Here is a 57,389-nt window from a genome sequence, read left to right as displayed (position 1 = left end):
TTCTGACTTGAAATCTTATTTTTTACAAGGAGAATATCGTAATGAAAACACACTGCTTAAAGCAATTGTTTTTGGAGGTCACGAGATTACGTATCAATCTTGGAATGGTATCGATAAACAGACTTTAGAAACCAACCGCACCTATAACCCTATAGGTTTTCAATATGATGATGCTGGAAATTTAGAAGGTTTTTATGAGAATCAGGTAGACAATTATAAGCAAGACCACGTGCAGTTATTATGGAATCAAAAATATGGTGGGGGCTGGTCTACTAACCTTGCATTAAACTATACAATGGGTCGCGGCTTTTTTGAAGAGTATGTAGACTCTTGGTATTATGCCAATGTGAATTTTTCTAATGATGCTACTTTTGATTTCATAGGCTGGGAGCCTTATGAAATTGATGGAGAGTTGCAAGCAGATACAGATTTGATACGCCGTCGCTGGCTAGATAATCGCTACTATGTTGCGAATTTGACCACCAATTACTCTGATAAAAACATTGATTTTGATGCAGGAGTTTTTGGTAGTATTTATACCGGTGATCATTATGGTGAGATCACCTGGGCACGTTATTTCTCACAAACAGAAGAGGCTGGTTATCGGTACTATAATGGTACAGCAGATAAAAATGAGTTTACAACATTTGCTAAAGCAACCTGGAGAATCGATGACACTTGGAGTATTTTTGGAGACTTGCAGGGACGTTTTATCACCTATAAAACAGACGGCTTGGCGGATGATACTACCCCTTTTAGAATCGATAAAGATTACTCGTTTTTCAACCCTAAAGCGGGTGTGACATTTACCGTTGATGAATCGAGTAAAGTATATGCTTCTTATGCCAGAGCAAACCGCGAACCTAACCGTACTGATTTTGAAAATGGAAATCCCGTACCAGAGACTTTAAACGATTTTGAACTGGGATATCGTTTTACTAAAGATCGTTCGCGTATTTATGCTAATGTGTATTATATGGATTACCGGGATCAGTTGGTGCTTACCGGAGCGATAGATGATGTGGGTGCGGCGATACGCCAAAATAGCGGTTCTAGTTACCGTCTGGGTGTAGAAGTAGAAGCCGGTTTCCAGTTAGGAAGTCAGGTTGCGATTTCACCAAACGTGGCTTTAAGTACTAATAAAAACCGAGATTTTTTCTTTCAAAGAGACGGTGTCTTGCAGAATCTGGGAAATACCAATATTTCGTTTTCTCCTAACATTGTTGCCGGTAATCGAATTGATTTTTTCCCGATTCAGAAGTTGCGTTTTTCGCTATTATCTAAGTATGTTGGTGAGCAATATCTGGGTAATATAGATGCCGCAAGTTCTAAGCTTGAAGCTTATTTTATAAATGATTTAAACTTTCAGTATGATTTAGAAGGAATCGGCTTTGCTAAGTCGATTACATTAACGGCTTTGGTTAATAATATCTTCAGCGAAGAATATGTGTCTAATGGATATTTTTTCACTTATGATGATGATTTTACAAATCCGGGAACCGTTACTACCCTTGAAGGTGCCGGGTATTATCCGCAGGCTAAAATCAACTTTTTAGTAGGAGCGACTGTACGATTTTAGGGAACCTTGGGAGGCAATCTTTAAAGCCGGCATTTGCCGGCTTTTTTTATTCAATAATCGAGAACTATTTTTTAAATACTCTTAACGGAGACGGCTAGTGAATATTTAATTTGAAATAATTATATTATTTTCATTTTGTGAAACCCGGTATTCAATAAGTGTGTAAGATAATTCCTGGCTGGTGTCCTGACCAGTGTACAAGGTGTACGTGTTGTCTTCACAAGAGCAGGTTGCTTCTACTCCATTTAAATTCATTGTAGAACAAGCATTGGGCACGTGATTGGGGTCGGTTGCTTCCCAGGCGCGTATAGAAGAACCCGTATTTATCACAAAAACACCGCGTATGCCTGCATTAGCAACATAAATAGCATTTCCAGGAAATTGTAACTGGCTATATTCTGGGAAGTTTGTGTTTAAATTAATAGAGAATGAGATAGGATTAACATTAGGGTTGTTGATGCGGTTATCGTCAGAACTACACGAAAATGTCAGCGTGCAGAATAAAGCGGTTAATAGTCCTCTTTTTAGGATTTTAGTAACAGATGAGATTGTCAATTTATAAGATTTTAGGAGTAACAATTAATAAATTCGTATATTAGCAACACTTAATCCCGTTAATTAATGGGATTTTTTGTGTTTATATATCAGGGTAAGACTTTACCATAGTATAAACACAATTGTTAAACGATAATTACATACATCGCATTGTGCATAAATAAACGAAGTTATGAGTAAAGTATCATACTATACCGCAGAAGGACTAAAAAAATTAAAAGACGAACTCAATCAGTTAAAAGATGTTGAGCGTCCTAAGGCTTCGCAAGCTATTGCAGAGGCTCGTGATAAAGGGGATTTGAGTGAGAATGCAGAATACGATGCTGCAAAAGAAGCTCAGGGAATGCTAGAGATGCGTATCTCTAAAATGGAAGAGATCGTGTCAAATGCACGTATTATTGATGAGTCGCAATTAGACACTTCAAAAGCGCTGGTCCACTCTACAGTAAAAATTAAAAACCAGACTAACGGTCAGGAAATGACCTATAAGTTGGTTGCGCAAAGTGAAGCTGATTTGAAAAGCGGAAAAATCTCTGTAGATTCTCCCATAGGAAAAGGCTTATTAGGAAAAAAAGTAGGCGAAGTCGCAGAGGTAAGTGTGCCTAATGGTACGATGAAGTTTGATATTCTTGAAATAAGCAGAACGTAATACTGTTGATTTTGATATTAAAAGCTGAGTTCAATTATGATATTTTTTATTGAACTCAGCTTTTAAACTTAACTATCTCCAGATAAAGTCACCTTCTTCAACAGACCAGTCATTACCAAAGAAACCACTGGATTTCACGCCTGAAATACCAGACTTCATCATTGTGTCGTCAAAAATCAATACATCTGGAAAAGTCGTTCCATTTTCTAAATAATCATTTGCATAAGCGCCTTTCATCCCTTTTATTCCCGTTGCAGTAACGACCCCTACACTTGCTGTATCACTATCATCTCGAGGATAAATAAAAAGAGCACCCCATTGATCTCCTTCAAGTTTTTTAGATCCCACTTTTATTAAATTATTACTTACTTGTATGGGGCAGAATTTCAAAATCTTGTTCCAAGAACTATTATTATTTTTATTTCCATACATAACTATATTTTGATTTGGATAATTACTAAGTTCAAAATCGCGATCCCTTATAATCTCTACCGAACCATTTGCACGATACCAGAACTTTTCAGCATCAAATTTAGCACGATTATAATACCAGTCGTTTTCTTCTTGAGATCCATTTGAAGCGTATACAAATACCATTTTTTTTCTAAAGGCGTCTTTGAATCCGCCATTTCTGTGGGGATTTTTTTCAGAAGTTTTTGGGGCTTTTGTAATAGTCCATTGTTTAGATTTTTTCTCTAAATAAACTGTTTCTTTAGATGCGATTACCAGTTGCTGGTTGTCTATCAATAAAGTATCATTTGTAATTGCAGCATCCTGTAAATCTAATTTTAATAAAGCAGTATTTACTGTATTAATATCTAGTTTACCTTTTTCTTTTTTCAATTGAAACGAACTTATTTCAAAGGGTTTTTTCTGCTGAAAAATACTCACATAATTAGAACTAGCAGAAACTCCGGGGGATCCAGTTGAAAACTCAATCTCATCGATGTCTTCTGGAGCTTTAATTTTTCGGGCTTTAAAAAAATCAAAAAGCAATGGATAATCTACACTCTCATCGCCATACCAATGCTGGCCATCTGGATATTCGTAATACGCAAAATCATTATGAAATTTCCCTAGAGTTTCTCGCATATCTCTTGCAATTGAAGTTGGAACAACATTGTCTTTTTCTCCGTGTAAAATATAAACCCCATAGTGCAGGTAGTTGCGTTTTAATTTTAGTGTGCGGCTTGGATTGCCGGCTCTACGAATAATAGAATCTAAAAGTGCATCTGTATCATTGTCAAAAGATAGAGTCACTTTCTTTAAAAACTCATCTTTTGTTATACCAAACCTATCGAAATTTTCAGTAGGCATTTCTTTCATACGTTCAATAGAATTGTTGCGGTATAGCAGCAGATCAGGGTAACCAGCACAAGGAGCAATTGCTGCAAAACGGTCTGGATACGTCGCGCCAAGATACCAAGTACCATGACCACCCATAGAATGGCCTGTTAAATAGGTGTGTTGTTTATCTGTATTAAACAATTTTTCGGCTTCATCAAGAACTTCTAAAGCGTCAAGTCTTCCCCAGTCTTCCCACGCAAAACCATAGGGTCTGCGGTTTGTAGGTGCTACTAAATGTCCCCAGTCTTTTTGTTTGTAAGCATTTGCTTGGTTTACAGCTTCTACAGAAGCTCCGTGAACAGAGAAAAATAAAGCTTGATTAGGTGAGTCTTTGTTAAGAGAAGGAGCTACGCTGTAATATTGTACACTCCCATCTATGTGACTTATAAAGGTGTTTTTGTGATGTTTGTACTTTGATTTTACTACGAGTTCTAAGGTGTCTGTACTTAGTATTTTTCCAGATTTATCAAGTAGTGTTATATAAGCATTTACGGTTTCTTGATCAACTAAACCATCTGGCGTTGCTATTTTGAATGGAACCTTTCTAACGATAAGAGGGGATATATTAGGAACCGGAGTCGTAATTTCAGTATCTTCTATTTTTACATGAATCTTTCCGTTTTTAAACCATTTATCTGTTGTGTTCATTACTCGAATTGCACCATATACTGGCTTAGACTCTTCTAATAAAAGGTCTGGAAGTGTAAGATCTCTTTTTGTGAATTGAAAAGGATGGTCAGCTTTTAAGAGTCTGGCACGCATGGTTGCAAACCGTCCTCCAGAAAGTATAAATTCGTTTTTACCTTTGTTAAGTTTTACAGGAATCAAATTCCACCCAAAGTCATAATGATCGCCTTCGTGAGGAAGCCCGTTAATTAAAACATTTGTGTGACCTGAAGCCTCAAAAAGTATGGTTTGTTCAATTTTTGAATTATACTCAAGATATAAATATCCTGAGCGTAAACCACGATCGTTAAACTCGTTTTTATCCTGTGTTTTTAAGGGCTCCCACTCAAGAGTTTCTCCAGAAAAAGAATCTGTTATTTTAATTTCTTGTATTGATGTAGTTAATTTTTTATTGAGTATTTCTGCGAAAACAGGATTACTTGAAACTGCGTCATTACTAAAAGAGAATCCTTTTTTCTTTAAAATGAGACCTTCAGTAAATAAATGGAGTATGGTTCCTTCGCTAACATCTTCTACTTTTTCTTTTCCAAAATATTGAACAATATTTCCTTGCTTAGTTTGAGCAAATGAAAAAGAGGTTAAAGCAAGCAAACTGTATAAAAGCCAGTTAAATTTCATTAGGTAAGTGTTTAAATTAAAAAAACGGGTCATCGTTAAATGACCCGTTAGATTTAGTATTTATGACCTATTGTTTAGGTCCTGCTCCATAGTTCGGGTTTGCTTTGTCAAACCATAAGCGTTCTGCATTTAAAACTTGAGGCACATTTGAGCCTGTTGTAAAGCCTTGTTGCTTGTAAGCCTCACTCATATTCTCAAAGTTTTTATTGTCTTCAGTAGGTGTTCTTACTGTAAAACGACGAGGAACGGTTAATGGAGAACCTCCTGCTAAGAATGGATCTCTAGGCAAGTATTCACTAGAAGCTTTAGGGATTCCTGATCGACGTACTGTTGTCCATAAATCTCCCGGAGTAACTGCAAAGTTAATGTATTGCTGAATATATACTTTTTCTAAACCATCACTATTTAGATCGTAAGCTGGCTGACTCAATAGATTATCAATTTCTCCATCTTTCAATTTGGTAGCTCCTGCCTGCGAAAGTGTTGCATCATTATAAACAGGATCTTCATCATAATAGGGGAAACCGTTATTCTCTGCTAACATGTCTAAGCGTAAAGCAGAATAGCGAACACCTTTATTGAAGTAACCTTGAGCATCATCAGGCAAAGAAGCTCCTAGTAATTTGAATTCTGCTAAATATAAATTTGTTTCAGCTGAAGACCCCAAAATAACTTGTAGTGGAGGAAAATTATCTGTACGCTGAATCACACGACCACCTGGCTTAGTAGGATATGTAAAATTAATTCCAGTACGTGTAATGCGTTCAGCAAAATTAGAAGTTGAAGCATATGCTTTTTCAACTCCGTCTATATTAATTCTATTGTTAATATTTTGATTAAAATAGATATTATTTTCAGCTTTAAAAACAGCATCAGGAGATAGCGGTACTCCAAAATACCTCACCCAAGGTTCTCCAGGACCAGACCAGCCTTCAAAATTGCCATCGCTATCAAGCATCACATATTGCTCAACATAAGGTGGTAATTCTTGTTCTGCATCTATAAATGCTTGAACTACCTCGCCATTAAATGAGTTTTTATCAAAAAGAACTTTCAGCCTTGGATCTTTATTTTCAGCCATAAAATCTATAAGTTCTATAGATCCTGCTCCAACTCCCATAGGGTTACCTGTACCTCTATAATTGATACCGCGTTTATAAATGAAGTCTTCGCTTACATCATCCATATAGCCAACCGGTGAGTTTGCGACTTCTTCTGCTATAGAAATAGCTCGTGAAAAATCTGTGTTGATCATTCGGACAGCTATTTTTAGTTTGAGAAGATTACAAAACTTAGCCCATTTCAAGTAGTCACCGTTGTAAATAAGATCTTGATCCCCTATCTCAAATTGATTTGCTGCTGATAAATCTTCAATAGCTGCATCAAGCTCGTCTAACCAGATATTAAATAACTCTTCTTGAGTATCATATTTAGGTGTAAGCAGAGCGGGCGTTGTATATGGTGCAAGACCAGCTTCTGAATAAACCATCGAGCCGTAAAGGTCTGTTATGGTTATAGCAGGTTGTATCTGAATTGGGAATGTCATGGCTCTGAGAGCTTTTCTAGCTTCCTGCTCTGATTCACTCATAGCATCAATACGAGCTCTTATATCTCTTGTATTTGGAATAAGAGCATTGTATATGTTTTGAGTTCCCACTTCGCCCATCTCGACTACAGCTTCACTATTTCCTCCTCCAGCTGCAGCAGTAGCTACTTGAGTCCAAGGATATATATAGTCAAAATTATTATAGAACCAAATCGTATAGTCGTTGCCATACATTTGCTCTATAGATTTAGTCATAGAAAATCTTAAATCTGGCTCTGAAAGTGAAGAAGGGTCACTGTTTAATTCTGCAAAATCATCTTTATCGCAGCTTGCAGCAAAGATCATTAGCAAAATTAGTAATGGAGTTATATTTTTTTTCATTTTAGTCTTTTTTTTAAAAATCTAAAGAGATAGTCATGGTGTAATTTGCAGTGTACGGTGCAAAGGATCGTTCTCTAAATGAGTCTGAGCTTGCTGTACCTCTAAAACTCTCTGGATTTATATTGTTTGGTAAAGAGTTATATAGATAACCAAGATTTCTGGCATTTATACCTATATATAAGTTACGTGCGTTGAGTTTATCACTAATGCTCTTAGGTAGGTTGTATCCTAATGAAATGTTACGCAAAGCAATATATTTAACTTCACTAAACCAGTCGTCATTTACAACCCCGGAACTCCAAGCATTTGTGAAGTAATGGTAGAAACTAGCGTGAGTAGGCTCAACGTAACCTTGTTCGTAAGCTTCTTGATAAGTCATACCTCCTACATCAACAGAGCTTCCATTGGGAGCGGTAACAGTTTGGCCTTCTTGAAAAATACCCTCAGGTATTATACCGTCAGAATAGGTTCTGTTTGCAATATCGGCATATTGTGAAGTCCAGGTTACGCCGCCATATTCTGGAGCACGACCTCTTAAAGATGCATCTAAATAACCATAAGCTGTACCATATTTGCTAGAGTAAGATGCAATGTTGCCACCAAATCGTGCATCAAGCAATACAGAAAGAGTAATACCTTTATAATTAAATTCATTGAGTAAAGATCCTTCAAAATCAGGTTGTACTTTACCTACTTTTTCTACAGTACCGCTGCGCTGGTAATAAGCACCGCGACGAGAATCACTATAAGTTAATAATTTCATCCCGTTTCTTGGATCTTCGATGGGGTTACCATTTGCATCTGTAGATTGCCATCTTTTTATAGCACTGTCAGACATTAATACCCCATATTCGCCACCTTCAAATGCAACAGAGCCTACCCTAAAGTTACCGTAGTCAACATCACCACCTAACTTTTTGAACTCACCGTAGTCTTCGTGTAAGTCCTTTACTTTTGTGGTGTTATTCCAATAATTAAAGGTTGTATTCCACTCAAAGTTTTGAGTTTTAACAGGACTTCCATAAACAGTCAATTCGACACCGTAGTTGCTTAATGTTCCAATGTTTGTAAATAAATTACCATATCCCGATTCTTCAGGAATTGGCACAGAACCAATCTGATTTTTAATAGTTTCATTATAGTATGCAAAATCAAAACCTAAGCGATTGCTGAATAATCGAGTATCCATTCCAACTTCAAAAGAGTTTTTACGCTCAGGCTGAATTTTATTATCTACTAGAGTTGTTGAAACTCCGTTATTATAGATAAAATCTCCACCTGCCATCTCGTAGTTGTTGATGCTATATCCGTTATTAATAGCATATGGATCTGTATCGCTACCTACTTGAGCCCAAGATGCACGCAATTTGCTAAAAGTTATCCAGCTTGGAAGATTAAAAGTTTCGCTTGTTAACCAAGATGTTGAAACTGATGGATAAAAATAAGAATTAGTACCTGAACCATCCGTATAAACTAATGCCGAAGACCAGTCATTTCTACCCGTTATGTCTAAGAATAGTTGATCTTTGTAGCCAAAACTAGATAGAAAATATAATGAATTTATCTGTTTTGTACCAAAGATTCCCGCATCAGAAATTAGATTTCTTTTTGAATTATCCATAAAAAATCTTCCAGGAACGATCAAACCTCCATCGGTTCTCACATCGCTAAATGATTTTTCCTGATCCCATATTTCGGCACCAACTAATAAATTAGATGTTATGTCTTGGTTTATATTTTTATGAAAGTTTAATGTCAATTTTCCATTTCTGGTCAAATCTTTAGAATGATTTAAAACATATTGACCGCCTTCATTAGCATACCCACTTCCTAATGATTTAGATTCGTATTTTGTAGTATAATCATTAGCGCTTACTTGTGCTGTTATGGTTAACCAATCTATTGGATCTGCTGTTAATGTGATAATAGGTCTGGTTACAGTTTCTTTATTTTGATCATTTAGTGTATTGTAGCTAAACCATAAGCTTCTGTTTGGAGCGAACGCAAATTCATCACCATAGTCAGAACTGGGTACACCTCCGTGAGATGCTTGCCAAAATCTTTGCTGTGTATATTTCTCAGTATTATAGGTTCTTTCAAAACCTCCTTCAAAAAAGTTTTGAGAGATCGCATCTTGCGCATTCTGTGAATTAGATTGTGTGTAAGAAATAGCTGCGCTTGCTTTTAACCAAGATGTTAAATTATAAGATGCTTTAAAAGAGAATGCATTTCTCTCAAAGCTATTGTTTGGTAAAGTACCTGTTCTTTTGTTGTAAGAATCAGAAAGATAAAAGTTTCCTTTTTCATTACCCCCACTTACAGAAAATGCAGTGTTGCTGTTAATCCCCATGTCATAGGCATTTTTCATGTTATTCTTTCTAGCAACATAAGGAATTAAACTTCCGTCATAATCTTCAATCAAGTCTCCGTCAAAACGAGGTCCATAACTTAAGCCCCCGCCTGCATGGTTAATTAGTGTACGTTGACCATCTTCATTGTAATAAAATTGATTGGTGTCAAAACGATAATAGTTATTATTTGCATCTTGATTACCATAATCTACATAACCAGCAAGGGTTCCTGGTCCAAATTCATTTTGTAAATCTGGCGTATTGTAAACGTAGTCTATACCTATAGATTGTTTAACCGAAACTCCTATTCCACGAGCACTAGAGCCATCTTTTGTTTCAATAAGAATTACACCGTTAATACCACGAGAACCGTATAGTGCAGTAGCAGCTGCACCTTTAAGAACCGAAACTGTTTTGTAATCATCGGGATTTAAGTTCTTCAGAATATTTCCGTAATCATTAGCCGAATTTGACCAGTCTGCACTGTTGTTAGAAACGTTATTGTCAAGAATAACACCATCAATAACAAAAATTGGCTGGTTGTTGCTAGAATTCAATGATGAAACTCCTCTTATTTGGATTTTAGAATTACCAAATAATCCTCCATCAGAAGCCCCAATACTTACACCAGCTACCTTTCCTTGTAAAGCCTGTACTGGATTTACGGTATTGGTTTTAGCTAGTTCTTCACCTTCTACTTCGGTCATGGCATAACCAAGAGCTTTGGTTTCTCTTTTTATACCTAAAGCAGTAATTACTACTTCGCTAAGGGCTTCTGTGCTTACTGCAAGTGATACGTCTAATTTGTTCTTACCGTTAATGGCAATTTCCTGAGTTGTAAATCCAATCATGGAGAAGATCAACTCAGAATCAGTAGAAGCCTCAATGCTGTAATTCCCATCAAAATCTGATACGGTTCCGTTACTGGTTCCCTTCACTACAACGGTAACCCCGGGAATAGGTGTGCCAGTTTCCGTATCTAAAATTGTTCCCGTCACCACTTGTTCCTGAGCGTGTATACCTTGCATGCACAGAAAAAATATTGGCAGTACTAAATGCAATAATTTTTGTTTCATAAATGTTATGTTAGTATGATTGAAATGTTAAGGATACTAAATACCAGATAATCTAAAAAAAAACATAAATAAATAGGCAGACGACAATGCGGCATCGACAAACGACAAAAATCAGATTGATTATGAATTATTAATTCATTTACAAATAAATTGTTGTAGAAAGTTTTATGTATTTTATTTGGGTTTTTTTAAACGAAAATTAATTTTTTAACTAAATTTTGGATTTTATAATTTATAATTTAGCGGTAGTTAAATTGGTGTTAATATTTTTTGTGTGTTGCATCATAATTATTTGGTCTTTAATATTAGAAGAGTTATTTTGACTGACTGTTACCAGAAAAAACAGAAATTATGGCATCTATTTTCACTAAAATAATCAATCGCGAAATCCCCGGTTATATTGTTGCCGAAGATGAGAAACACATCGCGATTTTAGATATAAATCCTAATGCAAAGGGTCACACGCTTTGTATTCCTAAGAAGGAAGTAAATAAAATATTTGATCTTCCGGAAGCAGATTATATGGCACTTATGGCTTTTAGCCGAAAGGTTGCAAAAGCATTAGAACAGGTTGTGGAGTGTAAGCGTATAGGTGTTTCTGTAATAGGCCTTGAAGTGCCCCATGTACATGTGCATTTGATTCCGTTGACTTCAATGGAAGACGCTCGTTTTATTTCAAAAACTAAAATGGAAGCAGAAGCGTTTAAAGCCTTAGCCGAAAAAATACAGGCAGCTCTCTAAGGAGTTTGAAACTTGTAAATGGCAAATGCCACAGCTGCACCGGCAACTACAATAGCGATTAAGATAATTATAGCTAAAGGCTTATAGCGCGTGTAGGTGTCAGGGTTCCCAAAGCGTTTCAGATTATATAAATATACCCGGTCGATCTCATCGGTCCAAAGGCCGGGGTATATCATAGACTCACAATGGCTGCAATTAAGCTCTCCCTTCACTTCTTTAGTAGATCGTTTAATGAGCTTATTCTCCTCTAACTTATTAAAAAAGGTAAACGTGAGCCCATCTTGGGCAAAGCATTTAGGACAGTTATTACGCAGTTTGGATTCCCCAAATTTCACGTACTTAGAAGCCATAGGAGATAGGTTGGTTGTCTTGCGAAATTAAATTATTTCATAAGATTCTCCAGATTTATTTGAGCATATTGTAGCAACATAATGGTTTTAGCATCTTTAATTGCGCCCGTTTTAATTAGGTCTAATGCCTCCTTGAATTGATATTCAAGTACTTCAATGTTTTCGGTTTCATCTGTTGCGCCACCACCTTCTGAGACTTTTTCTTTTTCAGAATATTCTGCTATAAAAAAGTAGAGAATTTCGGTAACAGAACCCGGAGACATATAAGATTCAAAGACTTTTTCAACCGTTTTTATACGGTATCCGGTTTCTTCTTCAATTTCTTTTAAAATAGCCGTTTTAGGGTCGTTCTCATCCAGTAAGCCGGCACAAGCTTCAATCATCATCCCGTCTTTATTTTTATTGAGATACGTAGGCATTCTAAACTGTCGTGTGAGGATTACCGTTTTTTTATCGGTATTATAAAGCAGAACCACAGCACCGTTACCCCGGTCGTAAGCTTCACGAGATTGCTTTTCCCATTGTTTACTGTTGTTGAGGTACTCAAACTCTACCTTTTTTAAAGTGTACCAATTGTCTGAAAGAATGCTCACCTGCATATTCCTCACATTATCATTCATGATTCAATAAGTTTTAAAGCGATTTGAAACGTAGTTCCTTTGTTGATCTCACTATTCAGCACACGCACCTGACCGTCGTGATATTCTTCAATAATGCGTTTTGTGAGTGATAAGCCTAGTCCCCAGCCCCGCTTTTTTGTTGTATAACCAGGTTCAAAAATAGTTGAGAAATTCATTTTAGGAATACCCTTGCCGGTATCAGAAATCAAAATTCTAACATACCTTGTGTCTCGCTTGATGGTTAGGGTTAACTTTCCTTTACCCTTCATAGCATCGATGGCATTCTTCACCAGATTCTCAATACTCCAGGCGTATAGCTCTTTATTCAGCATTACAAAAAGTTGTCCTTTTGGCGGAACATCGATTTCAAAGTCTATAAGCTTTGAACTTCTGTTAGCAAGATATTCAAAGGCTTCCTGAGTTTCAGTGATAATATTTGTTGCGTCTAGTTTCGGTATACTTCCAATTTTTGAAAACCTGCCGGTAATCGTTTCTAGACGGTTGATGTCTTTGTTTATTTCTTCAATGTACTCGGGATTTACATTTTCGGCTTTTAAAATTTCGGTCCACCCTACTAAAGAGGAAAGTGGAGTTCCTATCTGATGTGCTGTTTCTTTAGCCATACCGGCCCATAACAGGTTTTGTTCGGAAGCTTTTGAGGTGGCGTAGAAAAAGTAAATAACTCCGATAAATAAGATTACAATTATTACAAGCACTACAGGAAAATACTTCAACTGATTGATCACGGGAGAATGCCCGTAATAGGCATACCAAAGTTCTCCACCCAATATGTCGATGCGTATAGGATCGTTTTCTGCGGCCATTTCCATCAAAATTTCCTGGGATTGAATAGGATCGTCCAGAACGCCTTCAGGAATATTGATGCTGTTTACAATGCTATCCTTATAATCGGTTATGATTATAGGTATATACTGATTTTTGGAGTTGATTTTCTGACTTAGTGCATAATACTGGTTGATGTCCTCGGTATTAAAAGCTTCCATTGATGAAGCCCATACTTCCATGCGGTCACGCTCTGCCTGTTTGAGTTGGTCAAAAAACAAGGAGACATTCCAGAGAATTAATGCAGTGATGACAACTGCCGCAAAAATGATAAACCAGCGTATAAAGCGCTGATCTGTATTAAAATTCATAGGAACATGTTCTTTTTACTCAATAATCGAGATTATAATCTTTCGAGGAATACCTCAAAGTTGATAGTCATTACAGTATTTATTGGCACCGCCAAAGGGGTTAATACTCCGAGGCTTGCCGCGAAATTGAAAATTTGTTTCTAACGAATGCCACGTGGGCTCTCCTAGAGGTAGCATACAAGCCCCAAATTACAAAGTTGACCCAATTTAAATATAAAGTATTTCTTAAAGAATTATTGTATTCAAAACGGTTTTAAGTATTGAAGTGGTTGACTACCTTTGCGACATGAGTACAGAAATCTTAAGTATAGACCCTAAAGTGACTGATAATTCGCAAATTTACAGTGTGTTATCTGGTTCTGTAGGGCCTAGACCCATTGCTTTTGCAAGCACTTTAGACGCTAAAGGTAATCCTAATTTGGCGCCTTATAGTTTTTTTAATGTGTTTAGTTCGAATCCACCTGTTGTAGTTTTTTCCCCTGTAAGAAGAGGCCGAGATAACACTACAAAACACACGTTAGAAAATATTTTAGAAACAAAAGAAGTGGTGATCAACATCGTTAATTATGCGATGGTACAACAGATGTCACTAGCAAGTACAGAATATGATGCCGGCGTAGACGAATTTATAAAAGCGGGTTTTACTAAAGAAAATTCAGAGCTGGTTAAGCCTTTTCGAGTAAAAGAATCTCCGGTTCAGTTAGAATGTAAAGTAAAAGATGTAGTGGCTTTGGGTACTGAAGGCGGTGCAGGAAACCTGGTGATTTGTGAGATTGTAAAAATTCATATTCAAAAAGCGGTGTTGACAGAAGCCAATACTTTAGACGAGCATAAACTAGACCTCGTTGCGCGTATGGGGGGTAACTGGTATACCCGTGCAATAGATGGAATGTTTGAAGTGCCAAAACCTTTGCGTAATTTAGGTGTAGGCGTTGATGCCTTGCCAGAAGCAATACGTATGAGTACCATTCTTACCGGAAATGATCTGGGACGTCTGGGGAATGTAGAACTAATGCCTGATGCTGATGCTGTGGCAAAATATTTAGATGAAAACTCATCGCTACAAAATTTGGTAACTACCGGTGATACGGTAGCTTTGCATAAAGAGATTCAAAAACTGATTCAGCAAGATAATACAGGCGATGCCTGGAAATTAATTTTAGCCTAAGAGAACAGGCATATAAAACATCAAAACGACAGAAATGGAAGTACAGGGAAAAATTAAATTGATAGGAGAAACACAAACCTTTGGAAGCAATGGTTTTAGAAAGCGAGAGGTTGTTGTAATTACCGAAGAGCAGTATCCACAAACGATAATGGTTGAGTTTGTACAAGATAAAACAGACTTACTTAATAACTTTAATGTAGGTCAGAATGTAAAAATCAGCATCAATCTACGTGGAAGAGAATGGGTAAACCCACAAGGAGAGACTAAATATTTCAACAGCATACAAGGTTGGAGAATAGAAAATATTCAGGCGGGAGCTCCGGCAGCAGGTATGCCACCGGTTCCACCAGCAGACCAGTTTGAGCCGGCATCAGACTTTAGTGATGATGATCATGATGATTTGCCTTTCTAAAAAGCACGTTAAATACAACGAATACCCCGGGTGCTTTTTATAAGTTTCCGGGGTATTTTTTGTTATTAAAGTTCGTGAGTCTAGCTTTTGTAAAAAGAAAAAAGCTCTGGTTAAAGAGCTTTTTAATTGGTTTTAGGTTAACCTATTTAATAAACTAAAAAAGCAATGATGAACAAAATTATCGAATAGGTTACTTTAAATTTCGAAAAAAAATAGCAATTAAACAAAGTAAGCTGCAGTTTTTTATTAAAATCATAAATTATCGTTTTCATAACTCCAGATCAGCCATTTCCAGATTACAGCCTTGCAGATGCAGACGGACTGCTGGCAGTGGGTGCAGATCTAACGGTAAAGCGTTTGATTGATGCTTATTCTAAAGGAATCTTCCCATGGTATAATGATGGTCAACCTGTTTTATGGTGGTCTCCAGATCCCCGAATGGTTCTGGTTCCTGAAAATATTCACGTTTCTAAAACCATGCGAAAGGTCTTGCGGGAGCAACGGTTTAAAGTGACTTTTAATACGGCTTTTTTAGATGTGATCTTAAATTGTAAGCGTATTGAACGCGACGGTCAGTACGGTACGTGGATTACTAATGAAATGGTAGATGCTTATCTAGAACTCCATAAACAAGGTTTCGCAGAATCTGTTGAGATATGGGAAAGCGACACATTAGTAGGCGGTCTTTATGGAATAAATTTAAAAGAAAAGAAGGTCTTTTGTGGCGAAAGTATGTTTGCAAAAACCAGCAATGCCAGTAAAGTAGCTCTGATTACTTTGGCGCAAAAACTTCAGAAAAACAATTACAAATTAATAGATTGCCAGGTTTATACAGAGCATCTTGAAAGTATGGGAGCAGCTGAGATATCCAGAGCAGAATTCTTATCTGTTTTAACCTAGCGCTTTCATTTCAGCATATCTAAAGCAATTCACTTCGTGATCATTTACCATTCCGGTGGCTTGCATATGCGCATAAACTACGGTCGAACCGGTAAACTTGAACCCTCTTTTTTTTAGATCTTTTGAAAGTGCATCGCTAATCGCTGTTGTCGCCGGGGCTTCTTTGTAATAAATTACAGAATTCTGAACCGGTTTATAATCTACAAAACTCCAGATGTATTTTGAAAAACTACCAAATTCTTCCTGAATCTTCATAAAAGCTTTAGCGTTAGAAACCGTTGCGTTGACCTTTAGTTTGTTTCTGATGATTCCGGGGTTGCTGAGCAGTTCTCGAAGTTTAGATTCAGAATAATTAGCGATCTTTTTATAATCGAAATTATCAAGCGCTTCGCGGAAGTTTTCGCGCTTGCGCAAAATAGTGATCCAACTCAACCCGGCCTGAAAGGTTTCTAAGATCAGGAATTCAAAAAGCCGGGCATCGTCATAAACCGGCACGCCCCATTCTGTATCGTGATACGCCTCATAAAGTTTATCGCCCACGCACCAGCCACATTTGTGTTTTTCCATAAGTAAAGTTTAAGAGCTTAAAGATATTTAATCTTGCGCGAGTAGTTTGTTTTTTAGATTGTAAGTTCACTAAAAAAACAGCGACTTTTTCTTTATGACTATAACTACCTTAGAAAAGCAAGATCTGGTAACCAAAGCATTTAAAAATGCGATGACCTATGCAGAGTATCGCTTACTTGTTGAAAACCACGCAGAGTCGTTTACCAGCACCGGCCATACACAAACCGAAGCTTTATCTAATTATACCGTTCTCAATTATCGCAGGATGAAACGTTGGGATAAGATTTTGCGTTTTACTGAAGAGCAGCAAAAGCTCATTACTGAATTAAACCGATCTTTAAATTGGTTGGTGATTACAGAAAGCTGGTGTGGTGATGCCCCACCGGCAGTGGCAGTTATGCAGAAGATAGCAGAACTACAGCCGGCGATAGATTTAAAATTGGTTCTTCGGGATGAAAATCCACAGTTGATGGATGCGTTTTTGACTAACGGCTCTAAGTCTATACCCAAGCTTATTATACAAGATCCTAAAGATGATTCTGTTTTGATGGATTGGGGTTCGCGTTCTCAGGCGGCTCAAAAGCTGGTAGATGATTTTAAGGAAGAAAATGATGTGGTTACGGCAACTTTTAAAGAAAGTTTGCAACAGTGGTACAATCAAGATAAAGGAAAATCGGTTGTTAAAGAACTAGCCGAAATCTTACGCGTCCTCAACCTTGAAACTCGAATGTAATAGAGCCCAGCTGAGAATCTCGTTCACTTTTATTAAAAATAGCTTGCTCAGCATATTCTAAAGCTTGATCTACCAGACATCCGTTTGTTGTGGTTGATGCTGCTTTATTAAAATAAGCTTTCATAATCCCACCTATACCATTTACCTGAATGTTGATGACCACTTTTCCTGTGGCATCACAGGTATAAACAGGATTCGGAATTTGTATTGCATTTCGATCTTTAAGCTGATAGGTAACTGTGCTTCGACGGTAACTTGAAGTATTTACCTTAGAAATCTTTTCTGTTTTTTCAGTATCCCCAGAAGATTGTTGCTGGCTTCTTTTTTGACGCAGTGCGGCGATTCGAGATTGATAGTCCGGGTAATTCTCATCTTCTCCCTGATCATCTTCAGAGGCCGTTGTATTTTCTGAATCGGTTTTTAAAGCATTATCTACTTCATTTTGCTGATTAAAATACCGATTGGCTTCTCGTTTCAGCCTGTTGCTGTTTTGAGCCTGATTAGTCATTTGCTGCGTTTGTTGTAACTCTTCTTCGTTAAGAAGTTCTGGGAGTTCTTCTTCTGGATCATCCTGGATTATGGGAATGGGAATGAATTCTTCTACCTGAGAAGTGTCGTAAGGTGCCACCGTAAGAAAGAGAAAAACAATCACAAAGATACTGGCACCGGTAAAGGTGATCAACATTGCTTTATCTTCAGGTGATAGTTTCATCGGTTCAAAAATACAAAAACGCGGCGTGTGCGGCTGTTAAACAAAACGGAAGAAAAACAGAGGAATTGTATTATGCTTCAGCCTGTTTTAAGGCTGTTTCAAAATTTTCTAAGGATATAGCGTTAGCGACATCAAAATCACCAATTTTTGTTCTGCGCAAAGCGGAAAGATGTCCGCCACTTTCTAAGGCTTTACCAAAGTCGTGCGCAAGTGATCTAATATACGTTCCCTTACTGCAGCGTACGCGGAAGTGAACTTCAGGAAGCGCAATACAGGTGATTTCAAATTCTGAAATTTGCACTTCTCTGCTCGGTATTTCTACTGCTTCGCCTGCTCTCGCAAATTCATACAGGCGTTTTCCTTCTTTTTTTAAAGCAGAAAAAACAGGTGGTTTCTGCTGAATGTTTCCGGTGAATTGCGCAGTTGCATGTTGAATCAATTCCTCATGGAGGTGTTCTGTTGGAAAGGTCGCGTCAATTTCGGTTTCTAAGTCGTAAGAAGGTGTTGTGGCTCCTAAAACAATAGTGCCTGTATATTCTTTTTCCTGACCCATAAATTCTTCTATGCGCTTGGTGAACTTACCGGTGCAGATGATTAACAAGCCAGTTGCTAATGGATCTAAGGTGCCGGCGTGACCTACCTTAATCTTTTTGATCTTATAGGCTTTGCGAATGAGCCAGCGTACTTTGTTTACCAACTGAAAAGAGGTCCAATTGAGCGGTTTGTCAAATAACAAAACCTGCCCCTCTTTAAATTGTTCTTCGGTAAACTGCATACGTATTTCTGTTAATGATTTTTATTCAGGTGAGAGTTGGTTATAAATTATAGTAACCAAAACTTACGGCAATGATTCCTACGATCAGGCAATAAACGGCAAACCAAGAAAGCTTGCTCTTTTTAACCAATTTGATCATCCAGGTACAGGCGATAAGCCCACTTACAAAAGCAGCTACAAAACCTATAGAAAGAGCGGTGAAGTTACCCGATTCAGTAGTGATCTCACCACCTAAAATATCTTTAGCGATTTTCCCAAAAATCAACGGAACCACCATTAAGAATGAAAACCGAGCAGCTTTACTTTTATCATTTCCTAATAAAACCGAGGTTGAAATTGTAGCGCCACTGCGAGAAATTCCGGGAAGCATAGCGATAGCCTGAGCTATACCGATTACAAAAGCATTGCGATAGGTTACCGGTTTTTGAGTGTCTTTTGCTTTATCTGCTAGCCAAAGCAATAAGGCGGTAATGATGAGCATCATTCCAACTAAAAGAATATTTCCGCCAAAAAGTGATTCGAGTTGCTCTTCAAAAAAGAGTCCTATAAACACCGCAGGGATCATCGAGATAATGATTTTTAAAGAAAATTGTGTTTCTTCATTCCATTTAAACTGAAACAAACCTGTTATGATTTCAAGGATGTCTTTCCTAAAAACAACCAGCGTACTCAAGGCGGTTGCAAAATGAAGTACTACGGTAAAAAGTAAACTTTCTTCCGGTAAGGTGCTGTCTCCTAAAATCGCTTTTCCCAGCTCGAGGTGACCACTTGATGATACCGGTAAAAATTCGGTAAGTCCTTGAATAATACCCAGTATTATTGCGTCAATTATATCCATTTAAAAAGGTTGAAAGGAGGTTAGTTGGCGTTCTTTTTCTTATCAGGATTCAGCAATATCGCATAGACCTCAATCCCAAACCCTATTAAGACCAAAGCAGGAGCCAGACGTATACGTCTCCAGTTGTAAATCTCCGGGTTAAAGACATTAGGGTTATCGCTGCCGCCACCAGACATTAAAATAAACCCAAGTGCAATAACACCCAGACCTATCAACATCACTTTATAATTTTTCTTTTTAAAAATAAAACTACTGCGGTGCAGTTCGTTTTGCTTTTTACGCTTTTGTTCTCCCATTTTTAAAGGGTTAAATGTTATGATTTAAAAGACACGATGTCTTTACCTAATAGTATAATTCGTCTGTTCTTAAATTTAAGAAACGCTGTGTGGCTAAAAAAGTACTGAACCAAGTTATAATAACGCTTGCTACAAATACACCTACAAATAAAATAGCGAGAATTACAGGATCAGCAAGTAGTTCAAGCTCAGGAAAGGTCTGGTTTAAATAATATAAAACCGCAGCCATCCCCGCCAGAGCAATTAATGCGCCTACCATTCCCAGTTTCATACTCAGCCAGATAAACGGGCGGCGAATAAAACCTTTGGTAGCGCCTACCATTTGCATGGTTTTTATGGTAAATCGTTTAGAGTAAACTGAAAGTCGTATCGCAGAGTTGATGAGCAAAACAGCGATGAGCGTAAATACGCCGCTGATGATCACAATCCACAAACTTATTTTTTTGATATTATCGTTGAGTAAAGAGATCAAGGGTTGATCGTAGTTTACTTCTTCCACAAAATCTTTTGCGAGTAAATTGTCGGCAATTTCTTTTACCTGAGCGGCATCTACAAAGTCAGCTTTGAGGTAAACGTCAATAGAGTTCTGCAGTGGATTGTACCCCAGAAAATCCATAAAATTCTCCCCTATTTCTTTGCTGTGTTTTTCTGCAGCATCTTCCTTAGAAACAAACTGAGTCGATTTTGTATAATCTGCTAGTGCCAGTGTTTTTTCAAGTTGCTTGATCTCAACATCTTTGGCGTCATCTTTCAGATAGATCGTAAGCGCGATTTGCTCCTTAAAATGATCAGCAACTTTTTTAGAATTCAGCACCAGAAGTCCCAGCAGACCGAGTAAGAAGAGCACCAACGCAATACTTAAAATCACCGAAAAATAAGATGAGATCAATCTGCGACGTTGAAACTTTTCAAAAGATGATGCCATATTGCTGCTTAAAATTTAGATACCACTAGTGGGCAAAAATACTAAAGTTCGTGCTTCTTAAACGTACGCATTTCGCATTTTGTATTTTTATATCAAAGCTTTCGCTACTTTCAGCGTTTATAAGGGTTGAAACATCTTATAATTAAAAGCTTAACCCTGAAAATGATAAACTGATGAACATTTTAATATACGGAATAGGAGGAGTTGGCGGCTATTTTGGCGGAAAACTGACTAAAACCAATAATCATATAACGTTTATCGCTCGCGGAAAGCATCTGGAAGCGATTAAACAAAATGGATTGCAGGTAACCAGTTACAAAGGCGATTTTGTAGCGGAACCCGATCTGGCAACTGATGATCTCAGCGAAATACCTACTCCGGATTTAGTGATTCTAGGTGTTAAATCCTGGCAAGTTCCTGAGAGTATTCAAGCTTTAAAGCCGTATGTAAAATCTGAAACCGTGTTTTTACCCTTGCAAAATGGTGCTGCAAATGCAGAGAAAATTCTCGAGGTGTTGCCCGATGCTCAGGTTTTAGGAGGATTGTGCAGAATTATAGCTTTTAAAGACGGTCCCGGTAAAATAAAACATCTTACGTTTGAGCCAATTATAATATTTGGAGAACTCAACGGCAGTCTTACTGACCGCATAAAAGCCCTTCAGGAATTGTTTCAGGAAGCTGGTTTTGTGAGTGATTCAGTAGAAAACATTCAGGTTGAGATCTGGAAGAAATTTTTATTCATCTGTACGATAAGCGGTATTGGCGGATTAACCCGCGTGCCTATGGGTAAAATACGTTCCAGCGAATACCTGTTCCAGATGATGAAAGATACTGCCCAAGAGATTTTTAAAGTTGCAAAAGCCAAAGGAATAAATCTAACAGAAGCCCATATGGATTCGGTTTTTGAAGTGATTCAAAATCAAGATGCTGAGGTTACTGCTTCCACCCAACGGGATATTATGGAAGGCAAACCCAGCGAACTCGATAATTTTAATGGGTATATTGTTCGGGAAGGGAAACGGTTAGGGGTTTCAGTCCCGGTAAACGAACTCATTTACGAGTGCTTATTACCTATGGAAAAAGAGGCGCGGTCTTAACTAAATTTTGATGAAGGAATCTGAAGTCTCAAATCGCTTTTAAATCGTTAAATTTGCCGCTTCTAAAAGATATGCTTTAGATTTCGTTTGTCAGTCTGAGCCTGTCGAAGACCAATTAATGACTAATGGGTTGAAACTTCGACAAGCTCAGTTTGACAGTTTACAAGTCTTAAAGCAATTTCAACAAATGAACCTAGGATGAATTACGATTTTAACGCGATAGAAGAAAAGTGGCAACAGTTTTGGAAAGAACACAAAACCTTTGAAGCCCAAAACAACAGCGATAAGCCTAAATATTATGTGCTTGATATGTTTCCCTATCCTTCTGGGGCGGGACTGCACGTGGGTCATCCGCTAGGGTATATCGCCAGTGACATTTATGCGCGTTACAAACGGCATCAAGGGTATAATGTGTTGCATCCACAGGGGTATGATTCATTTGGACTTCCGGCAGAGCAATATGCGATTCAAACCGGTCAACACCCGGCAATCACTACCGAAACCAATATTGCCCGTTACCGCGAGCAATTGGATAAAATCGGTTTTTCATTTGACTGGAGTCGCGAGGTGCGCACGTCAAATCCCGAATATTATAAGTGGACACAGTGGATTTTTATTCAGCTTTTTGAAAGTTGGTACAACAACGACAGCAACAAAGCGGAACATATTGACACGCTGATCGCCAAATTTGAAGCTGAAGGAAATACTTCTGTAAATGCGGTGTGCGATGAAGATGTGGAATCTTTTACTGCTGAAGATTGGAAAAACGCTTCCGCGAAAGCAAAACAGGAAATACTTTTAAAATACCGCTTAACCTACCTGGCTGAAACCGAAGTAAACTGGTGTCCGGCTTTGGGTACCGTATTAGCAAACGATGAGATTGTTAACGGCGTTTCAGAACGTGGTGGGCATCCCGTAGTGCGTAAAAAAATGACCCAATGGAGTATGCGCATCAGCGCATACGCACAGCGTTTATTAGACGGTTTACAAGATATCGACTGGCCACAACCGCTTAAAGATTCACAAACCAACTGGATTGGTAGAAGTAAAGGGGCGATGGTCAAATTCCCCCTAGCCCCCAAAGGGGGAACTACAAGTAAGCCGGGATATAGGACAGGGGGAAATAATTCAGCGTTGCTGAATGAAAAAGCAAAAAAAATGCGATCTCAGCCTACTGAAGCAGAACAGCTGCTTTGGGAAGTTTTGAGTGGAAAAAAACTGGATTCAAAATTCAGAAGGCAGCACGTTATTGATGAGTATATTGTTGATTTTGTATGTCTTTCGAAGAAACTTATAATTGAAGTAGACGGATCTGTTCACGATAATCAACAGGGAAAAGATCAGGCAAGAACAGAAGTATTAGAAGATATAGGATATCAAGTTATTCGGTTTAAAAATGAAGAAGTTCTTCATGATTTGCAAAAGGTGATCGATCAGATCACAGCAAGTTTAGATGCGTTTGTTCCCCCTTCGGGGGTTAGGGGGATTGAAGTCTTCACCACCCGTCCCGACACTATTTTTGGGGTAACGTTTATGACGCTGGCACCCGAGTTGGACCTGGTACAGGAGATTACCACACCTGAGCAAAAGGCTGAGGTTGACGCCTACATTGAGGCGACTGCCAAGCGTAGCGAGCGCGAGCGTATGGCTGATGTAAAGACTATTTCGGGGGCATTTACTGGGGCTTATGCAGAGCACCCATTTACTAAAGAGCCCATCCCGATCTGGATAGGGGATTATGTACTGGCCGGTTACGGTACCGGTGCGGTGATGGCCGTACCTTGCGGGGATCAGCGCGACTGGGATTTTGCGACACATTTTGGTATTCCGATTAAAAATATTTTTGACGGAATTGATATCAGCGAGCAGGCTTACGCCGAAAAGGACAATACACCGTTGAAAGATTCTGATTTCTTAAACGGACTTTCATACAAGCAGGCGCTTCCTAAAGCGATTGAAGAATTGGAGAAAATAGGCGCCGGTAAAGGAAAAGTCAATTACCGCCTGCGAGATGCAGTCTTTAGCCGTCAGCGCTATTGGGGAGAACCCTTCCCGGTTTATTACGTGGACGGTATGCCGCAAATGATTGATGCGAAATACCTGCCTTTAGAGCTCCCGGAAGTAGAAAAATACTTACCCACCGAAGAAGGTGAACCGCCACTAGGTCGCGCCACGAAGTGGCATTGGGATACGAATACCAACGAAGTAGTAGGCCCCCCAACCCCCAAAGGGGGAGCTGATGCTGAGAATACCCCTTCGGGTGTTTATGGGCTGGAGCTGAACACCATGCCCGGTTGGGCAGGAAGCAGCTGGTATTTCTTTAGGTATATGGAGAAAGCCTTGCGCGACGAGGCTTTTGCATCAAAAGAAGCGATGGAGTACTGGCAAAATGTAGACCTCTACATTGGAGGTAGCGAACACGCTACTGGTCATTTACTATACAGCCGTTTCTGGGTGAAATTTTTAAAAGACCGTGGCTTCGCCCCAGTTGAAGAGCCGTTTAAAAAGCTCATCAATCAGGGGATGATTTTGGGGGAGAGTGCTTTTGCACATTCAGTTTATGTTGAGTATGATGAATCTGAATTGACTATGGATGAAGCAATAGATGTGTCGGACTATATTTCTTTAAGGCCTTTATTTTTCTCGAGTGATTTCCTTCCTGCATATCAGGAAAGCAATTTTAATGATCATTTTAAAGAAAAGCTTTCTGAAATAGAAAAATGGTATTCTAATGAAATTGAAAAAGATTTAGGTCATAAAAATCTTAATGTAAAGGTCTTGGATAGAGGAAGAAAATTTGTTGTTGATGTTTCCTTTGTAAATACATCAAATTTATTAGATGTTCCTGAGTTTCGGAATTGGAGAAAGGAGCTTGTAAATTCAATTTTTATTGATGAGTCATTGAGAATTATTTTTCCTGATTCAGGTGCAAAAGATTATAGAGTAAAAGTTTCACGCGAAGTAGAAAAAATGTCCAAATCCAAATACAACGTGGTAAACCCCGATGATATTTGTGAGGAGTACGGCGCCGATACCTTGCGTATGTACGAGATGTTTTTAGGTCCGTTAGAGCAGGCAAAACCCTGGAATACTGCAGGAATAACCGGAGTACATAACTTCCTCAAAAAACTCTGGAAGTTGTATCACAAAGTTGATCCTAATGGAAATGTTGGTGAGTTCTACGTTGATGCTTCCCCTTCGGGGACCGAGGGGCTTAAAGTTCTTCATAAAACCATCAAAAAGGTGCAGGAAGATATCGAGAACTTCAGTTTCAATACTTCGGTTTCTACCTTCATGATTGCCGTTAACGAGTTGGCTGCTGCAAAATGTAACAACCGTGAAGTGCTGGAACCTTTGGTGGTTTTGATTTCGCCGTATGCTCCACACATCGCAGAAGAATTATGGAGTTTATTGGGTCACGAAGGTTCGATTGCAACGGCACCGTTTCCGGAGTTTGACGCCAAGCATTTGGTAGAAAGCAGTAAAGAATACCCGATTTCGTTTAACGGGAAAATGCGTTTTACAATGGAGCTTCCGCTAGATCTTTCTAAAGAAGAAATCGAAAAAGCGGTACGTGCATACGAGAAAACTCAGGAATATTTAGGCGGTCGCGAACCTAAAAAAGTCATCGTGGTTCCCGGAAAGATCGTGAATTTTGTAGGCTAGCCCCCTAAACCCCCAAAGGGGGAATTGAAAATCGGAAATACAAAATTAGAAATACAAGGTATAATATTTCTGGAATTCTCAGTGTCACATCGAGCGCAGTCGAGATGCTAGCTTTAAATGTAGTTTGGTTCTCGACTGCGCTCGAACTGACTAAAACTTGGAGTAAACCGGTCGCTGAGTAACGGGACCAAAGGAGCGGTGTATCAAAGCGATCCCTCTCGAAACTTTTAATTCCGGTAATGACCTCCATCAAAAACTCGAAGTGACAGCCAATACGTCAGCTGATGTTTTCGGCTTATTTTTTGCTAATTATTCATTAGCTTTAATGAATTAAAACTAAAAATTATGTTTGGAGGATATATGGGCTACTATATACTTATAGGTGCAATCGCACTAGTAAGTTGGTTAGTTAGTAATAAATTAAAAAGTAAGTTTAAAGAGTATTCACAAGTACACTTACAAAATGGGATGAGCGGAGCTGAAATTGCTCGCAAGATGCTTAGTGATAATGGGATTACTGATGTAAAAGTCATTTCGGTACAGGGCCAGTTGACAGACCATTACAACCCTGCCAATAAAACGGTAAACTTGAGTGAACCGGTGTACAATCAGCGGAATGCCGCTGCGGCTGCGGTAGCAGCACACGAGTGCGGGCACGCCGTGCAGCACGCAAAAGCGTATAGTTGGTTGACCATGCGTTCTAAATTGGTGCCTGTAGTTAGCGTGGCTTCTCGGATGTCTATGTTTGTAATTATAGGTGGTGTGGTGTTGATGTCAATCATTGGTTCTGGATTAGGGATGACTGTAGCACTTATCGGTTTAGGACTTTTTGCGATGGGAACTTTATTTTCCTTCATAACCTTACCGGTAGAATATGATGCGAGTAATCGTGCTTTGGCCTGGTTAGAATCATCCAATATGTTGACACGTCAGGAACACGATGGTGCAGCAGATGCACTTAAATGGGCTGCTCGTACCTATGTTGTGGCAGCGATAGGTTCACTTGCAACTTTATTATACTTCGCACTTCAAATTTTTGGAGGAAGACGCTAGTGCTTAAAAGCACATTAAAAAATAAAAACCCCATCAACAGGATTTTGTTGATGGGGTTTTTTAAACAAATTTGATAATGCAAATTGAAGAGAAATTTAAAACGGTTGTAATTCACGAATTGGGGCACTGTCTTGCGAGGATGTTAACAGATTTTAACTTCAATGAAGATGATTACTCTTTGAGAATAGATTCTGTTTTAAATAGGAATACTGGTCAATTTTTAGATTATGAGGGTTGTTTTAGAAGAAAGGGTAATTATAATAAAATTGAGATTAATGAAGTAGTTATAACACTATATGGTTGTATTCTTCAATCTCTTTATCTGAATGAAGATTATATTAAGTGCTTTTCACCTTCACAAATAGACTCAATTGAATTCTATCGTGGTAAGAAGGATTATGATATTTTATACCACAAGATTGGAGCTGATAAAGTTTCGAAGATGAGGTCTTATATAAATGAAATCTTTTTGAATAAGATCGAAAAGTCTGATTTTAAAGACTTATTCAATCTTGATTTTAAAAAATATATTAAAGATAAAGATGAGCTACAATTGGATAAAAAGACCTTGTATTATATAGAATTTTATAGAATTAATGAGTTAAGTAATTTAGCAGAAAAGCATAAGTCACAGTTTAATGAATTTTTTAATGAGATAAAGCAAATCTTTGAGAAAGCACAATAAGTAAAAAGCCTCAAACAGAAACTATGTTTGAGGCTTTTTTAATGAGAATAGTTTCTCATTAATCTAAAATACGGATTACGAAATAATTCTTTTTACCGCGTTGGAGTAAGACAAAACGGTTGTTGATCAGATCTTCAGTTGTAACGGTGTAGCCATCTTCTACTTTTTCCTGATTTACAGAAATGGAGTTTTGTTTTAAAGCACGACGTGCTTCTCCATTAGAAGAAAGGAAACCTGTTTTTTCAGCAAGAGCAGCGATAATGTCTAGTCCGGCTTCAATCTCGCCACGACTCACTTCCGCTTGCGGTACCCCTTCAAAAACATCTAAAAAGGTCTTTTCATTAAGCGCCTTCAGGTTTGCAGCAGTAGACTTTCCGAAGAGAATTTCTGACGCTTTAACGGCATTCTCATAATTTTCTATACCATGCGTGCTCATGGTCACTTCTTCCGCGAGACGTTTCTGAAGTGTACGCTGGTGTGGGGCTTCCTGATGCTCAGTAATAAGATTTTCGATTTCTTCTTTTCCTAAAAAAGTAAAAATCTTGATGTATTTCGCAGCATCTTCGTCGCTTGTATTTAACCAATATTGGTAGAACTTATAGGGCGAAGTACGTTCTGCATCTAACCAGATATTGCCACCGGCAGTTTTTCCAAATTTGGTCCCGTCTGCTTTAGTGATGAGCGGGCAAGTCATGGCATATGCCTTACCACCACCTATTCTACGCACCAATTCAGTTCCCGTGGTGATGTTACCCCACTGGTCGCTTCCACCCATTTGAAGCGTTAGATCTTTTTCACGGTAGAGGTGCAAAAAGTCATAACCCTGAACGAGCTGGTAGGTAAACTCAGTAAAACTCATGCCTTCAGCAGATTCTGCAGACAAGCGTTTTTTAACCGAATCTTTAGCCATCATATAGTTTACGGTGATGTGTTTACCCACATCACGTATAAATTCGAGAAAGCTAAAATCTTTCATCCAGTCGTAATTATTAACCAGAACGGCTGCATTTTCTTCGTCAGAATCAAAATCTAAGAAGCGTGACAGTTGTTCTTTTATAGCTTCCTGATTGTGACGCAAGGTTTCTTCATCAAGCAGATTACGTTCATCAGATTTTCCTGAAGGATCACCAATCATACCCGTTGCACCACCAACAAGAGCAATAGGCCTATGGCCACTTGCCTGAAAATGTTTGAGCATCATAACGCCTACCAAGTGACCTATGTGAAGCGAGTCTGCAGTAGGGTCGATCCCTACATAAGCAGAGCGCATGGTCTCCATAAGATGTTCTTCGGTGCCCGGCATCACATCGTGAATCATGCCGCGCCATTTTAGCTCTTCTACAAAATTACTGATCATAATTGCTGTTTTCTGCGTCTTTACTCGATAATCGAGTTTTATTTTAATACCTGCTGTGCTTGTCTTAATGACAATTTACTAGCTGGCAAATATAAATATAATGCGCAAGCCACCACGACAAGAAAGTAAGAATATCACTAACTTCGCAGCTATGATTTTAGTAACGGGAGGTACCGGTTTAGTGGGTTCGCATTTGCTGTGGGAGTTACTTGTGCAAGGCGAAAAAAATATTCGTGCTATTTACAGAACACAAGAGAAAATAGATCCCGTTGAATCGCTTTTTAAGTGGAAAAATGAGCAGTCAGAATCAGCAGCAGCAGATTTTTATAAGATTGAATGGATGCAGGCAGACGTTACTGATATTCCTGCTTTAACCGAAGCATTCTCGGGAATTACAAACGTTTATCATTGTGCTGCGCTGGTTTCTTTCAGCCCAAAACGCTTTGAAACGCTTCAAAAAATCAATGTAGAAGGTACCGCAAATGTGGTGAATCTTTGTCTTAAAAATAAAATTCAGAAGCTATGTTATGTGAGTTCAGTGGCGGCTTTAGGAGATAGTCCAAAAGCAGTGACCGAAGAAACGCAATGGGAAGCTACAAAAGAAAATAGTGTTTATAGTATTTCTAAGTTTGCTTCAGAGATGGAGGTCTGGCGTGGTACTCAGGAAGGTCTTGATGTGGTTGTTGTAAACCCCGGAGTGATTTTTGGAGAAGGTTTTTATAAAGGAGGAAGCGGCGCACTTTTCAGAACGGTTCAGAAGGGATTGAAGTATTCGGTTCCCGGAGCGACAGGTTTTGTGGATGTAGAAGATGTCGTGAGAGCAATGGTTCTATTGATGCATGCTTCGGTCAAAAACGAACGATTTATTCTGGTGAGCCACAATCTGAAATTCAAAATAATTTTAGATCAAATAGCTAAGGCTTTAGGTGTGGCGCTTCCGAATAAAGAATTAAAAAAATGGCAGTTAGATCTGGCCTGGAAGTTAGACTGGTTCGCGAGTCTTTTTGGAAAACGTCGCAAGTTGACTAAAAGCACTGCAAGATCTGCGTACACAGAAAGTGTTTACGATAATTCTAAGCTTAAAAAAGAGTTGGGTTTTGAATATCGCGACATAGAATCTACAATAAGTCGTATTGCGAAGCATTTAACTGCTTACAGATTCTAATAAAGAATCATTTTCTACCTTTATGTCTTTAGAATCAGGCTTAACCATATTGACTTTTTTTATGGAGTCTCGTCTGCGGTTACTTTTCTCTAAACGAATACTGTCTAGTTCATTTTGTTTGAACTGCAACGCATCGCGTTGGGCGGTTAGTCGCTCACCTACTTCTTCCCACATAGCTGTGTATTCATTAAAATTCACCGAATAATAATCAATACTCTTTGCAAGCTGCAGGCTGTCAACATCATATTTCTTATAGATGTATGAATCTGGCTGAAGACCCAAAACAACCATGTCATTAACACTGTAGGTTTTGAGCGCTCGCATTAGTGAGATATCATACAAGATATCTGTCATTTTATCCTTTTTGATAAAATCATCAGGTTTTTTAGGAGTTTGAACTTCGTTACAACTCAAAATGAAAACCAAACCAAACAGCGCTAAAACTACTTTTTGCATCATCTATTAAAGGTTAAACGCTGCGCGTGACGCTCATCGTATACTTTGAAGTTTTTATAGGCTAAACGGCCGTTTACAAACGTATGTGAAATACGTGATTTAAAGGTGCTGCCTTCAAAAGGAGACCATTTGCATTTGTATAAAATATTATCTGTAGTAACCGTCCACGGATTATTGAGATCTACTAAAACAAGATCAGCATAATAGCCGGGTTTGATGTAACCTCTCTTTTCCACTTCAAAAAGTATCGCAGGGTTGTGACACATTTTTTCTACAATTTTCTCCAGACTTATTCTGCCTTCATGATACATCTCTAGCATTGCAGGTAGTGCGTGCTGTACGAGCGGGCCACCACTGGGAGCTTTAGTGTATACGTTTTGTTTTTCTTCTAAAGTATGCGGCGCGTGATCTGTTGCGATCACATCAAGGCGGTCATCCAGTAAGGCTTCCCAGAGGGCATCCTGATCTTTTTGTGTTTTTACAGCAGGATTCCATTTTATGAGCGTTTGTTTTTCGTCATAATCTGCATCAGAAAACCATAGGTGGTGAATACAAACCTCTGCGGTGATCTTTTTATCTTTTAACGGAGTCTTTTTGTCAAAAAGCTCCATTTCTTTAGCTGTTGAAAGGTGAAAAACATGCAAGCGAGCACCCGTTTCTTTAGCTAATGCGATTGCGCGTGAAGAAGATAAATAACAAGCTTCGTCACTACGAATTATAGGATGCATGTTAATAGGAATATCATCCCCATAGCGCTCTTTGTAAATTTCAAGGTTTTTACGAATGGTCTCTTCATCTTCGCAATGCACCGAAATGAGAAGGTCTGTGCTTTTAAAAATCTCACGCAAAACAGCCTCATCGTCTACAAGCATATTTCCGGTAGAACTACCTAAAAATAATTTGAGTCCGGCTACTTTAGTTTTATCAACTTTTTTGATCTCATCAAGATTGTCGTTTGTGCCGCCAAACATAAAGGAGTAATTCGCATAAGAGGTCTCAGCAGCTCTGCTGAATTTCTCCTCAAGCTTTTCGATTGTTGTGGTCTGTGGGATGGTGTTAGGCATTTCTATAAAAGAAGTAATACCTCCGGCCACAGCAGCACGTGATTCTGATTCTATGGTTGCTTTATGGGTAAGTCCCGGTTCTCTAAAATGAACCTGGTCATCAATAACGCCCGGTAAAAGGTGTTTCCCTTCTGCATCAAATACATGTACATCAGGTCCTTTAACACTGAGATTTTGACTTATCTCTTGTATAATTCCATTTTCGATATAAACATCACCACGCATGATGGTGCCTTCGTTTACAATATGTGCATCTTTGATAAGTACCTTTTCCATCTTAAATCTCGTAACTTTTAAAAAGACTTTTAATTTTCATTCCTAGAACACCAAAAACAGCTTCGCTGAATATACCGGTGCTCATTTTACTGGTTCCCTTTGTACGATCTACAAAGATTACGGGCACTTCAGTGATGTTAAAGCCTAATAAATGAGCTTTAAACTTCATCTCTATCTGAAACGCATACCCTACAAATTTTATCTTGTCGAGTGTGATCTGCTCCAGAACCTCGCGTTTATAGCAAATAAAACCTGCGGTAGTATCTGCAATATCTAAGCCAGTTATAAATCTAACATATTTTGACGCTATATATGACATTAGGACACGCCCCATTGGCCAATTTACCACATTAACTCCGGTCTTATATCTTGAGCCTATTGCCAGGTCTGCGCCTCCTTTTGAACAGGCGTTATAAAGACGTATCAAATCATTAGGGGCATGCGAGAAATCTGCATCCATCTCAAAAATATAAGCATAATCCCGCTTTAAGGCCCATTTAAATCCTGCAATATAGGCGGTGCCCAGACCATTTTTACCGGGACGCTCCAGCAGGTGTAGCTGTCCTATAAATTCTTGCTGCAGGCTTTTTACCAAAACAGCCGTTTTGTCTGGAGAATTATCGTCTACAACCAAGACATCAAAGGCACGTTGCTGCGCAAAAATATTGCGCACCAGCTTTTCAATATTCTCTGCTTCGTTATAGGTGGGGATTATGACGAGCGAACTAGCCATCGTAAGTAATTTAATCGCAAATGTAATTATTTTGGGCGTTAATTGTTGGGCACTTTTCTCTAAACTCTCGTAATTATAGTAATTTTAACCTCTCAAAAAAGTTAGAATTTGCAAGCCTTAGAACGAAGTGTTACAAGTAATGACTGGATTACTCTGGTGTTTGTGGCATGTTTAATACTTATTACTATCGCAAAAGTCGCTTACGAGTCTCGTTTTATAGATTTTGCAGAGTTACTTATAAATGAAAAGTACCTTCTTAAGGCTGGTAAAGATATTCAATTTGAGAATCCTTTTAATTTGATTCTTTTTGCTTCGCAGTTTCTTTCTATTTCTCTTTTTATCTACCTCGCTTTTATACAATTTGCTATTAGCTCAGATGTCACCTCTTTTTTATTGTATCTGCGTATTGTGCTGGCATATGTTGTCTTTGTCTCTTTAAAGTTTTTTATAGAGCGTATGCTAGGTGTTCTATTTAGTGGGGAGCAACAGCTCAATGCCTACCAATTGTCAAAATTGAGTTACCGCAGTTATTTTGCATTAATCCTGTTGCCGGTAAATGCAATATTTGTTTATGCAGTACACCCTACTCTGCTTGTGATCCAGATTGTGGTAGGAATATTTGTGATTTTTAATATAATTAGCCTTTTCAACACCTATAGAAGGTATGAAAAGTTGATTTACAATAATCTGTTTTATTTTATTTTGTACCTTTGCGCTCTTGAAATCGCGCCCTACTTCATTTTATATAAGGTGTTTAGTTTTATATAGGTAGTTAAAGTGGTGTGAGTTAAACACAAATTTAGAATGTCTATGAAAGTGAAGACTATTTTGGTTTCGCAACCAGAACCAAAAGTTGAGAATTCTCCCTATTTTGAATTACAGGAAAAGAAGAAAGTAAAAGTTGACTTTATCCCGTTTATACACGTTGAAGGTGTACCTGGCAAAGAGGTTAGACATCAAAAAATCGACTTAAGCAAATACACGGCTATTATTTTAACCAGTCGTAATGCAGTTGATAATTTTTTCCGCATAGCGGAAGAAATGCGTTTTAAAGTGCCAGACAGTTTAAAGTATTTTTGTCAGAGTGAGGCAGTAGCCTATTATCTGCAAAAATATGTAGTTTACCGTAAGCGTAAGATTTATGTGGGTAAACGTACATTTACAGAAATGTCACCCATTCTGAAAAAGTATAAAAGCGAAAAATTCTTATTGCCTTCTTCAGATTCTTTAAAACCTGAAGTACCTAACGTACTAAACGACCTAAAACTTACTTGGGATCGTGGTATATTTTACCGTACTGTAGTAAGTGACCTGTCACATTTAAAAGATGTGACCTATGATATTTTAGTTTTCTTTAGCCCCAGCGGAATCAAATCTCTGTTTGAGAACTTTCCAGATTTTAAACAAAACGATACGCGTATTGCTGTGTTTGGAAATTCAACGGTAAGAGCAGTAGAAGAAGCCGGACTTAAAGTTAACATTATGGCACCTACACCAGAAACACCATCGATGACGATGGCTCTAGAAAAGTATATTGATGATGTAAATAAGAAATGATCTTATACATCACGTTACAATAAAAAGGCTCCATTGAGGAGCCTTTTTTTGTTTAGCGTTTTTCTACTGTTTAGATCAAAGGCGGCATAAAGCTTAATTGTTGTGTTTAAGCAAAAATTGCAATTAATCTGTAGAGAATAGAATGCTGCATTTTCATTTTCCTAAATCGACTTCTAAATGCACCTTATTCCTAGCTATTCCCATAATCCCGTATAGCTATTATCCACTAGTTATAAGATAGGAATGCTTACAGGTAACCCAATAGTCAATCCATAGCCAAACCACATTCACCCACAGATTTTGTGGTAAAGTGTGGTTGGAGTGTGGTAGGAGTGTGGTAGGACTGTGGTTTCATTATGCTTTTACTCGGAAGTTGGTTGCCCATTCATTATTGCTTCACTTGCATATGCTTCATATTTTTTAAAATTTGCTTTAAAAGCTGTAGCCAGTTTGTGAGCCGTTTTATAATAACCTTCATCGTTGTTCCAGGTTTGTCGAGGACTCAACACGCTATCAGGAACACCGGGACAGGTGCGCGGTTGGGCAACTCCAAAAACAGAGTGAATATGATAGTCTTCGTGGTTGATTTCTCCCAACTTATTATCGAGTGCTGCATTAATCATCGCGCGGGTATACTTTAGTGCCATACGTTTTCCTATTCCATAAGGGCCACCCGTCCACCCGGTATTGATAAGCCATACATTAACGCCGGTTTCTTGCATTTTAGCAATAAGCATCTCAGCATAGCGTGTAGGATGTAATGGCATAAATGGCGCTCCAAAGCAAGCCGAAAAAGAAGGAGTAGGTTCGGTAACACCTGCTTCGGTACCTGCAATTTTTGCTGTGTAACCGCTTATAAAATGATAAGCAGCCTGTCCCGGAGTGAGTTTTGAGATAGGAGGCAAAACCCCAAAAGCATCTGCTGTTAAAAAGAAAATGTTTGTAGGCTTTTTACCTGTTGAAGGAGTCTGAATATTATTAATATGATGTATCGGGTAGCTTACGCGGGTATTTTGGGTAATAGATGTGTTTGTATAATCTACTTCTTGATTTTCGGCTACACTAACATTTTCTAACAATGCACCTCCTTGAATCGCCCCAAAAATATCCGGTTCCTGTTCTTCAGAAAGATTGATAACCTTGGCATAGCAACCTCCTTCAAAATTGAATATTGTATTGTCTGGTGTCCATCCGTGCTCATCATCGCCTATGAGCTTTCGGGAGGGATCTGCACTCAAGGTTGTTTTACCTGTACCAGAAAGTCCAAAGAAAATAGCTGTTTCTCCATTTTCTCCTACGTTAGCAGAACAGTGCATAGGTAGCGTATTTTTCTGGGTAGGAAGAAGAAAGTTCAATACCGAAAAAATTCCTTTCTTGATCTCACCTGTGTATCCCGTGCCGCCTATTAAAATTGTTTTTTCTTCAAAACTGATGATCGCAAAATTTTCTTGTCGCGTACCGTCAATTTCAGGATTAGCCTTAAATCCAGGTGCATTGAGAATGAGCCAGTCTTCTTTAAAACTCTCTAACTCTTCTTCAGTAGGTCGCAAAAACATATTATGAGTAAACAAATTTGACCATGCATGCTCGTTGATCACGCGTATTCCCAGACGATATCGGGGATCGGCACAAGCAAAGGCGTCTCTTACAAAAAGTTTTTTGTCAGAAAGATAGGTCTGTATTTTTTCGCGCAGGCGACTAAACCTGAGTTTGTCAAATGGGATATTGATATCTCCCCACCATACTTCATCGCGCGTAAGCTCGTCAATCACAATGAATCGATCTTTAGGGGACCGTCCGGTAAATTTCCCGGTATTTATTGCGAGAGCTCCAGAAGCTGTTGTTTTACCCAGACCATTTTCTACACAGATCTGGTGCAGTTCTTGAGGGTCTAATTGATACTGAACTGTTGCATTTTTGATTCCGTATTTTGATAACGAAATCGTTTTCGTAAATAAGGCAGTTGAAGCCATAAAATTGAATTTTTAGTAAATACGCGGTAAAATTAGTGCTTTAATTTTATCAATAAGTATAAAGCAATTGATTATTTTACAGATTTAATAAAATTATAGGTAATTAGAATCCAGGCTGAGATTAGTAAAGCACCGCCTATTGGGGTAATCCAGGCAATGGCCGAAATATCAATTTCCGTAAGAGGTTTTGTGGTGAGTAAATAAATAGAACCGCTGAATAAAAGCACGCCTAAAAGAATCAGATAAAATGTGCTTTTTTGAGCTTTTTCAGTTAAGGGTAAGGCAGTACCGGTTAATAGCAGTAAGAATGCATGGTACATTTGGTAACGCACACCGGTTTCAAATGAATTTATAGCTTCGGGAGTTAAACTCTCCTTAAGGCCGTGGGCTCCAAAAGCTCCCAGAATGACTGCTGTTAAACCTAAAAGCGAACCGGTGATGAGAAGCGTTCTTTTCATAATACGTGTTTTAATGCGCGATCAAATGATTAAATTCAACAGGAGTAAAAATACTATTTTAATATGCGAAATGTCTTAATTATAGGAGCAGGAAAATCTACTGCACAGCTTATAAAATATTTAGCCGAAAATGCTATCACCGAGGACTTGCGTTTAATTGTTGCTGATAAGGAGTTCATTAATGCAACGCGACTGGCAAAAGACTGGGCGTGTGTAGAAGCCATTCAATTAGAGATAGCAGATACTGAGGTGAGACAACAACTAATTAAAAATGCTGCTATTGTAATTAGTATGTTGCCCGCACGGTTGCATATCGAAATAGCACGAGATTGTTTACGCTTCAAAAAAAATATGGTAACGGCTTCTTATATCAGCGAGGAGATGGAAGCCTTACATAAAGAGGTAACCGCAAGCGGACTTATTTTTATGAACGAAATAGGTCTGGATCCCGGTATTGATCATATGAGCGCAATGCGGGTGATTGACCGCATTAGAGATCAGGGAGGTAAACTACTTTTGTTTGAATCGTTTTGTGGCGGATTAGTTGCTCCTGAAAGTGATGATAATCTCTGGAATTATAAATTTACCTGGAATCCTAGAAATGTGGTTTTAGCCGGGCAAGGTGGTGCAGCAGAGTTTATTCAGGAAGGAACCTACAAATACATTCCCTATCAAAGACTTTTCAGAAGAACAGAATTTCTTGATGTGGAGGGTTACGGGCGATTTGAGGCGTATGCAAACCGTAATTCATTAAAATACCGAAGCATCTACGGTCTTGAAGATGTGCTTACGTTATATAGAGGGACCATGCGTAGAGTAGGTTTTTCACGAGCATGGAATCTTTTTGTACAACTCGGGATGACAGATGATAGTTATGTTTTGCAGGATACAGAAACGATGAGCTACCGCGAGTTTACAAACTTATTTTTGCCGTATTCTCCTACAGACTCTGTGCAGTTAAAATTGCGTCATATGCTCAAGATTGATCAGGATGATTTGCTGTGGGATAAACTCTTAGAATTGAATTTATTTGATAAAACTAAAAAAATTGGGCTTCGGAAAGCAACTCCTGCTCAATGCCTGCAACGCATTCTTGAAGATAAATGGACGCTTGATCACAATGATAAAGATATGATCGTAATGTATCATAAGTTTGGTTATGAACTCAAGGGCGAGCAAAAACAAATAGATTCAACTATGGTAAGTGTGGGCGAGAATCAAACCTATACCGCAATGGCAAAAACGGTGGGTTTACCGGTGGGTATAGCAGCGTTAAAGATTTTAAACGGTGTTATTGCCAATCCGGGAGTACAATTGCCGGTTTCAAAAGAAGTTTACAACCCTATTCTTGATGAGTTAGAGACTCACGGAATTATTTTTAAAGAATACGAAGTGCCTTATTTGGGCTATAACCCACATCACGAATAAGCTTAATTTAGTTTACTCGGTAATCGAGATTAAAATACTTCAAAACGTGCAGCAAAGTCAAAAGCTGTTTTCTAATAATGCCTTGCGGATTTGCCGGAGAATAGTTTACGATTATAACTTTTATTCAGTTAGAGCTTGTGTGAAGTAAGTTTATTGCTACTTTTAGGTGACAAATTATAGGTTATGAAAATCGTAAACGAACAAATAGCAATTGACGGAATAGATAAAATCATTTTACGTCAGTTGATGGATGATGCACGAAAACCCATTTTAGAGATTGCCAGACAAGTAGGGATCTCGGGTGCTGCTATTCACCAGCGCCTGCGCAAATTGGAAAAATCAGGTTTAATTACCGGTTCAAAATTTACAGTAGATCCTAAAGTTTTAGGATATAATACCATGGCTTTTATAGGGATTTATCTCGACCGGGCAATGAGCAACCCCAAAGCGGTTAAACAGCTTGAAGAAATCCCTGAAGTTTTAGAGTGTCATTATACCACCGGAAACTGGTCAATTTTCATTAAAATACTCTGTAAAAATAACGAACACCTGATGCACTTACTCAACAAAAAAGTACAGGCTATTGACGGTGTTTCACGAACAGAAACTTTTATTTCCTTAAATCAACAAATAGAAAGGCAGATTCAGATTTAGGTTGAAAACCAAAAATGGTTTTGATTGAACCAATAAAAAACCCGGTACTTTTGAATATCAAGTAACCGGGTTTTCCAACTTAACTAACCAACCAATTATGAACAGTTATTAAGTCGGTTATATGACAAATAACTTACAGTAATTTTAAAAAAAAATTACAAAACCATAAGATTACAACCGCGTATATCTGAGGTGTCAAATCTTCCCAGAATTTCAAAGTGTTTATCGTCTATTTTCTTACCCAGATCTTGAGTGGCGATAAACGGGCATGAGTAGTGATTGGCAAGATCAACCACATTGATCCCACCTGCTTTACCGGGCTTTATAAGTTGTAGTGCATCTTCAGTATCCCGCATAAAAACTTGCATCCACGGGGGTAACGTGAAAATACCTTTACCGTTAGAATATCCTTGAGAAAGCAATTCGGTCATGCCATATTCGCTGTGAATTTCGGCTACGCCAAAACCTTTTTTAAGAATTTGATGCAGCTCTTCGCGAATTAGTTCTTTACGACGACCCTTCATGCCGCCGGTTTCCATTACAATGGTGTTTTGAAGCTTAAAATCAAACTGCTCTACCAGATCAAGTAATGCAAAAGAAACACCAATTAATAAAACCTTTTCTCCTGCTGCGTCCAGGCGTTTTAGCGTTTTGCTCAAGCCGTTATAATCGTTTAAGTAAAAGCCACTTTCAGGATTTTTACTGTCTTTGATCAGGCAATCTACCATATAAATTAAAGAAGATCCATTGCGCTCGAGATACGAAGGTAAAAGCGCAAGTACTGTATACTCTTCGATGTTACCGTAATGTAAATTAAAGCTTTCGCGAAAGCTATATTCATACAAACTCAGGTCTGTGACGTGGTGTTTACTAGTGATGCTTCCGGTGGTGCCACTGCTTGTAAATGTAGTCTGAATAGCATCTGTTGAAGCTAAAACGTTAAACTCCTTAAAAAACTGAATAGGAAGAAAGGGTATTTTTTCAACCTGATTAATTGCTGAAGGAATAACAGCTAAATGGTCACAGAATTTACGGTAGACCGCATTGTGTTCCCACTGAAACTGAAAAGATGCAAGTGCGCAGGTTTCAAATTCAGCAGCATTAGAAATTTTAAAAATAGATTCTGGGAGCATAGCTAATTTTAGAGTTGCAAAGGTATTTAAAATGGAAAAGCAGCAGAACATTTATTAATTTTAAAGCAAGTATACTTTATCTAAATGTTACTAATGCTTTTAGCATTATTGTGCCAAGATTTAAACAGTATCTTTACGATTACATTAAATTTTTAGCCTTATGAAGAAAAAAGAGATTAAAATTTTGCTGGTTGATGATGAGCCGGATATTCTGGAAATTGTAGGGTATAACCTTAGTAATGAAGGCTATCAGGTGATTACTGCTTCTAATGGTAAAGAAGGAGTTAAGGCCGCAAAAAAGAATAATCCACATCTTATAATTCTAGATGTTATGATGCCTGAGATGGATGGTATTGAGGCTTGTGAGCAGATTAGAAAGTTACCGGGGCATGAAGAAACCATTATCACTTTTTTAACCGCCCGTGGTGAAGACTACTCTCAGGTTGCTGGTTATGATGCAGGTGCAGATGATTATATCACAAAGCCTATAAAACCCAAGGTGTTGGTGAGTAAAGTAAAGGCTCTTTTACGTCGTCTTAAAGAGGAGGAAGAAGGTGATGCTTCTGTAAAGATTGGAGATTTAGTAATCAACCGTGAGGAGTATAAAATCATTAAGGATAAAAAAGAAATGGTACTCCCCAGAAAAGAATTTGAATTGCTTTCGCTTCTTGCTTCAAAGCCCGGTAAAGTCTTTAAACGCGAAGATATTCTAGATAAAGTTTGGGGTAACGAGGTTGTTGTAGGCGGAAGAACCATAGACGTACACATTAGAAAACTACGCGAAAAAATAGGAGACAAAAAGTTTAAAACCATTAAAGGTGTAGGGTATAAATTTGTGGTTTAATGGCAGCCAAATTTAAAAAATCATATCGCTTTGCGGTGTTTTCATCTTCGATGATCACTGTTGCACTAACGCTCTTTGTGAGCGTTTTTTTCTATCTTAAAAATACCTTTGACTGGTCGTTTACGCTGCTGTTCTTTGTCGTGTGCTTTGCGTTTTCTTTTGTGCTGATACAGGTGCGGGTTGAGCGTTTTATCTACAAACGCGTGAAGAAAATCTATGATGATGTATCGCTGCTTGATGTGACAACCTTACGACGCGGGCAAGTAACTACAGATATGAATACGCTCACTAAAGAAGTTGAGCGTTTTGCAGCCAGTAAAAAATTAGAGATCGAATCGCTTAAGATACGTGAAGAGTACAGAAAAGAGTTTATGGGTAATGTGGCGCACGAACTTAAAACACCTTTATTCACTACGCAGGGTTATATTCTCACGCTTCTTGACGGGGCGATGAAGGATAAAAGCGTACGCAAAAAATACCTTAAACGCGCAGCAGCAGCAGTAGAGCGTCTGGTTTATCTGGTGAGTGATCTGGATATGATTTCTAAACTAGAGGTAGGAGATCTGAACTTGCGGTATGAATATTTTGATATGGTTGTGCTGGTAAAAGACACGTTTGAGTTGCTGGAGATGAAAGCTTCTAAAAAGAATATCACGCTGACTACAGATATGGATTACAATGAGCCCATTTATGTAAATGCAGATCGGGAGCGTATTCAGCAGTTGCTTACCAATCTTATTGTAAACTCTATAAAATATGGGAAGCAAGACGGTACAACAGAAATTTCTATTGAAAATCTAATTCAGAATAAAGTTATTGTGCGGGTGACTGATAATGGAGAAGGAATCGCTAAAGAACACATTCCGCGACTATTTGAGCGGTTTTATCGCGTAGACAAAAGTGGTTCGCGCAGAGAAGGAGGATCAGGCCTTGGTCTCTCTATCGTCAAGCATATTATTGAAGCCCATGACGAAAAGATTTATATTGAAAGCGACTTTGGAGTGGGATCTGAATTTTCGTTCACTCTTGAAAAGGCTGAAGAGCTCCCTAAAACCAGTGCTGTTGAAACTTCCCTCGTTGAGTAAGGGTTTAAAACCACTATAAACTTTAGCCTTGCTCAGTGCTTTTAGGCTGAAATTCTCTTGTTCTTTAAAGGGTATAACACCTTTGTTTTGCAAACGTTTTGCAAGATATTCTTGTTCGGTTTGACCGGGTGTTGGTATAAAAAAGGCTTTTTTACCCAGTTTATACAAATCCATTACTGTAGTGTAGCCAGAGCGACTAATGATGAGGTCGCTAGAACAAATGGCTTTTTGTAAATCTTCAGTTTCCATAAAGTTTACAATTTTTACCTGCTCTTTCCGGGTAACGGTTTGTTGTTCTTCAATCACACCGCGTACAAAAAGCACCTGACCTTTATAGTGCTTCAGTTCGTGCATTAAAAGTTCTTCAAGCTCTGTACGTTGAGGTTCTGGGCCGCTTAACAACACCATAATGTCGTAATGCGATTCAGTCTCAACAGGCTCTAAGCGCGACAAAGCTCCAATATATTTTACTGGGATTTCAAACTTTTTAGGATGACCTAGTTTTCCGCTTAGATTGGTTTTTCCAGAAAAATCAGGAACCCAGCACTCATCAAAACGCTTAATATAATTGCGGTGCATAGCCGAAGTCAAACGGGTGGTGCTTCCGCTTAAAACCTGTAATTGGTGTGTTACAAAAACGGTAGGTATATCGTTGTGGTAAAGACCTAAACGGTTGTCAGAAATAACCCCGTCTATTTTTTTGTTTTTAACCAGTTTCTTAAGTAATTCTCGTTCTTGCCGGATCGCCTTAAGCACTTTAGGACTGCGCAAAAGCATTTTCCATTTAAAACGTTTTCCGTTTTTAGCGTATTCTATTTTATAAGAAGGAAATTCTAAAAACTCAAGCTGCGGAAATTCTTTTTGAAGTAGTTGCAACGCAGGACCGTCACTACCTATGATAACCTGAAAACCTTCAGCCAAAAGCGCATGGATAATGGGTATGCTGCGTGTAGCATGACCCAGTCCCCAGTTAAGCGGTGCGACTAATATGTTTTTTGGTTTATTCATTAATACAAAGATGTAACATAGCTGGTAATTAAACGTTTCCGCTAGATTATCAAACTATTAAAAATACCGTTTAGTATACTATTTGAAAAAACATAGTTTGTTTGTAGTATTCTAAATATCAACATGTTGTGTATTTTTAATTGTGTTATCAAAAGGTTAGTATGTTTTATAGCTTGATTATAGAAGCGCATGTGAAGGAGTACCCGTATATTTGACGCGAATTTTTGTAGAGGCCTATTTTGCGAGAGCAAAAGCTTCAGTGGTTTTAAGTTTTTAAAGCATTAACGTCCGCTTGCGGGATTAGAGATCATCAGATTTGGGAAGTAAAAATAAATTGAGACGCTTTCGCGAAAACGAAACATTTAGCAATGTAATTCAGCCAAAACGAGAGGATTTGACTGAACAGGAATTTCCTTTAAAAGGAAACTGGAACCGTGATTTCTTTAAAAACGACAAGCCTATTGTTTTAGAATTGGGTTGTGGAAAAGGAGAATATACTGTGGGTCTGGCGCAACGCTATCCCGATAAAAACTTCTTGGGGATAGACATAAAAGGTGCGCGTTTTTGGCGTGGTGCAAAAACGGCTTTAGAAGAGAATATCACTAATGCCGGTTTTATGCGAACTCAGATCGAATTGGTTGATAAAGCTTTTGCAGAAAATGAGATTTCTGAGATTTGGATCACATTCCCAGATCCGCAGATCAAGTATAAACGCACCAAGCACAGGATGACCAATCCTGATTTTCTTGCACGTTATAAAACCATTTTGAAATCAGATGGTGTGATGCATTTAAAAACAGACAGTGAGTTTATGCATGGGTATACATTGGGACTTCTTGAAGGACTGGGACACGAGATTTTGTATGCGCATCACAATGTGTATATCAATCATTTAGCGCCAGAAGAAGTAATAGGTATACAGACTTTTTATGAAAAACAGTATCTTGAAAAAGGTAAAGCGATAACTTATATCAAATTCAGGATCAACTAATTACTTTTGGAAATAACGAAGCTCTTTTTTATAACTTATTTCGCGGCTTTTCTGGGCGTACTTCCTCCCGGTCTTGTTAATATGTCTGTCGCAAAGACCTGCGTGCATCGCGGGATGCGTAACGGAATTCTGGTTGCCATAGGAGCTTCAATCGTAGTTTTAATTCAGGCGTTTGTTGCTATTTTATTAGCACGTTATATTTTTAGTCATCCAGTTGTACGCAACACGCTTTTGCGTACAGGCATTGTAATTTTTGGAATACTGGCAGTTTATTTTTTTATCGCGGCTAAAAAAAATAAGGTTAAACAGGTTGAAATCCCCAAACACTCAGGGCGTCGCAGTTTTGCAAAAGGTGTTTTTGTGGCGGTGATCAATGTTTTGCCTATCCCATATTTTTGTGCGCTTAGTGCAGCATTTAATGTAACTAGTGTGAGCAATAATGGTTGGGTTGAGGTGGCTTTATTTACGCTAGCTGCGGCATCTGGGACATTCACGGCACTGTATTTATATGTAGTAGGTTTTAATCGCATTCAGCACGAGCCCCGCAATTTTGCAAAGTATTCTAATTATTTTATGGCAGCTTTGATGATAGTCTTAGTCGTGCTTACACTCATTCGTATGCTTTATGGCAAAGTCTGAAACCCTCAATTTTTTTGAACGAGTCTATGATGTCGCAAGGCAAATTCCTTACGGAAAAGTAACTTCTTATGGTGCTATTGCCAGATGTCTGGGTGCTGCAAAAAGTGCAAGAATGGTAGGCTATGCTATGAATGGAGCTTCAGAAAAAGAAGATGTGCCGGCACACCGTGTTTTAAACCGAAACGGAGTTCTTACCGGTAAACATCATTTTCCCGGTACAGATCTTATGCAACAACTACTAGAGAACGAAGGTCATATTATAAAAAATGACCAGCTTCAGGATTTTAAAAAACACTTTTGGGATCCGGTTGTTGTGATAGGTTTAGACGTACAAGACGACCAATAACTCAAACTAAGTTTAAGGTGATTATGTATACCGGAAACCATTCAGTTTTCTGCCAATAGATAGGCAATAACTCTTTCGAGTTCTGAAGTTTTCGGCCTATATTTGCACCTTTAGAATCAATCCAAGTAAGACAACGTGAAGTTAGAGAAACAAGCAATATTTAACGCGCTAAAAACCATAAGTGTACCCGGAGAAGGTGAAGATATGGTAACCAGTGGAGCTGTTACAAATGTGATGACTTTTGGAGATGAAGTAATCGTAGATATCACAATTAAAAATCCCAGTTTACAAGCCAAGAAAAAAGCTGAAGTTGAGATTATGAAGGCTATTCACGCTGAAGTTCATATGAAAGCTCAGGTTAAGGTAAATGTTAGGGTTGATGCTCCCGAGAAAGCGCCTAAAAACGAAATTAAAGGAAAGCCCATTCCGGGAATTCAAAATATTATTGCAGTGGCTTCCGGTAAAGGAGGCGTAGGTAAATCTACAATAACAGCCAATCTTGCGGTGAGCCTGCAAAAGATGGGTTTTAAAGTGGGTATTCTTGATGCCGATATTTATGGGCCGTCTATTCCCATTATGTTTGATGTGCAAGACGAGAAACCGCTTTCAGTAAAAGTTGATGGCAAACAAAAGATGAAACCTGTAGAAAGCTATGGGGTTAAGATTTTGTCTATTGGGTTTTTTACAAAACCAGATCAGGCAGTTGTATGGCGTGGGCCTATGGCTTCTAAAGCCTTGAATCAGATGATTTTTGATGCGGCCTGGGGAGAATTAGATTTTCTTTTGGTTGACCTGCCTCCGGGAACAGGAGATATTCACTTGAGTATTGTGCAGGCGATGCCATTAACAGGGGCAGTTGTCGTGAGCACCCCGCAAAACGTTGCTTTAGCAGATGCTAAAAAAGGTGTGGCGATGTTTCAGCAAGACAGTATTAATGTACCAGTATTGGGTATTGTAGAGAATATGGCGTGGTTTACTCCAGAAGAATTACCAGAGAATAAATATTATATTTTTGGTAAAGAAGGTGCTAGTAACTTAGCTGCAGATCTAGATGTGCGTTTACTAGCCCAGATTCCATTAGTGCAAAGCATTCGCGAAGGTGGAGATGTGGGTCACCCTGCTGCTTTACAAAAAGATACTATATTAGCAGAAGCTTTTGAAACCATGACGCGCAATAGTGTTGAAGAGTTAGTGAAGCGTAACGATAGTTTACCTCCTACAGAAGCTGTAAAAATTACTACAATGGCAGGTTGTGCCGCTGTTAAAAAATAAGTTATGACAGATACAGAATTAAAAAGTAAAGTCGAAGCAGCGCTAGAAGAAATTCGCCCGTTTTTACAAAGCGACGGTGGTGATATTGCCTTATTGAGTATAGAAGATGGTACTACTGTAAAAGTACAACTAGAAGGTGCTTGCGTGGGCTGTAGTGTAAACCAAATGACTTTGAAGAGTGGTGTTGAGATGACTATTAAAAAACATGCTCCACAGATAGAACATGTAATCAATGTGATGCCTAATTAAAAGGTTTTATTTTACTCGATAATCGAGATTTAAATGCTCCGAGACTTGTCTCGTTCTAAAAATGTATTGTTCAGAAAACTACTTCATGGGCTTGCCCCAAAGTGGTTTTCTAGATAAGCCGGTAGAGAACATTCTTTACCGGCTTTTTTTTATTTTATTGCTTTAAATGTAAAAGTTACAGTTAATGCTTATATTTAACAAATTTTCTATACATACTATTATGAGTCATTCTAAAGGTCGAAGGTCTGCAATTCGCAATATTGCTTTAACTACTTCAGGTATTGGGTTGGGTTTTTCGGCAATAAGCTGTAAAACAGAATCTGATAATACCACCGAAGAAACACCGATAACCGAAACCGAGCAACCTTTAAAGGGAAACATAAACCATTCTGCGTGTTACTGGTGCTATAACAGTATTTCGCTAGATGATTTTGCAAAAAGCGCAGCAGATTTAGGGCTGAAAGGAATAGATCTTCTAACACCTGAAGAGTGGGAAACTGTAGAAAAATACGGACTCAAATGTGCGGTAGCGACAGATACTTTTGCAAGCATTACAGATGGTTTTAATGATCCTGCAAATCATAAAGATTTACAAGAAAAATATAAAGGTCTTATAGATAAAGCCAGTGCTCAAGGTATAAAGAATGTTATTGTATTTTCTGGTAATCAAAGGGATCTGACTGAAGAAGAAGGTCTTGTAAATTGTACAGAAGGTCTTGCGCCTCTTGCAAAATATGCCGAAGAAAAAAATGTGGTGCTCATTATGGAACTGCTCAACAGTAAAATAGATCATAACGACTATCAATGTGATACTACTCCGTGGGGTGTGAAATTGTGTGAGCGTCTGGGTTCTGAAAATTTTAAGTTGCTATACGATATTTATCATATGCAAATTATGGAAGGTGATGTGATTCGCAACATAAGCGATTATCATCAATATATTGCGCATTACCATACAGGTGGTGTTCCCGGTAGGCATGAGATTACAGAGGTTCAGGAGCTCAACTATCCGGCGATTATGAAAGCTATTCTGGCAACTGGTTATGAGGGCTTTGTAGCACAAGAATTCATACCTACTTATGAAGATAAAATTGCGGCTTTAGATGAGGCTATTAAAATCTGTGACGTTTAGCTTTAACCCTACTATTTTACTAGGTTTTTTAAGTTGTTAAAAAAAGGATTTTTCTTAATTTAGCGGGCTCTAATACTAGCTATTATGCAAGATGTAACTATAACCGTGATCGACCGGGACGGAGTGGCTCACGCACTTGAGGCGCCAACTGATATGAATTTAAACCTGATGGAAGTTTGTAAGATGTATGAACTACCCGTAGAAGGTACCTGTGGCGGTATGGCTATGTGTGCTTCTTGCCAGTGTTATGTGGTTTCTGATCATAAACTGAATGAGATGGGCTACGATGAAGAAGCGATGCTTTCTGAAGCTTTTAATGTGGAAGAAAACAGTCGTTTGGGATGTCAGATACCCATCACGCCAGATCTTAACGGACTTGAAGTGAAGTTAGCTCCTGAGAGTTAGGAACACTAAACTATATAAAAGAGCCTTAAAAGCATATGTTTTTAAGGCTCTTTTACTTTCAATACGTTTTCAATAAAAGGTTTAATCCTGTTTACAATCTCTGTATTTGCTTTTTTAGAAAGATGTAAACCATCTTTGGCAATAAGAGTAGGTTCTGAAAGTCCACGTTTTGTTATAGCCGTAATATCTAAAAAATTGACTCCGCGCTGTTTTGCTACTTCCTCAATAAAAGAATTATAGGCGTTTACTTTCTTTGATATCCGTTTGGTATTGTTTTCTTTTTGACCAAATGGAGTATACGCATAATCTGGTATCGAGATTACAAATACACCTTCAGCTTTATTTTTAGTGTGATTAATGGCAAATTCCAGAAGTTGTAAAAATTCGGTTTTAAATTGACTGAATGCTTTACGCTGGTACAAATTATTACTTCCTATGAGTAAGGTTGTAAAATCAAAATCTGAAGAAATATTTTTCAGTTTTAATGTATTGATCAAATCATCGGTACGCCAGCCGGCTTCAGCGTAGCGGGTAATTTGTACATCACGAGACTTGTTTTCATTTAAAAGATAAGCAAGTTGTACCGGAAAAGCACATGTATAGCAAATACTAGTTCCGGCAGTATAACTATCTCCTAATGCCAGATAAGCAATTTTATTGGGAGCGCTAAAGGGTTTAATACTCTGGGTCTTGTCGCGAAATTGAAAATTTGCTTCAAAGTAATGCATTATGGATTTGCCCAGAGGTAGTTTACTTTTTTCTTGATTTTGGGCCAAAATGTTCCCTGATAGAAGAAAGCCTAAAGCAAGAATATAAACAACAAATTTATCCGGCATAGTCTCGCTTTAATCTTTAATGATGGTGTTGACGATAGGAAGCAGTCTATCTACAAATTCTGCATAAGCATCTTCAGAAGGATGCAAGCCATCTGAAGCTACGAGGTTAGGCTCAGCTATTCCCCTGCGGGTTATGTCTGTGATATTTAAAAATTTTACGTTGCGCTTTTCTGCAATTTCTTTTGCATAGGCATTGTATTTATCCAATTCATCAGAAATCTGCTGCGGATTTGAAGTGGTCTGACCAAAAGGGGTAAACGCATAATCTGGTGTAGAAATAATTACAACACGTTCTTTTTCACCCTGCGCAAGATTTATTGCAGTTGTTAAAAGTTGCGAAAATTCATTCTCATAGACACTAAAAGGTGTTCCCTGAAATTGGTTATTGACCCCGATAAGTAAGGTGACAAAGTCATAAGTCTTATCAGGATTCTGATCTTCAATGGCCGCGATCAGGTTATCTGTGCGCCATCCTGTTGTGGCGATAATATCTGTATGCACACTTTTATTAGTTAATTGCTCTAAGGCATTTTCTAATTGAATAGGAAATCTACAGGTATTGCAAACGCTTTCCCCTATGGTATAACTGTCACCCAAAGCCAGATAGCTGTAATCTGAATTTTCTTCCGCTATAGGAAGCTCTTCTGTTGTACTGGTAGTTTCTTCAGTGACGCCACATCCTAGTAGAATGAGAATAGTAACTGCATTTAATATGTATAGCGTGTAATTTTTCATTTTAGCTTTTTATTCGGTTTGATAATCGCTGAGTTTTTGAGGCCCTTCTAATAAAATCCTCACGATTTTAAGAACGCCCTCATCGTTAGTGGCAATCTGCCATTTGATGAGCGAGATTGCTCCATTTTCGATTTCTAAACCGGTTATGCTACGTGGATGCACACAGCTTCCGTCATTAAAATAGGCAATATCTCCCGGTTCTGGAAATCTGGGGCGATGCGTATGCCCGGTAACTGTAAATTGATTGTCTCGCTGCGTGATCCATTTTTTGGTACGCCGCTCTACCTTAATAAGTTCATGATAGTTTTTTGCGGGACTGGTAGGATCTAAAATACCTACTCCCTGTAGTGGTCGCCATAATACGCGTACCATAAAACGATTAAAACGCCAAGCGATATAATTCATCCAATCTGCCTGATGCCCGTGACAGAGAAACAATTTCTGTCCGGTTTCAGTATGCTTTAATATAAGAGCTTCGTTTACTGTTATCCCGGGAAAAAGGGGTTTGTCTGTGCCTGTTTTGCGGTCAAAAAAACTAAACAGATTTTTCTCAACTTGGAGTTTATTCTTGTAAATCATATCATGGTTTCCCCACAACAGGTGCAATCTGTTTTCATTAAAAAATAGTTGCATCAAACCATATACATTTTGATGCGATTCAAAAATAGTCGTGAAGTTTATATTTTCCCAAAGTTCATCACCGTCACCCAGCTCACAATAAGTAAACCCATTTTTGTAGTAATGTTTTAAAGCGTGATAGTAGATGTTACGGTTATTGGCAAAGTCGTCTGCGCTGCTGTTATCACCTCTGTGGCAATCGCTAAACAAGATAAACTTGCTAGAGTCTGAAAACGGAATTACCGGTGCGTTTTTTAACGCCCGATCAAAACGAGATATAAACGACATAGAGCTTTTTAAGCTAAAGATACAACTAACACCAGAAGCGTAAGTGTTCTTCGTGTCTTAAACAGCCTTGAAATTAATCAGAAAATTACGCTGAAACCTTGTCGTTGATTTCTTGCTCGATACCACTCCAGAGTACAATGCGTCGCTTTAAGGCTTCAATAGCAGTATGTTTTACTTCCTCCCATTTAAGAGAGTCTGTACCGCAAAGTTCATCTACCATTTGTAGCGCCATTGGACCGTGTTCGTCGCCATCTAATTCAATGTGACGGTCAAAGTAATATTTAAAAAGTGTTAAATCTTGTTTGGGGAAATTCTTCTGTATCTCAGTGATGATTTTACCAAACATATCTGGTATAAGATCTTCACGGCCAAAAGTGAAAGCTGCCGCTATTTTATGTGGTTTACCTTCGGCAATAATCTCAAAAGTAAATCGTAAAAATTCTTTTACACTTTCAGGAATATCACTTACTGCAATAACCAGAAAGATGTCTGTGCCGTGTGTGATATGATTTAAAAAGGTGTTGATCTGCTCTAAAGAGGCATCAGACTTTTTCATCGCGTCCAGATACATCTCAAAATGGCTTTGGCGCTTACCTTCTATATTGATATCTGTTTCTTCTGCGAGAACAATCTCATTAATCAGGTATCTGATTTCAGGATTTCCTATAGGATACCAAGGAGTAGAAACTTTAGTGAGGTCAAATTGTAATGCTTTGAGTAAAGACATAAAATCCCATACCGCAAAAACATGATGTTGCATGAATGATTGTAAATCTGCCGGAGTGCGTAGATTTTTATATAGGCTGTGATTTAAAAGCTCATCTTGGTACGGAGCGATAGCTTTATAGATGTACTTACTCATGCAAAATAATTTTCTGCAAAATTAGAAAATTCAATTTGACTATATGCTATTTTAACCCTGATATTCGCTATTAAGACTATTATTTAAATGCATTTAATCCGGTGATATCCATACCAGTTATGAGTAAATGAATATCATGCGTTCCTTCGTAAGTGACAACGCTCTCTAAATTCATCATATGGCGCATAATACTGTACTCACCGGTGATGCCCATTCCTCCCAGAATTTGACGAGATTCCCGAGCTATTTTTAATGCCATTTCAACGTTATTTCGCTTAGCCATAGATATTTGTGAGGAGGTTGCTTTGTCTTCATTTCTTAGCGATCCCAAACGCCAAGCAAGAAGTTGCGCTTTGGTAATTTCGGTGATCATCTCTGCAAGCTTTTTTTGCTGAAGTTGAAATGCTCCGATGGGTTTTCCAAACTGATGCCTTTCTTTTGCATAGCGTAAAGCCGTGTCATAACAGTCCATCGCTGCGCCTATAGCACCCCAGGCAATCCCAAAACGAGCCGAATCTAAGCACATTAACGGAGCGCCTAGCCCAGATTTATTAGGAAGCAGATTTTCTTTCGGAATTTTTACATTGTCAAAGATGAGCTCGCCAGTGGCACTAGCTCTTAATGACCATTTGTTATGGGTTGTGGGGGTAGAAAAACCTTCCATCCCCCGTTCTACTAGTAAACCGTGTATGCGACCGCTTTCATCTTTTGCCCATACCACAGCGACATCTGCGAAGGGTGCATTAGAAATCCACATTTTTGCCCCGTTAAGTAAGTAATGATCGCCTTTGTTTTTAAAATTGGTAACCATCCCGCCGGGATTAGAACCGTGATCGGGCTCGGTAAGACCAAAACATCCAATGAACTCTCCACTGGCTAGTTTCGGTAAAAACTTTTTGCGTTGTGCCTCAGAACCAAATTTGTAAATAGGATACATCACCAGAGAAGACTGTACTGAAGCTGTAGAACGCACGCCGCTATCCCCGCGCTCAATCTCCTGCATAATCAACCCATAACTGATTTGATCTAAACCGGCACCGCCATATTCTTCAGGGATATAGGGGCCAAAGGCTCCAATTTCAGCAAGCCCTTTAATGATTTTTTTAGGAAATTCTGCTTTTTGAGCGGCTTCTTCAATAATGGGAGAGACGTCACGCTTTACCCAATCCCGGGCAGCAGTGCGCACGAGTTTGTGTTCTTCAGTTAAAAGATCGTCTAAGTTGTAATAATCTGGAGCTTCAAAAAGATCAGGTTTCATAAGGTACTTATTGAAAATGATAACATTTCGCGTTACGATTACTAATGCGTTAATGAATGTATCTCGTAACTATCTAAATTTAGCATTTTGCTAATGCAACAGAAACAATTCTTTTGATTTTTCAATAAGAAATTAAAAACAGATTACATTTTTATATAAAAATCTTCAACAAGATCAATGTATTCTTGGGTGTACTGATGCCTTGTTGTTTCAATTATGAGTTCGTCTTTATTGATTGAATTTTGCTTGCGGGAGAATTCTATTAAAGAACGCTTTGATACAACTTCAGGATTACCTTTTACGTGTGTGATGTGGCTGGGATATAAATTAGCTTGAGCAGCAATTTTTATAAATTCTTCTTCACGCATTCGCGGAATAATTACTGAAAAAATTCCTTCAGGATTTAAAAGTTGGTTTACCGAAGCAACAAGTAAGTCAAAAGGCATCGATTCTTCAAAACGGGCATTCACTCGAGCTTTTGAGTTAGTTTGCTCTTCTTGTAAGGTAACAGAGCCTTCAAAAAAGGGTGGATTACATACGATTAGGTGGTATGTGTCTTCTATTTCTGTGGCAAACTCATACAAATGTGCGTGATAGCAAAACAGGCGGTCACCCCAGGGCGATTGCTCAAAATTTTCTACGGCCTGCTCATACGCATCCTCATCAAGTTCTAAAGCGTCAACAAGTTCAGCGTTGCAGCGTTGTGCAAGCATCAGCGCAATAACTCCTGTGCCAGTACCTATATCTAGAATAGAATCGGGTTTCTGATCAATACGTGTCCAGGCACCCAGTAATACACCGTCTGTACCTATTTGCATTGCACAGCGATCTTGCTCTATCTTAAATTGTTTGAATTGAAAGGGTTTTGACACAAATAAAAACTTTAAAATAAGAGGGTGTTTAATGTTTTTGGCGTGACCCTGTCGGGTCGGGCTATCCGCTTCAAGTCCTTGGCATGCTATCGCTTGCCTATGGGTTTTACACTACGATCCCTCACGCATCATTCAAAATCCGAATTTATAGATTATAAATTAAAACGATAAGCGTTATGAGGATACAGATGGCAATAAAAATCACCCACTGTTTTAAAATTCGGTTTTGCTTCCGCAGTTTTAAGGTCTGCCTGTATTTTTCAAGTTCGGCAGGCTTTAATTTCTTAGAGTCAAATTCAAAACCGGATTTGGCAATCTTGTAACCTGAAACATCCTTACGGTGTCCGCTATGTTTTTCCTGGCGCTCACGGCGTCTTTGCAGTGTAGCCTTAAATTGATCTAAACTGCCGTTCATAAGGTAGTACTTTAACTATAAGTACTCAGAAAGGTAAAACGTTACAAATAAATAGCAATCAAACCCTCTGGGGTATCAAGCGTTATGGTTTTTGTAGTCCGGTCAACCTTCTTAATAAAATCGTCATTTACAGGGATAAGAACTTCTTTTCCGTTATGATCAATTTCAAAAAGAGCTTGAGCCGTGTTGTCATTAACGCCGGTGATCGTGCCTACTTCTCCAAAGTAAATGTCATTTACTTTAAACCCTATGATCTCGTGGTAATAAAACTGATTACCCTCTAATTGCGGAAGCATAGACAGCGGTAAATACAATTCTGCATTGATGAGGTCATCTGCATCTTCTTCGGTATTTACATCTTCAAAATCTATGCGAAGTAAAGTAGACTTGTGCAACTGGCTTGCACGTATAAAAAAAGGAACCAGATTGCCGTTAAAATCGACAAATACTGATTCCAGTTCTTCATACATTTCAGGTTCGTCTGTGTCTAGCTTTGCTAGTAACTCACCCTTAAAGCTAAATTTTCGCACGATTTTGCCCAGATAGAAACATTCTTCTTTGCGCATCGTGAGTAGATTTATTTAGCTTCTTCTTCGTTGTTTTCTTCAGCAGCAGGAGCTTCTTCTGTTGCAGCTTCTGCTTCAGGAGCAGCTTCTTCTTCAGGTTGTGCAGCAGCGATACGCGCATCATTAACCGCTTTTTCAGCAGCTAAAGCCTCTTTACGAGCGTCTTCCTGAGCCTTAGTAAGGCCATCTTTTTTAGCTTCAACTTGAGAAGCTTTTTCTTCAACCCAAGCATTGAATTTCTCTTCTGCTTGCTCTTCTGTTAAAGCACCTTTACGTACACCACCAGCAAGATGATTTTTAAGTAAAGCTCCTTTGTAAGAAAGTAAACGTTTTGCAGTTTCGGTAGGCTGGGCCCCGTTTTGCAACCATTTTACTGAAGAATCCACGTCTAATTCAATAGTCGCAGGGTTTGTGTTTGGATTGTAGATACCTAGTTTTTCTAAGTATTTACCATCACGTTTAGCACGCGTGTCTGCGGCTACTACCCAGTAAAAAGGTTTTCCTTTTTTACCGTGTCTTTGCAATCTGATTTTTACTGGCATAAAAATTAATTTTTGGGGTACCCGACCCCGGTTATAATTTATAAATTACTATCTGATAACATTGCGTTGCAGATAGCTTCTCTAAATGAGGGCGCAAATATACTACAATTTTCTGGCTGTCAAGATGTTTTTAGTCTATAAAATTATAAATTTGAGTTCTTAATTGAAGTAAAGTTATGAGAAAGTACATTTTAGTTCTACTATGCCTACTAACAGTGCTTTCGTGTTCTGATGATATTACCTTTAACTCCCCGGCTTTACAAGGTATAAGAGATACGGTATTATTTAGATCAAATGTGCAGCGTGTAGAGTTGTTGCAAGGTTCTCCTTTAGGAAACTCAGTAAGTACCGTTAAATTATCTGGGACTCTTGGTGAAGAGTCTGTGCAATTCAACTTGCCAGTTTATGGTGAAGGTGTTTTTGATCTGGAGCCCAATGCTGCGGCCACTGCTATTTATATCAACTCTGCTGGAAAGATTTTTAATACAGCCTTTGAGGGTGAAGGTCAGATAATTGTAGAGCGTGTTGAAGACAGTTCGTATACCGGTACATTTAGCTTTAGAGCGGGGAGCGCTATAGACACTACAGAAGTTTATTTTACAAAAGGAGTATTTTATGAGGTGCCTTTTTTTACTGCAGAAGTTCCAATAGTTGAAGATGATGTGGTTGCAACTTCTTTCTTCTGTAGAATTAATGGGAACCCTTTTTCGTCACCAACTGTAAGTGCTTCTGCGGGTTCTCAATTTATAACAGGTACAGGTGCTAACAATACTGCAAATATTCGTTTACGTTTTCCTAAGAATATTGACCCGGGTACGTATGAGCTTACCGGTTTTGGCGATAGTGACTATCAGGTAGATTATTTTAGTGGTTTTCCGACTACTATCGTGACGGGAATGCTTACCATCACTTCTCACAATTTTACAAGCGGTTCTGTAGGAGGTTCTTTTTCTTTTACGGCTCAGGGAGCTTCAACAATTCAAGTAACCAGCGGAACTTTTGGTTTTAATTACCTTTAATTTTTTTAGCCGGGGATTTTGATTTTGTGAATGCAAAAAGGCTCAGCAAGGCAAGAACCAGCCAAAAGATGTCTATAAAAGCAATCTGTAGGTGACCCATTGCAAATTGTTCCCAAAACCAGGAATCGCTAAAAATACCGTTTGCTAAGGGAATTAAAAAGCCGAGTATACTACCGCTTAGCAAACAGAAATTACTCATAAATTTGAGGTCTTTCTTAAAGATTAAGAAAATGCTTAAAATTAACCACGAGCCGAAATATACCCAGTATAAAAAGGACTGTCCCGCAGGTTGAATAACTTTTACTGCAATAAACGTGAGTGCTGTAACCGGATACATACTGAGACAAATCGCCATATAAATGCGCGCTACTCTATTGTAAAAAAGGCGTTTTTTCTCGGAAAGGTTTTTGCGATCCCGAGCAACAAGCCAAATGAGTACTCCCGAAATAATTACGATACACGAGAGGATACCCAGAATAAACGAAACGATGCGTAAAAAATAACCGCCATAATCACCAAAATGCAATCTAAACATCACATTCTTAACACTATCTAAATAAGAAGCAGATTTGTAGGGATCTTTTAAAATCGTGGTTTTACCTGTTGCCGGTTTAAAAGTTATGCTTCCGGGAGCATTGAATTTTTCGGTATAATCTAAAAATCCATTTAAGGTTACCTGCATATTGGTATCCCCATAATTGCTTATGGAGATTTCATTCAGATTAAAATGATTCCATTTGGCTAAGGTTTGTGTGGCATAAGTTTCAATCTCAGGAAGCGCGTTCAGTTTTTGGTTTGAAAACGCATAAGCAGCTTTATTGAATTCTAAATCTTCATACAATTGATCTTGATTTCCGTCATAAAGCGCCATAACGCTAGGCGCAATTAAAAGGGCTTTTAGCATAAAAAAAGCACCGGTAACTGCAAGAATAAATTGAAAAGGTAAACCTAAAATTCCAAGAGCTGTATGCGTATCTGTCCAGATAGTTTTGAGCTTTGCCCAAGGACGAAAGGTATAAAAATTGGGTACTATCTTTTTCCAATGAATCAGAACTCCGGTGATGATGGCAAATAGAAAAAAGAACGCAACAAAACCGGAAAGATAATAACCTACAGGATAATAAATCTGAGCAAAGAAATGAAGCCGATATAAAAATTCTCCTAAAGAATACGACTCAATGTATGACTGCTCTTCAAAATTCACAGGGTCTAAATAAAAGAAAGCTCCTTGTTTTGCTTTATCTGAAACCAAGCTTTCTTTTGAAGGCGTTAGATTAACAGCAACGGCACGTTCTGCGTAATAAGTCTTTAGGTTGATATCTCGTCCGTCTAAACCGTAAGAGTCATCAATGTGTTCTAAAATCTCATTGATATTGGGAGGCAGATGATCTTCTTTAACGGCTTCTTCACTGCGTTCCCAGGCAACAATATCATCTCTAAAAAAAGAAAACGAACCTGTGAAAAATATCACATAAAGAGCGACACTAATAACGATGCCACTTACGGTATGTAGATTAAACAGAATATTATAAATACGTTTTCCCATAATTTATGCCGGTAAGGGATGAAGAGGAGGAGCTAAATAAATCAAAACTGAAAGAAGAATACAGATACCTATATAAATACCCCAAACTTTCCATGCGTTTTTTGCTAAAAAAGCGCAGATTAACAA

57 protein-coding genes and 1 pseudogene (2 of these 58 cut by a window edge) are annotated in these 57,389 nt (G+C 38.4%); 26 read left to right on the top strand and 32 right to left on the bottom strand.

The genetic code is table 11. The features are described from left to right. Positions 1 to 1,579, top strand: the 3' portion of a protein-coding gene (locus DSM02_RS12140) for a TonB-dependent receptor (protein WP_128765885.1). 638 nt of this gene lie to the left of the window's left edge; 1,579 of the gene's 2,217 nt are visible here — the last part of the coding sequence; its start codon lies beyond the left edge, outside the window; the stop codon is at positions 1,577 to 1,579. A 105-nt stretch (positions 1,580 to 1,684) separates the two neighbouring features. On the opposite strand, the gene DSM02_RS12135 is transcribed toward DSM02_RS12140, so the two are convergent. After that, on the bottom strand, positions 1,685 to 2,134 hold the full coding sequence (locus DSM02_RS12135) for a hypothetical protein (RefSeq protein WP_128765884.1): 450 nt from the start codon (positions 2,132 to 2,134) through the stop codon (positions 1,685 to 1,687). A gap of 172 nt (positions 2,135 to 2,306) precedes the next feature. Between DSM02_RS12135 and greA the strand changes: the two genes are divergently transcribed. Next, positions 2,307 to 2,783, top strand: coding sequence for a transcription elongation factor GreA (gene greA, locus DSM02_RS12130; RefSeq protein WP_128759778.1), 477 nt, complete (start codon positions 2,307 to 2,309; stop codon positions 2,781 to 2,783). A 72-nt stretch (positions 2,784 to 2,855) separates the two neighbouring features. Here greA and DSM02_RS12125 read toward each other — a convergent pair whose 3' ends face one another. The 3 genes from DSM02_RS12125 to DSM02_RS12115 all read right to left on the bottom strand — a co-directional run bounded on the left by DSM02_RS12125 (position 2,856) and on the right by DSM02_RS12115 (position 10,789). Next, complete coding sequence (locus DSM02_RS12125; RefSeq protein WP_128765883.1) at positions 2,856 to 5,435, bottom strand: carboxylesterase family protein; 2,580 nt, start codon at positions 5,433 to 5,435, stop codon at positions 2,856 to 2,858. Between the two features lie 67 nt (positions 5,436 to 5,502). Further along, on the bottom strand, positions 5,503 to 7,362 hold the full coding sequence (locus DSM02_RS12120) for a SusD/RagB family nutrient-binding outer membrane lipoprotein (RefSeq protein WP_128765882.1): 1,860 nt from the start codon (positions 7,360 to 7,362) through the stop codon (positions 5,503 to 5,505). Between the two features lie 13 nt (positions 7,363 to 7,375). Then, the gene (locus DSM02_RS12115; RefSeq protein ID WP_128765881.1) at positions 7,376 to 10,789 is read right to left on the bottom strand and encodes a SusC/RagA family TonB-linked outer membrane protein; all 3,414 of its coding nucleotides are present in this window, start codon (positions 10,787 to 10,789) and stop codon (positions 7,376 to 7,378) included. Positions 10,790 to 11,140: 351 nt separating this feature from the next. Here DSM02_RS12115 and DSM02_RS12110 point away from each other — a divergent pair, with 351 nt between their 5' ends. Beyond that, positions 11,141 to 11,530, top strand: coding sequence for an HIT family protein (locus DSM02_RS12110; RefSeq protein WP_128759779.1), 390 nt, complete (start codon positions 11,141 to 11,143; stop codon positions 11,528 to 11,530). Here the strand turns inward: DSM02_RS12110 and DSM02_RS12105 are convergent. The 3 genes from DSM02_RS12105 to DSM02_RS12095 are packed head-to-tail and all read right to left on the bottom strand — an operon-like array spanning position 11,527 to position 13,654. Continuing rightward, positions 11,527 to 11,880 carry a hypothetical protein gene (locus DSM02_RS12105; RefSeq protein ID WP_128765880.1) on the bottom strand — a complete coding sequence of 118 codons (354 nt, stop codon included), beginning with the start codon at positions 11,878 to 11,880 and terminating at the stop codon, positions 11,527 to 11,529. The two genes, DSM02_RS12110 and DSM02_RS12105, sit on opposite strands and share 4 nt — an antisense overlap. Positions 11,881 to 11,912: 32 nt before the next feature. Further along, on the bottom strand, positions 11,913 to 12,500 hold the full coding sequence (locus DSM02_RS12100) for an NUDIX domain-containing protein (protein WP_128765879.1): 588 nt from the start codon (positions 12,498 to 12,500) through the stop codon (positions 11,913 to 11,915). Beyond that, entirely contained in the window at positions 12,497 to 13,654 is a 1,158-nt protein-coding gene (locus DSM02_RS12095) for a sensor histidine kinase (RefSeq protein WP_128765878.1), read from the bottom strand. The genes DSM02_RS12100 and DSM02_RS12095 overlap by 4 nt, the downstream gene beginning before the upstream one ends. Before the next feature lie 286 nt (positions 13,655 to 13,940). Between DSM02_RS12095 and DSM02_RS12090 the strand changes: the two genes are divergently transcribed. The 3 genes from DSM02_RS12090 (at position 13,941) to aat (ending at position 16,134) form a co-directional block, all read left to right on the top strand. Beyond that, positions 13,941 to 14,822, top strand: a complete 882-nt coding sequence (locus tag DSM02_RS12090) for a flavin reductase family protein (RefSeq protein WP_128765877.1) — start codon at positions 13,941 to 13,943, stop codon at positions 14,820 to 14,822. Positions 14,823 to 14,856: 34 nt separating this feature from the next. Then, on the top strand, positions 14,857 to 15,234 hold the full coding sequence (locus DSM02_RS12085; protein ID WP_128765876.1) for a DUF3127 domain-containing protein: 378 nt from the start codon (positions 14,857 to 14,859) through the stop codon (positions 15,232 to 15,234). A 261-nt stretch (positions 15,235 to 15,495) separates the two neighbouring features. After that, the gene (gene aat / locus DSM02_RS12080; RefSeq protein ID WP_128765875.1) at positions 15,496 to 16,134 is read left to right on the top strand and encodes a leucyl/phenylalanyl-tRNA--protein transferase; all 639 of its coding nucleotides are present in this window, start codon (positions 15,496 to 15,498) and stop codon (positions 16,132 to 16,134) included. Here aat and DSM02_RS12075 read toward each other — a convergent pair. After that, positions 16,126 to 16,701: a DNA-3-methyladenine glycosylase I gene (locus tag DSM02_RS12075; protein WP_128765874.1), complete on the bottom strand. Its 576-nt coding sequence runs from the start codon at positions 16,699 to 16,701 to the stop codon at positions 16,126 to 16,128. The genes aat and DSM02_RS12075 overlap by 9 nt on opposite strands. 94 nt (positions 16,702 to 16,795) lie before the next feature. Between DSM02_RS12075 and DSM02_RS12070 the strand changes: the two genes are divergently transcribed. Beyond that, complete coding sequence (locus DSM02_RS12070) at positions 16,796 to 17,434, top strand: thioredoxin family protein (RefSeq protein ID WP_128765873.1); 639 nt, start codon at positions 16,796 to 16,798, stop codon at positions 17,432 to 17,434. Here the strand turns inward: DSM02_RS12070 and DSM02_RS12065 are convergent. The 5 genes from DSM02_RS12065 to DSM02_RS12045 all read right to left on the bottom strand — a co-directional run bounded on the left by DSM02_RS12065 (position 17,412) and on the right by DSM02_RS12045 (position 20,980). Further along, positions 17,412 to 18,146, bottom strand: a complete 735-nt coding sequence (locus DSM02_RS12065; RefSeq protein WP_128765872.1) for a hypothetical protein — start codon at positions 18,144 to 18,146, stop codon at positions 17,412 to 17,414. The two genes, DSM02_RS12070 and DSM02_RS12065, sit on opposite strands and share 23 nt — an antisense overlap. A gap of 70 nt (positions 18,147 to 18,216) precedes the next feature. After that, on the bottom strand, positions 18,217 to 18,921 hold the full coding sequence (truB, locus tag DSM02_RS12060; protein WP_128765871.1) for a tRNA pseudouridine(55) synthase TruB: 705 nt from the start codon (positions 18,919 to 18,921) through the stop codon (positions 18,217 to 18,219). Positions 18,922 to 18,961: 40 nt separating this feature from the next. After that, entirely contained in the window at positions 18,962 to 19,759 is a 798-nt protein-coding gene (uppP, locus tag DSM02_RS12055) for an undecaprenyl-diphosphatase UppP (protein WP_128765870.1), read from the bottom strand. 20 nt (positions 19,760 to 19,779) lie between these two features. Then, complete coding sequence (locus tag DSM02_RS12050; protein WP_128765869.1) at positions 19,780 to 20,055, bottom strand: DUF3098 domain-containing protein; 276 nt, start codon at positions 20,053 to 20,055, stop codon at positions 19,780 to 19,782. A gap of 46 nt (positions 20,056 to 20,101) precedes the next feature. Then, entirely contained in the window at positions 20,102 to 20,980 is an 879-nt protein-coding gene (locus DSM02_RS12045; protein ID WP_128765868.1) for a cell division protein FtsX, read from the bottom strand. 173 nt (positions 20,981 to 21,153) lie between these two features. Between DSM02_RS12045 and DSM02_RS12040 the strand changes: the two genes are divergently transcribed. From DSM02_RS12040 to DSM02_RS12025, 4 genes are all read left to right on the top strand, one after another. Beyond that, a complete protein-coding gene (locus tag DSM02_RS12040) occupies positions 21,154 to 22,077 on the top strand; it encodes a ketopantoate reductase family protein (RefSeq protein WP_128765867.1) in 924 nt (307 codons plus the stop codon). A 198-nt stretch (positions 22,078 to 22,275) separates the two neighbouring features. After that, positions 22,276 to 25,743, top strand: a complete 3,468-nt coding sequence (locus DSM02_RS12035; RefSeq protein WP_128765866.1) for a leucine--tRNA ligase — start codon at positions 22,276 to 22,278, stop codon at positions 25,741 to 25,743. A gap of 345 nt (positions 25,744 to 26,088) precedes the next feature. Then, entirely contained in the window at positions 26,089 to 26,796 is a 708-nt protein-coding gene (locus DSM02_RS12030; RefSeq protein ID WP_205875146.1) for a zinc metallopeptidase, read from the top strand. Positions 26,797 to 26,872: 76 nt separating this feature from the next. Further along, positions 26,873 to 27,481 (top strand): hypothetical protein, encoded by a 609-nt coding sequence (locus DSM02_RS12025; RefSeq protein WP_128765865.1) that lies wholly within the window; start codon positions 26,873 to 26,875, stop codon positions 27,479 to 27,481. A gap of 58 nt (positions 27,482 to 27,539) precedes the next feature. On the opposite strand, the gene tyrS is transcribed toward DSM02_RS12025, so the two are convergent. Then, a complete protein-coding gene (gene tyrS / locus DSM02_RS12020) occupies positions 27,540 to 28,838 on the bottom strand; it encodes a tyrosine--tRNA ligase (RefSeq protein ID WP_128765864.1) in 1,299 nt (432 codons plus the stop codon). A 151-nt stretch (positions 28,839 to 28,989) separates the two neighbouring features. Between tyrS and DSM02_RS12015 the strand changes: the two genes are divergently transcribed. Next, complete coding sequence (locus tag DSM02_RS12015) at positions 28,990 to 30,003, top strand: NAD-dependent epimerase/dehydratase family protein (RefSeq protein WP_164918302.1); 1,014 nt, start codon at positions 28,990 to 28,992, stop codon at positions 30,001 to 30,003. Here the strand turns inward: DSM02_RS12015 and DSM02_RS12010 are convergent. The 3 genes from DSM02_RS12010 to DSM02_RS12000 are packed head-to-tail and all read right to left on the bottom strand — an operon-like array spanning position 29,983 to position 32,532. After that, positions 29,983 to 30,462, bottom strand: coding sequence for a DUF4296 domain-containing protein (locus DSM02_RS12010; protein ID WP_128765863.1), 480 nt, complete (start codon positions 30,460 to 30,462; stop codon positions 29,983 to 29,985). The genes DSM02_RS12015 and DSM02_RS12010 overlap by 21 nt on opposite strands. Continuing rightward, complete coding sequence (locus DSM02_RS12005) at positions 30,459 to 31,799, bottom strand: dihydroorotase (protein ID WP_128765862.1); 1,341 nt, start codon at positions 31,797 to 31,799, stop codon at positions 30,459 to 30,461. The genes DSM02_RS12010 and DSM02_RS12005 overlap by 4 nt, the downstream gene beginning before the upstream one ends. Before the next feature lies 1 nt (position 31,800). Further along, a complete protein-coding gene (locus DSM02_RS12000) occupies positions 31,801 to 32,532 on the bottom strand; it encodes a polyprenol monophosphomannose synthase (protein ID WP_128765861.1) in 732 nt (243 codons plus the stop codon). A 108-nt stretch (positions 32,533 to 32,640) separates the two neighbouring features. Between DSM02_RS12000 and DSM02_RS11995 the strand changes: the two genes are divergently transcribed. Next, positions 32,641 to 33,300, top strand: coding sequence for a DUF4271 domain-containing protein (locus tag DSM02_RS11995; RefSeq protein ID WP_128765860.1), 660 nt, complete (start codon positions 32,641 to 32,643; stop codon positions 33,298 to 33,300). 42 nt (positions 33,301 to 33,342) lie between these two features. Beyond that, positions 33,343 to 34,089 (top strand): uroporphyrinogen-III synthase, encoded by a 747-nt coding sequence (locus DSM02_RS11990; protein WP_128765859.1) that lies wholly within the window; start codon positions 33,343 to 33,345, stop codon positions 34,087 to 34,089. A 362-nt stretch (positions 34,090 to 34,451) separates the two neighbouring features. On the opposite strand, the gene pckA is transcribed toward DSM02_RS11990, so the two are convergent. Both pckA and DSM02_RS11980 read right to left on the bottom strand, forming a co-directional pair. Then, positions 34,452 to 36,062, bottom strand: a complete 1,611-nt coding sequence (pckA, locus tag DSM02_RS11985) for a phosphoenolpyruvate carboxykinase (ATP) (RefSeq protein WP_128765858.1) — start codon at positions 36,060 to 36,062, stop codon at positions 34,452 to 34,454. A gap of 71 nt (positions 36,063 to 36,133) precedes the next feature. Then, positions 36,134 to 36,520 carry a DUF423 domain-containing protein gene (locus DSM02_RS11980; RefSeq protein WP_128765857.1) on the bottom strand — a complete coding sequence of 129 codons (387 nt, stop codon included), beginning with the start codon at positions 36,518 to 36,520 and terminating at the stop codon, positions 36,134 to 36,136. Between the two features lie 63 nt (positions 36,521 to 36,583). On the opposite strand from DSM02_RS11980, the gene DSM02_RS11975 reads away from it, so the two are divergent. Both DSM02_RS11975 and DSM02_RS11970 read left to right on the top strand, forming a co-directional pair. Continuing rightward, positions 36,584 to 37,948, top strand: a complete 1,365-nt coding sequence (locus DSM02_RS11975; RefSeq protein ID WP_128765856.1) for a saccharopine dehydrogenase family protein — start codon at positions 36,584 to 36,586, stop codon at positions 37,946 to 37,948. A gap of 183 nt (positions 37,949 to 38,131) precedes the next feature. Then, entirely contained in the window at positions 38,132 to 38,602 is a 471-nt protein-coding gene (locus DSM02_RS11970) for an Lrp/AsnC ligand binding domain-containing protein (RefSeq protein ID WP_128759804.1), read from the top strand. A gap of 155 nt (positions 38,603 to 38,757) precedes the next feature. Here DSM02_RS11970 and DSM02_RS11965 read toward each other — a convergent pair whose 3' ends face one another. Next, positions 38,758 to 39,735, bottom strand: a complete 978-nt coding sequence (locus DSM02_RS11965) for a LuxE/PaaK family acyltransferase (protein ID WP_128765855.1) — start codon at positions 39,733 to 39,735, stop codon at positions 38,758 to 38,760. A 160-nt stretch (positions 39,736 to 39,895) separates the two neighbouring features. On the opposite strand from DSM02_RS11965, the gene DSM02_RS11960 reads away from it, so the two are divergent. Then, complete coding sequence (locus DSM02_RS11960) at positions 39,896 to 40,579, top strand: response regulator transcription factor (protein ID WP_073096317.1); 684 nt, start codon at positions 39,896 to 39,898, stop codon at positions 40,577 to 40,579. After that, positions 40,579 to 41,664 (top strand): sensor histidine kinase, encoded by a 1,086-nt coding sequence (locus tag DSM02_RS11955; protein ID WP_128765854.1) that lies wholly within the window; start codon positions 40,579 to 40,581, stop codon positions 41,662 to 41,664. The genes DSM02_RS11960 and DSM02_RS11955 overlap by 1 nt, the downstream gene beginning before the upstream one ends. Before the next feature lie 87 nt (positions 41,665 to 41,751). On the opposite strand, the pseudogene DSM02_RS20585 reads toward DSM02_RS11955, so the two are convergent. After that, positions 41,752 to 42,018 (bottom strand): annotated as a pseudogene (locus DSM02_RS20585) (glycosyltransferase); the annotation flags it as partial. Positions 42,019 to 42,988: 970 nt separating this feature from the next. Here DSM02_RS20585 and trmB point away from each other — a divergent pair. From trmB to DSM02_RS11915, 7 genes are all read left to right on the top strand, one after another. Beyond that, entirely contained in the window at positions 42,989 to 43,663 is a 675-nt protein-coding gene (gene trmB, locus DSM02_RS11945) for a tRNA (guanosine(46)-N7)-methyltransferase TrmB (protein ID WP_128765853.1), read from the top strand. Between the two features lie 6 nt (positions 43,664 to 43,669). Next, positions 43,670 to 44,302, top strand: coding sequence for a LysE family translocator (locus DSM02_RS11940; RefSeq protein WP_128765852.1), 633 nt, complete (start codon positions 43,670 to 43,672; stop codon positions 44,300 to 44,302). Next, entirely contained in the window at positions 44,289 to 44,648 is a 360-nt protein-coding gene (locus tag DSM02_RS11935) for an MGMT family protein (RefSeq protein ID WP_128765851.1), read from the top strand. Before DSM02_RS11940 ends, DSM02_RS11935 begins: the two co-directional genes overlap by 14 nt. Positions 44,649 to 44,783: 135 nt before the next feature. After that, positions 44,784 to 45,920, top strand: a complete 1,137-nt coding sequence (locus tag DSM02_RS11930) for an Mrp/NBP35 family ATP-binding protein (RefSeq protein WP_128765850.1) — start codon at positions 44,784 to 44,786, stop codon at positions 45,918 to 45,920. Positions 45,921 to 45,923: 3 nt separating this feature from the next. Continuing rightward, positions 45,924 to 46,169, top strand: a complete 246-nt coding sequence (locus DSM02_RS11925; RefSeq protein WP_128759811.1) for a NifU family protein — start codon at positions 45,924 to 45,926, stop codon at positions 46,167 to 46,169. A 220-nt stretch (positions 46,170 to 46,389) separates the two neighbouring features. Beyond that, complete coding sequence (locus DSM02_RS11920; protein ID WP_128765849.1) at positions 46,390 to 47,301, top strand: hydroxypyruvate isomerase family protein; 912 nt, start codon at positions 46,390 to 46,392, stop codon at positions 47,299 to 47,301. Between the two features lie 84 nt (positions 47,302 to 47,385). Continuing rightward, entirely contained in the window at positions 47,386 to 47,706 is a 321-nt protein-coding gene (locus DSM02_RS11915) for a 2Fe-2S iron-sulfur cluster-binding protein (RefSeq protein ID WP_128765848.1), read from the top strand. Between the two features lie 41 nt (positions 47,707 to 47,747). Here the strand turns inward: DSM02_RS11915 and DSM02_RS11910 are convergent, their stop codons facing one another. The 9 genes from DSM02_RS11910 to DSM02_RS11870 form a co-directional block, all read right to left on the bottom strand. Then, the gene (locus DSM02_RS11910) at positions 47,748 to 48,542 is read right to left on the bottom strand and encodes an SGNH/GDSL hydrolase family protein (protein WP_128765847.1); all 795 of its coding nucleotides are present in this window, start codon (positions 48,540 to 48,542) and stop codon (positions 47,748 to 47,750) included. Between the two features lie 9 nt (positions 48,543 to 48,551). Continuing rightward, positions 48,552 to 49,277, bottom strand: coding sequence for an SGNH/GDSL hydrolase family protein (locus DSM02_RS11905; RefSeq protein ID WP_128765846.1), 726 nt, complete (start codon positions 49,275 to 49,277; stop codon positions 48,552 to 48,554). Between the two features lie 9 nt (positions 49,278 to 49,286). Continuing rightward, complete coding sequence (locus DSM02_RS11900; RefSeq protein ID WP_128765845.1) at positions 49,287 to 50,183, bottom strand: metallophosphoesterase; 897 nt, start codon at positions 50,181 to 50,183, stop codon at positions 49,287 to 49,289. A gap of 85 nt (positions 50,184 to 50,268) precedes the next feature. After that, positions 50,269 to 51,045, bottom strand: a complete 777-nt coding sequence (locus tag DSM02_RS11895) for a DUF3050 domain-containing protein (protein ID WP_128765844.1) — start codon at positions 51,043 to 51,045, stop codon at positions 50,269 to 50,271. Between the two features lie 79 nt (positions 51,046 to 51,124). Then, a complete protein-coding gene (locus tag DSM02_RS11890; RefSeq protein WP_128765843.1) occupies positions 51,125 to 52,303 on the bottom strand; it encodes an acyl-CoA dehydrogenase family protein in 1,179 nt (392 codons plus the stop codon). 143 nt (positions 52,304 to 52,446) lie between these two features. Next, positions 52,447 to 53,175: a tRNA1(Val) (adenine(37)-N6)-methyltransferase gene (locus DSM02_RS11885; protein WP_240674046.1), complete on the bottom strand. Its 729-nt coding sequence runs from the start codon at positions 53,173 to 53,175 to the stop codon at positions 52,447 to 52,449. Positions 53,176 to 53,320: 145 nt separating this feature from the next. Next, positions 53,321 to 53,590 (bottom strand): hypothetical protein, encoded by a 270-nt coding sequence (locus DSM02_RS11880; RefSeq protein ID WP_128765842.1) that lies wholly within the window; start codon positions 53,588 to 53,590, stop codon positions 53,321 to 53,323. A 41-nt stretch (positions 53,591 to 53,631) separates the two neighbouring features. Further along, positions 53,632 to 54,156, bottom strand: a complete 525-nt coding sequence (gene rimM, locus DSM02_RS11875; protein WP_128759819.1) for a ribosome maturation factor RimM — start codon at positions 54,154 to 54,156, stop codon at positions 53,632 to 53,634. Positions 54,157 to 54,167: 11 nt separating this feature from the next. Continuing rightward, on the bottom strand, positions 54,168 to 54,698 hold the full coding sequence (locus tag DSM02_RS11870; protein ID WP_128765841.1) for a 30S ribosomal protein S16: 531 nt from the start codon (positions 54,696 to 54,698) through the stop codon (positions 54,168 to 54,170). Positions 54,699 to 54,874: 176 nt separating this feature from the next. On the opposite strand from DSM02_RS11870, the gene DSM02_RS11865 reads away from it, so the two are divergent. Beyond that, entirely contained in the window at positions 54,875 to 55,717 is an 843-nt protein-coding gene (locus DSM02_RS11865) for a DUF6252 family protein (RefSeq protein WP_128765840.1), read from the top strand. On the opposite strand, the gene DSM02_RS11860 is transcribed toward DSM02_RS11865, so the two are convergent. Both DSM02_RS11860 and DSM02_RS11855 read right to left on the bottom strand, forming a co-directional pair. Further along, positions 55,704 to 57,263, bottom strand: coding sequence for a PepSY-associated TM helix domain-containing protein (locus DSM02_RS11860; RefSeq protein WP_128765839.1), 1,560 nt, complete (start codon positions 57,261 to 57,263; stop codon positions 55,704 to 55,706). The genes DSM02_RS11865 and DSM02_RS11860 overlap by 14 nt on opposite strands. 3 nt (positions 57,264 to 57,266) lie before the next feature. Continuing rightward, positions 57,267 to 57,389, bottom strand: the 3' end of a protein-coding gene (locus DSM02_RS11855) for a hypothetical protein (RefSeq protein ID WP_128765838.1). Its footprint extends 180 nt past the window's final position; only the last 123 of its 303 coding nucleotides appear in the window; the start codon falls outside the window, past its right edge; it ends in the stop codon at positions 57,267 to 57,269.

Source organism: Leeuwenhoekiella polynyae (assembly GCF_004104075.1).
Lineage (GTDB): Bacteria > Bacteroidota > Bacteroidia > Flavobacteriales > Flavobacteriaceae > Leeuwenhoekiella > Leeuwenhoekiella polynyae.
Note: the sequence above shows the minus strand (reverse complement) of the source record. Positions and strands in the feature narration are given on the sequence as shown.

Excerpts from the sequence above, each read along its gene's own strand:
- DSM02_RS12125 (WP_128765883.1), bottom strand. The coding sequence starts at position 5,435 with ATGAAATTTAACTGGCTTTTATACAGTTTGCTTGCTTTAACCTCTTTT.
- DSM02_RS12015 (WP_164918302.1), top strand. The coding sequence starts at position 28,990 with ATGATTTTAGTAACGGGAGGTACCGGTTTAGTGGGTTCGCATTTGCTG.
- DSM02_RS12070 (WP_128765873.1), top strand. The coding sequence starts at position 16,796 with ATGACTATAACTACCTTAGAAAAGCAAGATCTGGTAACCAAAGCATTT.
- DSM02_RS12105 (WP_128765880.1), bottom strand. The coding sequence starts at position 11,880 with ATGGCTTCTAAGTACGTGAAATTTGGGGAATCCAAACTGCGTAATAAC.
- pckA (WP_128765858.1), bottom strand. The coding sequence starts at position 36,062 with ATGGCTTCAACTGCCTTATTTACGAAAACGATTTCGTTATCAAAATAC.
- DSM02_RS11860 (WP_128765839.1), bottom strand. The coding sequence starts at position 57,263 with ATGGGAAAACGTATTTATAATATTCTGTTTAATCTACATACCGTAAGT.
- DSM02_RS12095 (WP_128765878.1), bottom strand. The coding sequence starts at position 13,654 with ATGAATTTTAATACAGATCAGCGCTTTATACGCTGGTTTATCATTTTT.
- DSM02_RS12065 (WP_128765872.1), bottom strand. The coding sequence starts at position 18,146 with ATGAAACTATCACCTGAAGATAAAGCAATGTTGATCACCTTTACCGGT.
- DSM02_RS11870 (WP_128765841.1), bottom strand. The coding sequence starts at position 54,698 with ATGCCAGTAAAAATCAGATTGCAAAGACACGGTAAAAAAGGAAAACCT.
- greA (WP_128759778.1), top strand. The coding sequence starts at position 2,307 with ATGAGTAAAGTATCATACTATACCGCAGAAGGACTAAAAAAATTAAAA.
- DSM02_RS11920 (WP_128765849.1), top strand. The coding sequence starts at position 46,390 with ATGAGTCATTCTAAAGGTCGAAGGTCTGCAATTCGCAATATTGCTTTA.
- DSM02_RS12085 (WP_128765876.1), top strand. The coding sequence starts at position 14,857 with ATGGAAGTACAGGGAAAAATTAAATTGATAGGAGAAACACAAACCTTT.
- DSM02_RS12120 (WP_128765882.1), bottom strand. The coding sequence starts at position 7,362 with ATGAAAAAAAATATAACTCCATTACTAATTTTGCTAATGATCTTTGCT.
- DSM02_RS12090 (WP_128765877.1), top strand. The coding sequence starts at position 13,941 with ATGAGTACAGAAATCTTAAGTATAGACCCTAAAGTGACTGATAATTCG.
- DSM02_RS11970 (WP_128759804.1), top strand. The coding sequence starts at position 38,132 with ATGAAAATCGTAAACGAACAAATAGCAATTGACGGAATAGATAAAATC.
- DSM02_RS11900 (WP_128765845.1), bottom strand. The coding sequence starts at position 50,183 with ATGTCGTTTATATCTCGTTTTGATCGGGCGTTAAAAAACGCACCGGTA.
- DSM02_RS11990 (WP_128765859.1), top strand. The coding sequence starts at position 33,343 with ATGAAAGTGAAGACTATTTTGGTTTCGCAACCAGAACCAAAAGTTGAG.
- tyrS (WP_128765864.1), bottom strand. The coding sequence starts at position 28,838 with ATGATCAGTAATTTTGTAGAAGAGCTAAAATGGCGCGGCATGATTCAC.
- DSM02_RS11890 (WP_128765843.1), bottom strand. The coding sequence starts at position 52,303 with ATGAAACCTGATCTTTTTGAAGCTCCAGATTATTACAACTTAGACGAT.
- DSM02_RS11925 (WP_128759811.1), top strand. The coding sequence starts at position 45,924 with ATGACAGATACAGAATTAAAAAGTAAAGTCGAAGCAGCGCTAGAAGAA.
- DSM02_RS11915 (WP_128765848.1), top strand. The coding sequence starts at position 47,386 with ATGCAAGATGTAACTATAACCGTGATCGACCGGGACGGAGTGGCTCAC.
- rimM (WP_128759819.1), bottom strand. The coding sequence starts at position 54,156 with ATGCGCAAAGAAGAATGTTTCTATCTGGGCAAAATCGTGCGAAAATTT.
- uppP (WP_128765870.1), bottom strand. The coding sequence starts at position 19,759 with ATGGATATAATTGACGCAATAATACTGGGTATTATTCAAGGACTTACC.
- DSM02_RS11955 (WP_128765854.1), top strand. The coding sequence starts at position 40,579 with ATGGCAGCCAAATTTAAAAAATCATATCGCTTTGCGGTGTTTTCATCT.
- DSM02_RS11895 (WP_128765844.1), bottom strand. The coding sequence starts at position 51,045 with ATGAGTAAGTACATCTATAAAGCTATCGCTCCGTACCAAGATGAGCTT.
- DSM02_RS12075 (WP_128765874.1), bottom strand. The coding sequence starts at position 16,701 with ATGGAAAAACACAAATGTGGCTGGTGCGTGGGCGATAAACTTTATGAG.
- DSM02_RS12100 (WP_128765879.1), bottom strand. The coding sequence starts at position 12,500 with ATGAATGATAATGTGAGGAATATGCAGGTGAGCATTCTTTCAGACAAT.
- DSM02_RS12000 (WP_128765861.1), bottom strand. The coding sequence starts at position 32,532 with ATGGCTAGTTCGCTCGTCATAATCCCCACCTATAACGAAGCAGAGAAT.
- DSM02_RS11960 (WP_073096317.1), top strand. The coding sequence starts at position 39,896 with ATGAAGAAAAAAGAGATTAAAATTTTGCTGGTTGATGATGAGCCGGAT.
- DSM02_RS11975 (WP_128765856.1), top strand. The coding sequence starts at position 36,584 with ATGCGAAATGTCTTAATTATAGGAGCAGGAAAATCTACTGCACAGCTT.
- DSM02_RS11865 (WP_128765840.1), top strand. The coding sequence starts at position 54,875 with ATGAGAAAGTACATTTTAGTTCTACTATGCCTACTAACAGTGCTTTCG.
- DSM02_RS12005 (WP_128765862.1), bottom strand. The coding sequence starts at position 31,799 with ATGGAAAAGGTACTTATCAAAGATGCACATATTGTAAACGAAGGCACC.
- DSM02_RS11905 (WP_128765846.1), bottom strand. The coding sequence starts at position 49,277 with ATGAAAAATTACACGCTATACATATTAAATGCAGTTACTATTCTCATT.
- DSM02_RS12115 (WP_128765881.1), bottom strand. The coding sequence starts at position 10,789 with ATGAAACAAAAATTATTGCATTTAGTACTGCCAATATTTTTTCTGTGC.
- DSM02_RS12035 (WP_128765866.1), top strand. The coding sequence starts at position 22,276 with ATGAATTACGATTTTAACGCGATAGAAGAAAAGTGGCAACAGTTTTGG.
- DSM02_RS11980 (WP_128765857.1), bottom strand. The coding sequence starts at position 36,520 with ATGAAAAGAACGCTTCTCATCACCGGTTCGCTTTTAGGTTTAACAGCA.
- DSM02_RS12010 (WP_128765863.1), bottom strand. The coding sequence starts at position 30,462 with ATGATGCAAAAAGTAGTTTTAGCGCTGTTTGGTTTGGTTTTCATTTTG.
- DSM02_RS11935 (WP_128765851.1), top strand. The coding sequence starts at position 44,289 with ATGGCAAAGTCTGAAACCCTCAATTTTTTTGAACGAGTCTATGATGTC.
- truB (WP_128765871.1), bottom strand. The coding sequence starts at position 18,921 with ATGCAGTTTACCGAAGAACAATTTAAAGAGGGGCAGGTTTTGTTATTT.
- DSM02_RS12045 (WP_128765868.1), bottom strand. The coding sequence starts at position 20,980 with ATGGCATCATCTTTTGAAAAGTTTCAACGTCGCAGATTGATCTCATCT.
- DSM02_RS12025 (WP_128765865.1), top strand. The coding sequence starts at position 26,873 with ATGCAAATTGAAGAGAAATTTAAAACGGTTGTAATTCACGAATTGGGG.
- DSM02_RS11910 (WP_128765847.1), bottom strand. The coding sequence starts at position 48,542 with ATGCCGGATAAATTTGTTGTTTATATTCTTGCTTTAGGCTTTCTTCTA.
- DSM02_RS12050 (WP_128765869.1), bottom strand. The coding sequence starts at position 20,055 with ATGGGAGAACAAAAGCGTAAAAAGCAAAACGAACTGCACCGCAGTAGT.
- DSM02_RS11880 (WP_128765842.1), bottom strand. The coding sequence starts at position 53,590 with ATGAACGGCAGTTTAGATCAATTTAAGGCTACACTGCAAAGACGCCGT.
- DSM02_RS12110 (WP_128759779.1), top strand. The coding sequence starts at position 11,141 with ATGGCATCTATTTTCACTAAAATAATCAATCGCGAAATCCCCGGTTAT.
- DSM02_RS12040 (WP_128765867.1), top strand. The coding sequence starts at position 21,154 with ATGAACATTTTAATATACGGAATAGGAGGAGTTGGCGGCTATTTTGGC.
- DSM02_RS11965 (WP_128765855.1), bottom strand. The coding sequence starts at position 39,735 with ATGCTCCCAGAATCTATTTTTAAAATTTCTAATGCTGCTGAATTTGAA.
- DSM02_RS12030 (WP_205875146.1), top strand. The coding sequence starts at position 26,089 with ATGTTTGGAGGATATATGGGCTACTATATACTTATAGGTGCAATCGCA.